General features: G+C 58.9%; 54 protein-coding genes, 2 tRNA genes and 1 rRNA gene (1 of these 57 running past the window's edge). 16 read left to right on the top strand and 41 right to left on the bottom strand.

All coding sequences use genetic code 11. The features are described from left to right. The 4 genes from MHK05_RS03900 to MHK05_RS03885 all read right to left on the bottom strand — a co-directional run. On the bottom strand, positions 1 to 999 hold the 5' portion of the coding sequence (locus tag MHK05_RS03900; protein ID WP_023027896.1) for a FecCD family ABC transporter permease. It extends 57 nt beyond the left edge of the window; the window shows 999 of its 1056 coding nt (coding positions 1–999); its start codon is at positions 997 to 999; its stop codon lies beyond the left edge, outside the window. Continuing rightward, positions 999 to 2162 carry an ABC transporter substrate-binding protein gene (locus tag MHK05_RS03895; protein WP_239204939.1) on the bottom strand — a complete coding sequence of 388 codons (1164 nt, stop codon included), beginning with the start codon at positions 2160 to 2162 and terminating at the stop codon, positions 999 to 1001. The genes MHK05_RS03900 and MHK05_RS03895 overlap by 1 nt, the downstream gene beginning before the upstream one ends. 90 nt (positions 2163 to 2252) lie before the next feature. Further along, on the bottom strand, positions 2253 to 3530 hold the full coding sequence (locus MHK05_RS03890; protein WP_239204937.1) for a glutaminase: 1278 nt from the start codon (positions 3528 to 3530) through the stop codon (positions 2253 to 2255). 58 nt (positions 3531 to 3588) lie between these two features. Further along, positions 3589 to 3867 carry a DUF3618 domain-containing protein gene (locus tag MHK05_RS03885; RefSeq protein ID WP_005323988.1) on the bottom strand — a complete coding sequence of 93 codons (279 nt, stop codon included), beginning with the start codon at positions 3865 to 3867 and terminating at the stop codon, positions 3589 to 3591. Between the two features lie 96 nt (positions 3868 to 3963). Here MHK05_RS03885 and bcp point away from each other — a divergent pair, with 96 nt between their 5' ends. Next, complete coding sequence (gene bcp / locus MHK05_RS03880) at positions 3964 to 4431, top strand: thioredoxin-dependent thiol peroxidase (RefSeq protein WP_150851338.1); 468 nt, start codon at positions 3964 to 3966, stop codon at positions 4429 to 4431. A 258-nt stretch (positions 4432 to 4689) separates the two neighbouring features. Continuing rightward, positions 4690 to 5676, top strand: a complete 987-nt coding sequence (locus MHK05_RS03875) for an HNH endonuclease signature motif containing protein (protein WP_023020878.1) — start codon at positions 4690 to 4692, stop codon at positions 5674 to 5676. Positions 5677 to 5697: 21 nt separating this feature from the next. On the opposite strand, the gene bioD is transcribed toward MHK05_RS03875, so the two are convergent. Further along, on the bottom strand, positions 5698 to 6357 hold the full coding sequence (gene bioD / locus MHK05_RS03870; protein WP_239204935.1) for a dethiobiotin synthase: 660 nt from the start codon (positions 6355 to 6357) through the stop codon (positions 5698 to 5700). Next, on the bottom strand, positions 6354 to 7625 hold the full coding sequence (gene bioA, locus MHK05_RS03865; protein ID WP_239204933.1) for an adenosylmethionine--8-amino-7-oxononanoate transaminase: 1272 nt from the start codon (positions 7623 to 7625) through the stop codon (positions 6354 to 6356). The genes bioD and bioA overlap by 4 nt, the downstream gene beginning before the upstream one ends. A gap of 43 nt (positions 7626 to 7668) precedes the next feature. On the opposite strand from bioA, the gene MHK05_RS03860 reads away from it, so the two are divergent. After that, a complete protein-coding gene (locus MHK05_RS03860) occupies positions 7669 to 9099 on the top strand; it encodes a peptide MFS transporter (RefSeq protein ID WP_239204931.1) in 1431 nt (476 codons plus the stop codon). A gap of 131 nt (positions 9100 to 9230) precedes the next feature. Here MHK05_RS03860 and MHK05_RS03855 read toward each other — a convergent pair whose 3' ends face one another. The 5 genes from MHK05_RS03855 to pflB are packed head-to-tail and all read right to left on the bottom strand — an operon-like array spanning position 9231 to position 14940. Beyond that, positions 9231 to 10379: an SPFH domain-containing protein gene (locus tag MHK05_RS03855; protein ID WP_200288698.1), complete on the bottom strand. Its 1149-nt coding sequence runs from the start codon at positions 10377 to 10379 to the stop codon at positions 9231 to 9233. A 59-nt stretch (positions 10380 to 10438) separates the two neighbouring features. Then, complete coding sequence (locus MHK05_RS03850) at positions 10439 to 11677, bottom strand: alpha/beta fold hydrolase (protein ID WP_239204929.1); 1239 nt, start codon at positions 11675 to 11677, stop codon at positions 10439 to 10441. An 11-nt stretch (positions 11678 to 11688) separates the two neighbouring features. Beyond that, a complete protein-coding gene (gene pflA / locus MHK05_RS03845; RefSeq protein ID WP_049360991.1) occupies positions 11689 to 12558 on the bottom strand; it encodes a pyruvate formate-lyase-activating protein in 870 nt (289 codons plus the stop codon). Between the two features lie 2 nt (positions 12559 to 12560). Beyond that, positions 12561 to 12812 (bottom strand): autonomous glycyl radical cofactor GrcA2, encoded by a 252-nt coding sequence (gene grcA2 / locus MHK05_RS11825; RefSeq protein ID WP_005323969.1) that lies wholly within the window; start codon positions 12810 to 12812, stop codon positions 12561 to 12563. Between the two features lie 40 nt (positions 12813 to 12852). Beyond that, complete coding sequence (gene pflB / locus MHK05_RS03840; RefSeq protein WP_239270266.1) at positions 12853 to 14940, bottom strand: formate C-acetyltransferase; 2088 nt, start codon at positions 14938 to 14940, stop codon at positions 12853 to 12855. Between the two features lie 314 nt (positions 14941 to 15254). Here pflB and pbuX point away from each other — a divergent pair, with 314 nt between their 5' ends. Next, positions 15255 to 17165: a PbuX/PucJ/PucK family nucleobase permease gene (gene pbuX / locus MHK05_RS03835; RefSeq protein WP_239204927.1), complete on the top strand. Its 1911-nt coding sequence runs from the start codon at positions 15255 to 15257 to the stop codon at positions 17163 to 17165. Here pbuX and MHK05_RS03830 read toward each other — a convergent pair whose 3' ends face one another. After that, complete coding sequence (locus MHK05_RS03830; protein WP_239204925.1) at positions 17166 to 17756, bottom strand: hypothetical protein; 591 nt, start codon at positions 17754 to 17756, stop codon at positions 17166 to 17168. A gap of 74 nt (positions 17757 to 17830) precedes the next feature. Then, positions 17831 to 17915, bottom strand: a tRNA-Leu gene (locus tag MHK05_RS03825). Between the two features lie 90 nt (positions 17916 to 18005). Between MHK05_RS03825 and MHK05_RS03820 the strand changes: the two genes are divergently transcribed. Then, on the top strand, positions 18006 to 18428 hold the full coding sequence (locus tag MHK05_RS03820) for a hypothetical protein (protein ID WP_239204923.1): 423 nt from the start codon (positions 18006 to 18008) through the stop codon (positions 18426 to 18428). Positions 18429 to 18430: 2 nt separating this feature from the next. After that, complete coding sequence (locus tag MHK05_RS03815) at positions 18431 to 18775, top strand: DUF3817 domain-containing protein (protein WP_023020867.1); 345 nt, start codon at positions 18431 to 18433, stop codon at positions 18773 to 18775. On the opposite strand, the gene rdgB is transcribed toward MHK05_RS03815, so the two are convergent. The 8 genes from rdgB to clpS all read right to left on the bottom strand — a co-directional run bounded on the left by rdgB (position 18772) and on the right by clpS (position 24191). Then, positions 18772 to 19380, bottom strand: a complete 609-nt coding sequence (gene rdgB / locus MHK05_RS03810) for an RdgB/HAM1 family non-canonical purine NTP pyrophosphatase (RefSeq protein WP_023020866.1) — start codon at positions 19378 to 19380, stop codon at positions 18772 to 18774. The genes MHK05_RS03815 and rdgB overlap by 4 nt on opposite strands. After that, on the bottom strand, positions 19374 to 20102 hold the full coding sequence (rph, locus tag MHK05_RS03805; RefSeq protein ID WP_005323955.1) for a ribonuclease PH: 729 nt from the start codon (positions 20100 to 20102) through the stop codon (positions 19374 to 19376). Before rph ends, rdgB begins: the two co-directional genes overlap by 7 nt. Positions 20103 to 20117: 15 nt before the next feature. Beyond that, the gene (locus MHK05_RS03800; RefSeq protein WP_023020865.1) at positions 20118 to 20879 is read right to left on the bottom strand and encodes an MBL fold metallo-hydrolase; all 762 of its coding nucleotides are present in this window, start codon (positions 20877 to 20879) and stop codon (positions 20118 to 20120) included. A 72-nt stretch (positions 20880 to 20951) separates the two neighbouring features. Beyond that, positions 20952 to 21731 (bottom strand): glutamate racemase, encoded by a 780-nt coding sequence (murI, locus tag MHK05_RS03795; protein WP_023020864.1) that lies wholly within the window; start codon positions 21729 to 21731, stop codon positions 20952 to 20954. Continuing rightward, positions 21731 to 22384, bottom strand: a complete 654-nt coding sequence (locus MHK05_RS03790; protein WP_023020863.1) for a rhomboid family intramembrane serine protease — start codon at positions 22382 to 22384, stop codon at positions 21731 to 21733. The genes murI and MHK05_RS03790 overlap by 1 nt, the downstream gene beginning before the upstream one ends. A gap of 13 nt (positions 22385 to 22397) precedes the next feature. Beyond that, positions 22398 to 23324, bottom strand: a complete 927-nt coding sequence (locus MHK05_RS03785; RefSeq protein WP_239204921.1) for a P1 family peptidase — start codon at positions 23322 to 23324, stop codon at positions 22398 to 22400. Further along, positions 23324 to 23860 carry a DUF2017 domain-containing protein gene (locus MHK05_RS03780; protein WP_239204919.1) on the bottom strand — a complete coding sequence of 179 codons (537 nt, stop codon included), beginning with the start codon at positions 23858 to 23860 and terminating at the stop codon, positions 23324 to 23326. The genes MHK05_RS03785 and MHK05_RS03780 overlap by 1 nt, the downstream gene beginning before the upstream one ends. A 4-nt stretch (positions 23861 to 23864) precedes the next feature. Continuing rightward, a complete protein-coding gene (clpS, locus tag MHK05_RS03775) occupies positions 23865 to 24191 on the bottom strand; it encodes an ATP-dependent Clp protease adapter ClpS (protein ID WP_023020860.1) in 327 nt (108 codons plus the stop codon). Positions 24192 to 24313: 122 nt separating this feature from the next. Here clpS and MHK05_RS03770 point away from each other — a divergent pair, with 122 nt between their 5' ends. Further along, entirely contained in the window at positions 24314 to 25642 is a 1329-nt protein-coding gene (locus MHK05_RS03770; RefSeq protein ID WP_324291865.1) for a nicotinate phosphoribosyltransferase, read from the top strand. Positions 25643 to 25660: 18 nt separating this feature from the next. Then, complete coding sequence (locus MHK05_RS03765; protein WP_200288694.1) at positions 25661 to 27640, top strand: ATP-dependent DNA helicase; 1980 nt, start codon at positions 25661 to 25663, stop codon at positions 27638 to 27640. Here the strand turns inward: MHK05_RS03765 and MHK05_RS03760 are convergent. From MHK05_RS03760 to nrdF, 4 genes are all read right to left on the bottom strand, one after another. Next, a complete protein-coding gene (locus MHK05_RS03760) occupies positions 27606 to 28337 on the bottom strand; it encodes an aminoacyl-tRNA hydrolase (protein ID WP_239204917.1) in 732 nt (243 codons plus the stop codon). The two genes, MHK05_RS03765 and MHK05_RS03760, sit on opposite strands and share 35 nt — an antisense overlap. After that, a complete protein-coding gene (gene serB, locus MHK05_RS03755) occupies positions 28330 to 29520 on the bottom strand; it encodes a phosphoserine phosphatase SerB (RefSeq protein WP_239204915.1) in 1191 nt (396 codons plus the stop codon). Before serB ends, MHK05_RS03760 begins: the two co-directional genes overlap by 8 nt. 102 nt (positions 29521 to 29622) lie before the next feature. Continuing rightward, positions 29623 to 31317: an aa3-type cytochrome oxidase subunit I gene (gene ctaD, locus MHK05_RS03750; RefSeq protein ID WP_023020855.1), complete on the bottom strand. Its 1695-nt coding sequence runs from the start codon at positions 31315 to 31317 to the stop codon at positions 29623 to 29625. A 342-nt stretch (positions 31318 to 31659) separates the two neighbouring features. After that, positions 31660 to 32649, bottom strand: coding sequence for a class 1b ribonucleoside-diphosphate reductase subunit beta (gene nrdF / locus MHK05_RS03745; protein ID WP_023020854.1), 990 nt, complete (start codon positions 32647 to 32649; stop codon positions 31660 to 31662). A gap of 142 nt (positions 32650 to 32791) precedes the next feature. Here nrdF and MHK05_RS03740 point away from each other — a divergent pair, with 142 nt between their 5' ends. Next, complete coding sequence (locus tag MHK05_RS03740; protein ID WP_239204913.1) at positions 32792 to 33487, top strand: FadR/GntR family transcriptional regulator; 696 nt, start codon at positions 32792 to 32794, stop codon at positions 33485 to 33487. A gap of 55 nt (positions 33488 to 33542) precedes the next feature. Here the strand turns inward: MHK05_RS03740 and nrdE are convergent, their stop codons facing one another. The 6 genes from nrdE to MHK05_RS03710 form a co-directional block, all read right to left on the bottom strand. After that, positions 33543 to 35705, bottom strand: coding sequence for a class 1b ribonucleoside-diphosphate reductase subunit alpha (gene nrdE, locus MHK05_RS03735; protein WP_023020852.1), 2163 nt, complete (start codon positions 35703 to 35705; stop codon positions 33543 to 33545). 54 nt (positions 35706 to 35759) lie between these two features. Next, a complete protein-coding gene (nrdI, locus tag MHK05_RS03730; protein WP_023020851.1) occupies positions 35760 to 36191 on the bottom strand; it encodes a class Ib ribonucleoside-diphosphate reductase assembly flavoprotein NrdI in 432 nt (143 codons plus the stop codon). 22 nt (positions 36192 to 36213) lie between these two features. After that, positions 36214 to 36453, bottom strand: coding sequence for a glutaredoxin-like protein NrdH (gene nrdH / locus MHK05_RS03725; RefSeq protein WP_023020850.1), 240 nt, complete (start codon positions 36451 to 36453; stop codon positions 36214 to 36216). A 304-nt stretch (positions 36454 to 36757) separates the two neighbouring features. Next, positions 36758 to 37663 carry an esterase/lipase family protein gene (locus MHK05_RS03720; protein ID WP_239204911.1) on the bottom strand — a complete coding sequence of 302 codons (906 nt, stop codon included), beginning with the start codon at positions 37661 to 37663 and terminating at the stop codon, positions 36758 to 36760. A 164-nt stretch (positions 37664 to 37827) separates the two neighbouring features. Beyond that, positions 37828 to 37950: a type B 50S ribosomal protein L36 gene (ykgO, locus tag MHK05_RS03715; protein ID WP_003847162.1), complete on the bottom strand. Its 123-nt coding sequence runs from the start codon at positions 37948 to 37950 to the stop codon at positions 37828 to 37830. Positions 37951 to 38070: 120 nt separating this feature from the next. Continuing rightward, positions 38071 to 39426, bottom strand: a complete 1356-nt coding sequence (locus MHK05_RS03710) for a sugar porter family MFS transporter (RefSeq protein ID WP_239204909.1) — start codon at positions 39424 to 39426, stop codon at positions 38071 to 38073. 27 nt (positions 39427 to 39453) lie between these two features. Here MHK05_RS03710 and nadE point away from each other — a divergent pair, with 27 nt between their 5' ends. Continuing rightward, a complete protein-coding gene (gene nadE, locus MHK05_RS03705) occupies positions 39454 to 40275 on the top strand; it encodes an NAD(+) synthase (protein ID WP_239204907.1) in 822 nt (273 codons plus the stop codon). On the opposite strand, the gene MHK05_RS03700 is transcribed toward nadE, so the two are convergent. Both MHK05_RS03700 and MHK05_RS03695 read right to left on the bottom strand, forming a co-directional pair. After that, on the bottom strand, positions 40272 to 40997 hold the full coding sequence (locus MHK05_RS03700; protein WP_239204905.1) for a fructosamine kinase family protein: 726 nt from the start codon (positions 40995 to 40997) through the stop codon (positions 40272 to 40274). The two genes, nadE and MHK05_RS03700, sit on opposite strands and share 4 nt — an antisense overlap. Before the next feature lie 30 nt (positions 40998 to 41027). After that, entirely contained in the window at positions 41028 to 41402 is a 375-nt protein-coding gene (locus MHK05_RS03695) for a DUF805 domain-containing protein (protein ID WP_239204903.1), read from the bottom strand. A gap of 78 nt (positions 41403 to 41480) precedes the next feature. Here MHK05_RS03695 and MHK05_RS03690 point away from each other — a divergent pair, with 78 nt between their 5' ends. Beyond that, on the top strand, positions 41481 to 42326 hold the full coding sequence (locus tag MHK05_RS03690) for an NAD(P)/FAD-dependent oxidoreductase (protein WP_239204901.1): 846 nt from the start codon (positions 41481 to 41483) through the stop codon (positions 42324 to 42326). A gap of 117 nt (positions 42327 to 42443) precedes the next feature. On the opposite strand, the gene MHK05_RS03685 is transcribed toward MHK05_RS03690, so the two are convergent. From MHK05_RS03685 to pgm, 4 genes are all read right to left on the bottom strand, one after another. Continuing rightward, positions 42444 to 42516: transfer RNA gene (locus MHK05_RS03685), tRNA-Ala, on the bottom strand. Positions 42517 to 42592: 76 nt separating this feature from the next. Further along, positions 42593 to 43342 carry a DsbA family protein gene (locus MHK05_RS03680; RefSeq protein WP_239204899.1) on the bottom strand — a complete coding sequence of 250 codons (750 nt, stop codon included), beginning with the start codon at positions 43340 to 43342 and terminating at the stop codon, positions 42593 to 42595. Between the two features lie 54 nt (positions 43343 to 43396). Beyond that, a complete protein-coding gene (locus MHK05_RS03675) occupies positions 43397 to 43861 on the bottom strand; it encodes a MauE/DoxX family redox-associated membrane protein (protein WP_239204897.1) in 465 nt (154 codons plus the stop codon). A 16-nt stretch (positions 43862 to 43877) separates the two neighbouring features. Next, positions 43878 to 45494, bottom strand: a complete 1617-nt coding sequence (gene pgm, locus MHK05_RS03670) for a phosphoglucomutase (alpha-D-glucose-1,6-bisphosphate-dependent) (RefSeq protein WP_239204895.1) — start codon at positions 45492 to 45494, stop codon at positions 43878 to 43880. Between the two features lie 133 nt (positions 45495 to 45627). Here pgm and MHK05_RS03665 point away from each other — a divergent pair, with 133 nt between their 5' ends. The 5 genes from MHK05_RS03665 to MHK05_RS03645 all read left to right on the top strand — a co-directional run bounded on the left by MHK05_RS03665 (position 45628) and on the right by MHK05_RS03645 (position 51278). Then, positions 45628 to 47049 carry an alanine/glycine:cation symporter family protein gene (locus MHK05_RS03665; protein WP_239204893.1) on the top strand — a complete coding sequence of 474 codons (1422 nt, stop codon included), beginning with the start codon at positions 45628 to 45630 and terminating at the stop codon, positions 47047 to 47049. 10 nt (positions 47050 to 47059) lie between these two features. Continuing rightward, on the top strand, positions 47060 to 47362 hold the full coding sequence (locus MHK05_RS03660; protein WP_086588415.1) for a fluoride efflux transporter family protein: 303 nt from the start codon (positions 47060 to 47062) through the stop codon (positions 47360 to 47362). Beyond that, positions 47359 to 47718 carry a fluoride efflux transporter FluC gene (locus MHK05_RS03655; protein WP_239204891.1) on the top strand — a complete coding sequence of 120 codons (360 nt, stop codon included), beginning with the start codon at positions 47359 to 47361 and terminating at the stop codon, positions 47716 to 47718. Before MHK05_RS03660 ends, MHK05_RS03655 begins: the two co-directional genes overlap by 4 nt. Before the next feature lie 61 nt (positions 47719 to 47779). Next, positions 47780 to 48982 carry an alpha/beta hydrolase gene (locus MHK05_RS03650; RefSeq protein WP_239204889.1) on the top strand — a complete coding sequence of 401 codons (1203 nt, stop codon included), beginning with the start codon at positions 47780 to 47782 and terminating at the stop codon, positions 48980 to 48982. After that, the gene (locus tag MHK05_RS03645) at positions 48969 to 51278 is read left to right on the top strand and encodes an MprF family protein (RefSeq protein WP_239204887.1); all 2310 of its coding nucleotides are present in this window, start codon (positions 48969 to 48971) and stop codon (positions 51276 to 51278) included. The genes MHK05_RS03650 and MHK05_RS03645 overlap by 14 nt, the downstream gene beginning before the upstream one ends. Positions 51279 to 51332: 54 nt before the next feature. On the opposite strand, the gene MHK05_RS03640 is transcribed toward MHK05_RS03645, so the two are convergent. The 4 genes from MHK05_RS03640 to rrf all read right to left on the bottom strand — a co-directional run. Then, positions 51333 to 53876, bottom strand: coding sequence for an ABC transporter permease (locus MHK05_RS03640; protein WP_239204885.1), 2544 nt, complete (start codon positions 53874 to 53876; stop codon positions 51333 to 51335). Next, the gene (locus tag MHK05_RS03635) at positions 53877 to 54605 is read right to left on the bottom strand and encodes an ABC transporter ATP-binding protein (protein WP_023020834.1); all 729 of its coding nucleotides are present in this window, start codon (positions 54603 to 54605) and stop codon (positions 53877 to 53879) included. A 144-nt stretch (positions 54606 to 54749) separates the two neighbouring features. Beyond that, entirely contained in the window at positions 54750 to 55997 is a 1248-nt protein-coding gene (locus MHK05_RS03630; protein ID WP_239204883.1) for an HNH endonuclease signature motif containing protein, read from the bottom strand. A 409-nt stretch (positions 55998 to 56406) separates the two neighbouring features. Next, positions 56407 to 56516 (bottom strand): 5S ribosomal RNA (rrf, locus tag MHK05_RS03625); the annotation flags it as partial.

Here is a 56516-nt window from a genome sequence, read left to right as displayed (position 1 = left end):
CAGAAGCGAAGTAACAATGCCAATAGGAATAGCCAGGCCCGGCTTAATCATCAGACTCACCGCATGCGCGGCACACATCACGGCCGCGCCCGCCGCCATGGAGGCCGGCAAGAAGTAGCGCTGGTCCTCGCCCACCAGCATGCGGGCGATGTGCGGGCCCACCAAGCCAATGAAGCCGATGATGCCTGCGAAGGCCACGGTGGTCGCCGCAACGAGCGAAACTACGATGAGCACTACAACGCGCAGACGGGAGGTATTGATTCCCATGGCGGTAGCGCGGGCGTCGCCAAGCCGCAAGGCAGTAAGGCGCCAGCCCAGCGCCCATAGGATGGGCAGGGCGATAATCAGCACGGCGGCCAGTACGCCGTTGGCCGCCCAATTGGCGCGGGTAAGTGAGCCCATGGACCAAAAGACGATCTGTTGCAGCGCTTCGGCCGAGGACTGGTACTGGATGAGCGCCAGCATGGCTTGGAAGAAGAACACCAAGCCGATGCCCAACAGCACCATGGTCTCCGCCTTCGCGCCGCGGATAACGGCCGCGATAACAATAATGGCCGTAGCCACCGCGGCAGCAAGCCACGCCATCAGCGCCAGGTTGAACTGCGGCTGCGCAATCAGCTGCCACTTGAGCACGATGGAGGTGGCGCCGCCAAACGCAGCGGCCGCAGAAATGCCGAGGGTAAAAGGCTCAGCCAGCGGGTTATTGAGGATGGTCTGCATCTCCGCGCCAGCCAAAGACAGGGCCGTGCCGATGAGCACGGCCATCACGGCCATGGGCAGGCGCAGCTGCCACAGCACCGTGCGCGTCTGGTCATCCAGCCCCGCGGGATTCACGATGCCCTTCATGACCTCGGCCGGGCTGATATCAATCGCGCCCACAAAGTTGCTGATAATAAAGGCCACGGCCGCAATCAGCGTCAGGCCCGCAACGATGCCGATGCGTTGCCAGGTTAACTTCTTATGTTGCCGCGCGAGGGCGGCTACCTCTGCGCCCTGCATTAGTTGGTGCTAAAGAAGGTTCCCTCGCCGGAGACCGGCGAGTACTTTTCTTGCGCATCCATCCACTGCTTGGCGACGTCCATATCGGCATACGCCTCCGGGTCGATCCACTCCGCCACCTGCAGCAGTGCCAGGTAGTTAAACGGCGAATCATAGAACTGGTGCCACATGCTGTGCAGGTGGTGCTCCTTAACCGCACGCAGCTTATCGAAGCCAGCCTGCTTCTCCGGCAGCTTCGCGATGCTGCCCTTGGCTTCCTTTTCATCAATGCCGTAGCCCACTGCAGCGTATCCGACAGGGTGGCCTTCATCGTCCTTCATCTCGGACCAATCGCCACCGGTGGCGATGATCATATCCGGGTCAGATTCCAGGACCTTTTCCGGGGTGATTGTGCCGGACTCGCCCGGAATGACTTTATCGCCGATATTCTCGCCGCCGGCCGCGTTGACCAGCTGGGAGATATTGGAATCGTTCCACGAACCGCAGCAATCGGAGACACCCGCTGCTCTCCAAACGAAGGTCTTTGGTTTATCTTTTACCTTCTCTGCGCGGTCTTCAACCAGATCCACCGTCTCTTGCCAGTCCGCGTTGAATTCCTCAGCGCGCTCCTCTTGGCCGAAGATCTCGCCGAAGATGTCCATGGTCTTAGGCGTATTCTCCAGCGGGTCGCGGCGGAAGTCGGTCACCGCGTACTTCAGGCCGGCCTGCTCCATCTTGTCGGTCAGTCCCGCTTCACGGGAAGCATCGTATTGATCCAGCGAGAGCACAATGAGGTCCGGGTCTAGGCTCACGAGTTTTTCCACGGTCACATCGCCCTTGGCAAAGCCGCCAATCTCTGGAACCTCGTTTACGGACGGCAGTTCCTTTTCCAGCGCCTTGTAGTAATCCGGCACGTTCTGCTTGAGATCTGTACCGATGCCAACGACCTTGTCCAGTGGATTATCGGGGTCGAGTACACCGGTGGCAAAAATCGATCGACCCTCCCCCAAAATCACGCGATCGGGAGCCTTATCCAGTTCCACGTCACGGCCGGTGATATCAGTAAAAGAGAAGGCAGCATCGTCGTTTGCTCCGCCGGTTACTTCCTCGGCCGCACCGCAGCCGACCAGCGCCATTGCCGACGCCGCCACAACCGCCATCACCTTAAGGGGAGTATGAGCCATTTTTAGTCCTTGGTCGTTGGATGCCCTCGCAGCAGCCGCGATGGGCCTTACATAGGACATCCTAACCCGACTAAGTAAGGTAACCCAAACCTAAACGGGTTCGCCGTTGATCGTGTAGTCTTCCGGCTCTCCCTTGGGCACCTCAGTTCCGTCCGCCATGGTGCGGTTTTCCAACTCTCCATCCGGATCCACAATCGCAATATCGAAGCCGGACTCGCGAATTCGGCGCAGCCCCTCTTTCAGCATGCGCCGGCCCATGCGGTTCGTACCGGTGATATGCGATAGCTCGAGCACCACCGTGCCTTCGCCAAAATCCGACTCCATCAGCTCGTACAAGATGGTCTCGGCCGCGTTGAAGTTAATCAGGCCCTGCAGATAGATGACGGTCAGCTCGGCATCCTGCTCCACCTTGCGCACTGGGTTCACGCCATAGCGCTCATCCGTAGACATTAGGTGCAGGCCCATATCCTTCGACAACAACTTAAACGCATCCACCCCGCGCACCGAGTTGCCCTCCTTGTTCAGCCGCGGCGAGAACGTCGCCACACCCAGCTGGCCAGGCAGAGTACCCAAGAGGCCACCTGAAACACCCGACTTCGCCGGGATTCCCACCTCGGCCATCCACCGGCCGGCGCCGTCGTACATGCCGGCCGAGCTCATCACCGACAGCGTCAATCGGCACACGTCCGCATCCAAAATCTTGTCTCCCGTTACCGGCTGCACCCCACCATTGGCCAAGGTTGCCGACATCACTGCCAAGTCCCGCACCGTCACCACAATCGAGCACTGCTCGATATACGTCGAGACCGCATCGTGCGCTTCGTCCTGGATGATGTCGTAATTGCGCAGCATGTGCGCTAGCGAAAGGTTGCGTTCGCTGACATCGAGCTCGGAGGAGCGCATGGCGTCGTCGATAAGCAAGTCGCGGCCTGCCAACCGGGAGAAATAGGTGCGCAGTCGCTCCACGCGCGCGGCCGGCTCCGAATCCACGCCATTAATCAACTGCGTGACCGCAATCGCGCCCGCATTGATCATGGGGTTGACCGGCCGGTGGTCATCACGGTTGAGCGAAAGCTCATTGAAAGCCTCCCCCGAAGGCTCCATGCCCACTATCTCACGCACCGCGGAAAGGCCGAGCTCCTGCAGCGCCAGTGCGTAAACAAACGGTTTAGACAGGGATTGCAGGGTAAATTCCACCTCATCATCGCCCGCAGAATATACGTGGCCGGTGGTGGTGCACATCGCGGCGCCGAGGTACTCGGGCTCCGCCTTAGCCAACTCCGGAATATAATCCGCCACGGTGCCGTCGCGATTATCGCGCACTTTATTGAGGATTTCCTGCAAATAAAAAGGGATTGGTGTCTTCATCCCAACCCAGCCTACGAAAAAAGTCCCCGCGGTGTGCGGGGACTTCCTTAATTAGTAATTAGTGGCGCTCGGACAGCAGGCGCTGCAGCTCCTTCAAGTCGCTCTTGCGGCGGCGAGAGCGGAAGACTGAGAAAGCAATTAGTCCAACCACAGCGGCGCCGACGCCGCCAAGGGCCATCTGCACGTTGCGGTCCTGCAGCTTATCGGTAGCCGCGGTCTTGGCCTCGTTGGCAAAGTTCTGCGGCTTGCTGCGCTGCGCAAGCTCGTCCAGGGTGCCGGCCAGCTGGCGGCGAGTGCGCTCGATATCGCGTTGAATGTCTTCAATATTGCGTGCCACGAAGTTCTCCTCTTAACTTAGGTTCGCTCTTAACGGGCTCATTCTACCCCGCCGGTGCAAAAGCGTGCAGCCCGGCCGGTAAGTATGGTGGGAACCATGACTGAAAACCGATTGAACGTTGGAGATACCGCCCCTGCCTTTGCGCTTGCCGACGACGCCGGAAACACCGTTTCCCTCGCCGATTACGCAGGCCAACGCGTACTCGTCTATTTCTACCCCCGCGCCAATACCCCGGGCTGCACCAAGGAGGCCTGCGATTTCCGTGATTCCTTGGAGCAGCTCAATGATCTCAATATTGCCGTCGTAGGCATCTCGCCCGATAAGCCAGAGGCGCTGGCAAAATTCCGCGCGGACCATGAGCTGAACTTCCCGCTCCTGTCGGATCCGGATAAGTCCGTCATGACCGCCTACGGCGCGTTTGGGGAAAAGAAGAATTACGGCAAGGTTGTCCAGGGCGTTATCCGCTCCACCTTCTTGGTCGAGCCGGACGGCACCATCGGCCAGACGCACTACAATGTCAAGGCCACCGGCCACGTCGCCCGCGTGATGAAGGGCCTAAACTAGCGCGGCGTCGTCCAGCGCAGTGACGAACGCATTGACCGGGCCGGTCTCCTTATCCACAGCCTGGCCGTACGGTGCAATTGCGCAACTGCGCGCGATCCGGGGGCCTTTCTAGCACGGTGGTAGCGATCTAAAGCGCGCTCGTTTCGCGCCTTTGTGCCACTTCCGCCCACCGCAGGCAGTTGACACTTAAACAAGCTATCCACAGCTGCGGCCGTCTACGACTCGGTTCTACTGCCGGTCCTGTTTAGAGTTGCGGCCATGAGCGCACTGAAGGCTTATGCCTCCCACATAGCCTCGGCGATGGATATCCTCGCCGAGGCCCGCGGCCTGTCTGAGCGCGCCCTCATCGAGCTGGGTCTACCAGATGTAGAAGCTCGCAACCTCCGCGCGCTTGCCGCAGTTTATTACGGCCCAACCCGCTTCAGCCGGAAGCAACGCCACGCCACCACGGCCGCTCGCCACCATGACCTCATAACGCTCAAGCTGATTGAAAAATATGTCTCCCGCGTGCGCACACAGCGCGATGCGTGGAACTTGCGGGTAGAGCTGTGCCGCCTGCGAGGCCCCGCCTCTGAAATCGCCCGCCGCGCCAAGCAACGCCTGCGCGACCTCCGCCCGCGCCGCACGCCGCCCCGCGAAGGGGTCCAGCTCCTTCGCCGCCCGAATGGCCCCTGGACCATGCGGATTACCGCCCCCTCGGCCTTCCTCGCGGAGTTTGACGCCGCGCTCGACCCCGCGCGCCCACTCGATTCCCTGCGCGATCTCCTTCGCGGCACGGGTGCGCCTTCGGCGCGCACCACAACCAACGTCATCATCCCGCTCAACGCGCTGGACCGCATCTTGGACGGCGACGGTGAAGAAGTCACCCTGCGGCTGACTAATGGCGCCACGATTACCGGCGCCGAGTTGGTCGAGCGCACCTTCACCGAGCACGGACTAGCCACCCTTATCCATCCCGTTAAAGGCCCCGTCAACCTGTATCGCACCTCGCGCTACGCCACCGAGAAACAGCGGCAGATGGCCGCGGCCGAAAACCCTACCTGCCCGTGGCCGCCGTGCAACCACCCTGCGGACAAGGCCCAGATCCATCACCTGAAGGCTTGGAAGCACGGAGGACTGACCAATATGGACAACCTCACGGTGTGCTGCCCGTATCACAACGGGGTCAACCAAGATGATCCGAATGCCCCGCCGCTGCGTGGGCGCCTTGCCCGAGTCAATGGCAAGGTTCGTTGGGTCCGCTAGCGCTGCCTCTGCGAGGTAGCGCTACTCGGCGTGCTCGACAAAGTCCGCGTAGACTTCCGCGGCTACCCGAGCGAATTCGGCCGGTGCCATGCGCGCCATGCCCTCCGGCAGGCTGCCCCAAAACGTACAGCCTGTCACCTCCGGCATCTCCTCCAGGTTCAGGCGCGTAGCCAAGTCCGGATCGGCCGGCAGCGAGCCGCCAACTAGCCCGAGCACCTCAATTCCACGGCGTTGTGCCTCGCGCACGGTCAGCTCGGCCGCGTTGAGGCTTCCTAGGTTAAGGGAGGTGACGATGAGGAGCTTATCGGCGACGTCGGCAAGCGTATAGGCGTCCGTTAAACGCACGAGGAGCCCGCCGGCGCCTTCCACGAGCACCACACGGCCGGGTGCGTCAAGGGCGGCAATCCATTCTTTAAGTTCCTGCAGGCTGGGTTGGCCCATGCCGGCCCGGCGCGCAGAAAGATTCGGCGCCAGCGGCTCCGGAAAGCGCACCATCTCTGCTATCTCCACCCCCGCAAGCTTGCCGACAGTCGCCGCATCCCCCTTGCCTTCCGGCTCTCCCGTCTGCAGTGGCTTAGCGTAGACCACCTCGCGGCCGCGCTGCTTGAACGCGCTGGCGAGCGCGGCCGTGGCCACAGTCTTACCGACGTCAGTATTCGTCCCCGTCACGTAAATTATCACTGTCGTCCTCCTGCCACCGCAGCGCGCACGCCGCGGCACATTTGCGCTATTTCATCTGCGGTGCTGATAAACGGCGGCATGATATAAATCAACCGGCCGAACGGACGTAACCACACACCTTGGGCTACGGCTGCGGCCGTCGCTGCGGACATATTTACATCGCATTCCATTTCCACCACACCTATGGCGCCAAGTACGCGCACGTCGGCTACCCCAGGTTCCTCGGACAGGCCCTCAAACCCTCGTTGCAGCTGCTTTTCGATGCCGGCTACCTGCTCACGCCAATTGCCCTCCAAAATGAGCGCAGTTGCCTCGGCCGAAACGGCACAAGCGAGTGGATTAGCCATAAATGTTGGTCCGTGCATTAGCGCGCGCGGACGCATCCCCACGGCCACCTTCGCGGTGGCGAGCGTGGCAGCCATGGTCATAAAACCGCCGGTCATCGCCTTGCCAACGCACATGATATCTGGCACAACGCCAGCGGCTTGGGTGGCAAAAAGTTCGCCGGTTCGCCCGAACCCGGTGGCGATTTCGTCCGCGATCAGCACGATACCGTGGCGGTCGCAGATTTCTCGGGCCCCGCGGACCAGCTCGTGGTCGTGAAAGCGCATGCCACCCGCACCTTGGACTACAGGTTCAATAATTAGCCCCGCAACTTCTTCCGTGATGCACGCTTCCAGCTCGCGCAGATAGTTCGCGCGCTCGGCCGGGCTAGCCCCGCGAGTGGGCGGCGCCGGGGCGAAAATCTGCTGAGCTAAGGTACCGGTCCACATCGAGTGCATGCCGCCTTCGGGATCGCACACACTCATCGCCGCGAAGGTATCGCCGTGATACCCCGATCGCCATGTCAGCATCTTGGTGCGCTCTGGGTGCCCTGCGCCACGGGCATACTGCAGTGCCATTTTGATGGCTACTTCTACCGATACAGATCCGGAATCGGAATAAAAGACCTGCTCAAAATCACCACGCGTTAATTCCATGAGGTTACGAGTAAGCCGCGCAGCCGGTTCGTGGGTGAGTCCGCCGAACATGACGTGGCTCACCCTCTCGATTTGTTCGTTCGCTGCCGCCTTGAGCCGTGGGTGACTGTGGCCGTGGGCGGCGGCCCACCAGGAAGACATGGCGTCGATAAGCGTGGTGCCATCCGCGAGTGTTAAATAAACGCCGGCGGCCGAGTCCACCACAAGCGTGGGCTCGCCTGGCTCGGCGTAGGGATGCCAAATGTGGCGTGCGTCGAGAGCGGCAATGTCCTCCGCTGAAATATCCATGATTTTAGGTTTATCACAGACTTTCGGCCGTTATAGTGCTTTTATGACAATTATTAAACATCGTTCAATTCGGCGTTTACCGGTGGCTTTGCCAGCAATCGCCGGAATTGAAATGTGGGAGCGCTTTAGCTTCTACGGCATGCAGGCCATCCTCGCCTACTATCTCTATTCCACCTCCGGCGGACTCGGCATGGACCAGGCGCAGGCCACGGCGCTCGTCGGTGCCTACGGCAGTCTGCTCTACCTGTGCACGTTCGTTGGCGGGTGGGTCAGCGACCGGCTCCTAGGTGCCGAACGCACGTTGCTTACCGGCGCGAGTCTGCTCATGTGCGGGCACCTTTCGCTGTCCTTGGTGCCTGGTATGGCGGGCCTCGTGGCCGGACTGTTGCCGCTTGCGCTGGGTTCAGGGCTGCTTAAAACGGCGGCAATTACCATTCTGGGCGCGGCTTTTCCTCCCACAGCCGGCGCACGGGATGGGGCTTTTCAAATCTTTTACCTGGGGATAAATATCGGCGCTTTACTCGGACCGATGCTCACGGGCTGGCTGGCACAAAAGCACGGCTACCATGCCGGTTTCCTCGCAGCCGCAGGCCTCATGTGCTGCGGGTGTGTCTTCTACGGGTTATTGCGCCAGCGGGTAGTCACGGAGTTCGATACCCGGCCTCCCAACCCTACTGCCGCGCCAGGCAAGGCCGCGGCGGTAGCTGTGGTGGCTGTAGTGGGCAGCGTCGCGGTCGCGGTGACGGTCCCACCAGACAAGCTCGCCATGCTTTTGCTCTTTGCGACGATCGCGGCCGCCCTCGCTCTCTTCGCCAGCATGCTGCGATCCCCGCGGGTCAGCGTGCCGGAGCGGAAGCAGGTTCTGGCGTATATCCCGCTCTTTTTCTGCTCGACGGCCTACTGGACTCTCCAGCCGCAGATTTACGGGGTGCTAGCCGTGTACTCGGATCAACGTGTAGACCGCATGGTCGGCGGGTTTGAGATTCCGGCGGCATGGACGCAATCGCTCAATCCACTGTTCATCCTGGCATTGTCCCTACCGCTGGCGGCGAGCATGTCTCGGTGGGCATGCTCGCGGCGTGTGCTGATGGCCGTAGGCATCATGGTGGCAGGTTCCGGAATGTTTGTGCTGTTGCCATTCGTCGGGGGCGGAGAAAATTCAACGCCATTTGTGGTGTTGGCCGTGACCATCTTGTTGATGTCGCTCGGCGAGCTATTTATCGGGCCGGTGGGTATGGCGGCATCGGCCGCGCACGCGCCGCGAGCGTACGCGACGCGCTTTTCCGCGCTGTATTTCCTCACCATGGCCATTGGAACCTCGCTAGCGGGAACGCTGTCGACGCTGTATGACCCTTCCTCGGCGGGTGCGGAGCGGACCTACTTACTTGTTGTCGGAATTGTCCCCGTCGCGCTGGGACTCATGCTCTTGGTCGGCAGAAAGGGCGTCGTGAACGAGGCTTCGGGCAGCGTTTAAGGCATCGACTTGTGAGGCAGCCTTGGTCTCGGCGGGGAAAATCTGACACTCGTGGTCGGGTACAACTTCTGCGCGGCGGGTAATACCGCGCTGGGCGGTATAGGCGTCAAAGAGGTTATCGATGCTCAGGGCTAGTCCTCGTTTTTGAGTTGGTCGCGCAGCTGCTGGAAGTACTCGCGGGCAGCCTGGGGCTGCGCGGTGGAGTGCTGGCCCTGCTGCGCCTGTTGCTCACCGCGATTTTGCTCGGAGCGCTCCTGCTCAGCACGCTGGGAGGCAGCGATGGCTTCGCGCTTGGCACGCTCTGCCTGACGCTTGGACTCGCGCTCGATTTCCTCGGCGCGGGATGGCTTGTGCGGCTGCGGGCGGCGGTGCTGAGGCGCCCCCTCGGCGGAGTCGAGGGCGCGGTTGGCCATGAGCACGTCGCGCATGCCGCTGAAGAGGTCACCCATGCCCTGCGGGTTGGAGGGCATGTACAGCACAGAGGCCTGGCCGTTGTGGGAGACATCGACCATCGCGTCAAGGTATTGAGAGACCAGCATGAGCGCCTCGGGGGATTCTTCCACGCCGGCGTCGCGAAGCATTTCGTATTGCTGGGCAATGCCCTCGACGATTTCCTTGCGCTGGTCCGCAACGCCGCGTCCCTGCAGCTTCTTTGCTTCGGCGGCACCCTCGGCCTCTTTGACCACGCGGATCTTCTCGGCCTCTGCTTGGGCGACGGCCGCTTCGCGCTCACGCTGCGCCGCGTTAATGGAGTTCATGGACTCGCGCACGCGGGAATCGGGGCGGATATCGGTAACCAGGGTGTTGACAAAGTTCCAGCCGTACTCGGCCATATTATCGCGCAGGGAAGCCGCAACATTGCGAGCAATGGTGTCCTTGGAGGAGAAGGAATCATCCAAGTCCATATTCGCCACGGAGGAACGAACATTATCCTGCACGTAGGCCACAATCTGCTGTTCGTGGTTGGAGAGCATGTAATATGCCTCGCGCTCTCGGCCTTCAACTACCTCGTATTGCACGGCCACAGGGATCTGGACGAAGACATTGTCCTTGGTCTTGGTCTCCACCATCACATCCAGCTGGCGCACCTGCAGCGAAATTTTATCGCGTACGCGGTCTACCCACGGCATCTTGAAGTGCAGGCCAGCATGCGCCACCTTTTGGAATTTACCCAAGCGCTCCAAGATGGCAGCTTCGCGAGTGCGAACGATGAAATAGCCATCAAAGAGGGTTCCCAAGATAAGCAACAGGATGAGGACTATAACTATGGTGGCGATCAAAATATCTCCCTAAATGTCGTGACAATCACCAATATTTTCGCATAGCAAATAGCGAAACGCTAGTGATCGTCGATAAGCGCAAAAAGCCTGCCCAGGATGGTCGCACCGTCTTCGCGAATGCCGTTGTGCTGGAACTCGTTGCTAATCCACGGCCGCAGGTCCCCCAGGTGGGCGGCGGTAGCCAAGGATTCTTCGAGCGGAACGAAAATATCATCGACATACATGGCCGCGGCCGTGGTCGGCACCTCACCGAGCGCATAGGGCGGGGAGAATTCGTGGCGGGCGAGGCCATGGGCGGCGTCGGCAAACGCGTGCAAGGCCGGGTCCTCGTCGAACTGCCAGGGGAAGATGTGCTCGCCGGTCAACCACGTGCCAGACTCCGCAAACTCCGGGAATTCCTCGCGCACGCGGTGCGCCGCCCAATTAGTAGCGGCCTGGCCCCCGGCGCCACCATAGATGGATTCATGGATGGCGGCATAGAGTGGGCCGTCTGCAAAGCTCACGCGCTGGCCGACGTCCACCAAGAAATCGCCGCGCAGCCGCTTCTCCCCTGCCACGGTGCGGAAAGGCTCTTCCAGCAGATAAGCCAGCGAATCAAAACCGGTGCCGCGGCCGAGCTCAATACCGATGGTGCGAAACCGCAGCGAGGACAGACGCTCTCCGGTGGGAAGGCGCTCATCCGAATTGTCCAAGTGGGAGATGATCTCCTCAATGCTGTCCTGGGCCCACGGGAATTCGCGGTAGAAACGCTGCTGGCGGGCCTTGAGCTTGCTAAAAGTGGCGCGGTAGAGATCGTCTGCCCCCTTCAGCGTGGGGATGCCGCCGGTGAAAAATGCATGCTCAATGTGCTCGGGCGCCTGGGATAGGTAGGCGGTAATGCAGAAGCCACCGAAAGATTGGCCAAAAAGTGACCACTTCTCCAGGCCGAGGTGCTCGCGCAAACGCTCGGCGTCGCGGACGATATTATCTTGGCGCAGCAACGCCAAGTGCGCTGCGGTGCGCTCCGCGGCCGGGCTCAATGCATCGATGCGGTGCGATCGGCCGGTGCCGCGCTGGTCCATGAGGATCACGCGGTACCGCTCCAGTGCCTTGCCAATAAGCCCCGTGGGTGTCAGCGGCCGGGGTGCTGGGAAACCAGGCCCGCCCTGGAGGTAAAGCAACGCGGGCAGGCCCTCTCCGCCGGGCGGGATGATTTCGCGGGCATAAAGCCCAAAAGTCCCGTGGGGATTGGAATAATCCCACGGGACTTCTAGGTGGTGCTCTTTAATTGTGTGGCCAAAGCGGCGGTAGTCGGTCATGCCCTCCCAGGCTAGTAGACTTCCAAGCCCTTCGAGCGGAAGACGTCGCGGATTTTCTCCACGTCCTCCGGCTTTGGCGGCTTCGTGTCTGCCAACTGGTAGGTCATATCTAGGCCTTCCCACTTGTCCTTGCCCATATTGTGGAAGGGCAAGACCTCGACGCGTTCGACGTTAGATTTCCATCGAGCCACGATATTGGCCACATTTTCCACGTTCTCTGGCGAGTCCGTGAGGTCAGGCACCACTACGAAGCGGATCCATACCGGCTTACCTATCTTGTTCAACCTGTCGCCGAAATCCAGTGTTGGCTGGAGCTGGCGTTGGGTGACCTTGCGGTAAGTTTCCTCGTCGCCCGACTTGACGTCGAGAAGCACGAGGTCGATATTGTCTAGGTCCTCGTCGCGCAAGCGCGCGCCCAAGTACCCAGCCGTATCGATGGTGGTGTGAATACCCGCATCGTGGACTTCCTTAAGCACGCGGCGCGTGAAGGAAATCTGGAAGAGGGGTTCGCCACCGGAGATGGTCAGACCGCCACCGGAAGCTTGGAAGATGGGCTTATAACGCTTGATGCGCTTGACCACATCCTCGACCCGCTCCAGTGTGCCGGTCTTCATCTCCCAGGTGTCTGGATTATGGCAGTACTGGCAGCGCAGTGGGCATCCGGACATGAACATCGTCATGCGGGTTCCCGGGCCATCGACGGCGGTCACGAGCTCCCAAGAGTGCACGAGGGCGATATCGCCGGTACGGCGCGCCTCCATGAGCTCCGGGCGGGTAATGTCATCGAGTTGTGCATTATCTCCCAGGCCCGCAGCTACGCCGCGGACACGCTCTCCTTCTTCCGGAGAGAGGGTGACAACACCAGTAACGCCATCAGCCATGATTAAGAACCCTGGTGGAAGGTGCGGGAGATAACGTCGAGCTGCTGCTCCTTGGTCAGCTTGACAAAGTTAACAGCGTAGCCAGAGACGCGAACGGTGAGGTTCGGGTACTTCTCTGGGTGCTCAACGGCGTCCTCGAGGGTGGACTTGTCCAGCACGTTGATGTTGGCGTGGTACAGACCAGAGTTCATCTGGTGTGCATCGCGGTTTGCCTTCATTGCTGACATGCGGTCTTCGAAAGTTGGGGTTGCCATGATTTTCTCCTTTTCGAGATGGTTGAGGGTTGAGTGGTTTTTACTTCTCCATGATGAAGCCGGCATCCAGAACGCCCACCAAGTTATTGATGCGCTCTTCTGGGGTGCGGCCCAATCCGGAAGGAGTAATGGTGTTGGTCAGCGAGATGCCGTCCAAGGCGTCCTTGTAATCCAGCTTGCCAACGGACAGCATGGAAGCAACCATGCCGTGGCTGTCGGCACCGTTTTCAGGGTTTGCGCCTGGGGAGAACGGCGTGCCGGCCTTGTGGCCCGACGGGAAGGCGCCTGTTGCCTTGCCGTAGACCACGTTCGAGGTAATGGTCAGCACGGACTGGGTTGGGATGGCGTTGCGGTACATCGGGATGGCCTTAATCTTTTCCATCACGGTGTGGACGATGGTTGCGGCGATGTCATCGGCGCGGTCATCATCGTTGCCATAGAACGGGAACTCGCCCTCGGTGACGTAGTCCGTAATCAGGCCGGTCTCGTCACGGACCGGGGTGACCTTGGCGTACTTGATAGCAGCCAGGGAGTCGGCGACGATGGACAGGCCGGCGATGCCGCAGCCCATGGAGCGTACGATATTGGAATCGTGCAGCGCCATCTCGACTGCCTCGTAGGCGTACTTGTCGTGAGAGTAGTGGATGATGTTGAGGGCCTCAACATAGGTGCCAACAACCCAGTCCAGCATCTCTTCGTACTTCTGCCAAACTTCATCGAAGTCCAGCGGGCCATCGCCCTTGATGGGCTCGTAGCCTTCTACGACCTGCTTGCCGGTTACCTCATCGCGGCCACCGTTGATGGCGTAAAGCAGAGCCTTAGCGGCGTTCACACGAGCGCCGAAGAACTGCATCTGCTTGCCCACTTCCATCGGGGAAACACAGCAGGCAATTGCGGCGTCGTCGCCCCACTGCTCACGAATCTGGCGGTCAGACTCGTACTGGATGGAGGAGGTCTCAATCGAGATGTGGGCACAGAATTCCTTGTAGCCCTCTGGCAGCTTTGGATCCCAGAAAATGGTGATATTTGGCTCTGGTGAGGGGCCAAGGTTTACCAGGGTCTGCAGCAGACGGAAGGAGGTCTTGGTGACCATGTGGCGGCCGTCGTTGCCGAAGCCAGCATCAGACCAGGTTGCCCAGTACGGGTCGCCGGAGAAGATCTGGTCATAGTCGATGGTGCGCAGGAAGCGGACGATGCGCAGCTTGAGAACCAGGGAGTCGATGATTTCCTGGGCGTCTTCCTCGGTGATGATGCCAGCGGCGAGGTCGCGCTCGAAGTAGCAATCGAAGAAGGCGGACAGGCGGCCAATGGACATTGCGGCGCCATCCTGGGACTTAATGGATGCCAGGTAGCCGAAGTAGGTCCACTGTACTGCCTCGTGAGCGGTCTTAGCCGGCTTGGAGATGTCGAAGCCGTAGGACTCAGCCATCTTCTTGAGCTTCTTCAGGGCCTTGATCTGCTCGGAGTGCTCCTCGCGGAAGCGTGCCCAGTGCTCAGAGAAGCCAGCGTCTGCGACAGAATCGCGGGAAGCCTGCTTTTCCTCGATCAGGTAGTCCACACCGTAGAGAGCCACGCGGCGGTAGTCACCGATGATGCGGCCACGGCCATAAGCATCCGGCAGGCCGGTGATGATGTGTGATGAACGAGCAGCACGGATGCGCGGGGTGTAGATATCGAAGACCGCATCGTTGTGGGTCTTGCGGTAACGGGTGAAGATCTTCTCCACCTCAGGGTCGACTTCCTTGCCTGCTTCGCCGATGGCCTGCTTGACCATGCGCCAGCCACCGAACGGCATCATGGCGCGCTTCAGCGGGGTATCGGTCTGCAGACCGACGATGACGTCGTCGTCCTCTGAGATGTAGCCGGCCGGGAAAGCGTCAATGTCGGTCGGGGTGTGGGTGTCAACATCGTAGACGCGCTTTTCGCGCTCGACGGACAGGTAGTTCTTCTCCAGGGTCTCCCAGACGCGCTTGGTCTTTTCGGTCGGGCCCGCCAGGAAGCTGGAATCGCCGTCGTACGGCGTGTAGTTACGCTGAATGAAGTCGCGGACGTTGATGCCCTCGGTCCATGGACCGGACTCAAATCCCTTCCACGCTTCAAACTGTTGAGGCTGCGTTGCGGTAGTCATAATTCCCTTCTTTCGGGCGAATTTCTATCAGGGGTAAATGCCGCTTTTTCGAGCCACAGCACCAAGCCCCTCTGGCCTCAATTGTTGACTACATCAGCGGTAATAACAAGTTCAGCAGACGTTGGAAAGGCTAAAAATAAACCGGTCGTGTTGTTTCGCTGGTTAGTGATTTCATGCAGAACGCACGTACGTCTTAGATCGGGGGTGAACTAGCCCCGAACGTGTTCCTCATCACCCCGATTTTTTGGCCGCTACCTGCACGAACCTCTACTGTTAAACCCGTTCAGCTTCGCTTCCGCACAAAGGAGGACTTCGTGGCTTCCCAGCCCAAGCATCCAGTAGATACCGTCCCACCCGCCCCCAAATTAGCTGCCTTAGGCGTGCAGCACGTACTGGCCTTTTATGCCGGGGCGGTTATCGTTCCGCTGCTCATCGCCGGCTCGCTTAACCTGGATGCGGAAACCACCATCCACCTCATCAATGCGGACCTTTTGACCTGTGGCATAGCAACGATCATTCAGTCCATGGGCGTCGGCAAGCGCATTGGCGTGCGCCTGCCCATCGTGCAGGGCGTAACCACAACGGCCGTCTCCCCGATTATTGCCATTGGCCTGGGCGCAACCGACGGCGAAGGCGGGGTGGCCTCGCTGCCGACCATTTATGGCGCCATCATCGTCGCCGGCCTGTTTACTTTCTTCGCGGCGCCGGTCTTTGGCAAAGTGCTGCGTTTCTTCCCGCCGGTGGTCACCGGTTCGGTCCTGCTGGTGATGGGCACTTCACTATTGGGGGTTTCGGCCAATGACTTTGTCAATTACGCCGAGGGAGTTCCAGCCACCCGTGACCTGCTCTACGGTTTTGGCACGCTCGCGGTCATCGTTTTGGTGCAGCGTTTTTCCTCTGGCTTCCTAGGCACCCTGGCCGTGCTCATCGGCCTAGTCTTGGGTACGGGCGTGGCGCTCGTGCTAGGCGACGCCTCCTTTAGCGAAGTCTCCTCCGCCCCCGCTCTCGGTATCACCACCCCGTTCTACTTCGGCATGCCAAAGTTCGACGTGGTGGCTATTTTCTCGCTCATCATTGTCATGATCATCACCATGGTGGAGACCACTGGCGATGTCTTTGCCACCGGCGAGATTGTCAAAAAGCGCATCCGCCGCGATGATGTCGTGCGCGCCATCCGCGCCGATGGCCTGTCCACCCTGGTGGGCGGCGTAATGAATTCCTTCCCGTATACCTGCTTTGCACAAAACGTCGGTCTGGTCCGCCTGACCAGCGTGAAATCGCGCTGGGTGGCCGTGGCTGCCGCCGGATTCATGATGGTATTGGGCATTTTGCCCAAGGCCGGTGCGGTCGTGGCCGCCATCCCCTCCCCTGTGCTTGGCGGCGCCTCCCTGGCGCTTTTCGCCAACGTAGCGTGGGTGGGCCTACAGACCATCGCCAAGGCCGATCTTTCCGATGGCCGCAATTCCGTCATCGTCACTTCCGCGCTCGGCTTGGCCATGCTGGTGACCTTCAAGCCGGATATCGCCACGGCCTTCCCGGAGTGGGCGCAAACCTTCGTCTCCTCCGGCATGTCCATCGGCGCCATTACCGCCATCGTGCTTAACCTGCTGTTCTTCCACACCGGGGGAAAGCAGGGCACGCAGGTGTCTCGGGCCGTCGGCAAGAGCGTAAGCCTACAGCAGCTCAACAATGCCTCCCGCGAGGAATTCGTCTCCGCGCTGCGCCCGCTGTTCAATAACGAGACGTGGCCGCTCGAACTGGCGTGGGAGTCGCGGCCTTTCAGCGATGTCAATGAGCTGCGCGCCGCCATTCAGGTAGCCGTGCTGACCGCGGATGATTCCCGCCGTGCTGCCCTCATCCACGATTACCCTGCCATGGATGAGCTGCTGCTTGCCGACGCCGACGAAGCCGCCACCATCTCCGCCGACCGCGGCTCCTTGGGGCTAACCGACTTGGATGATGTGCAGACCGAGCGCATTACCGAGCTTTCCGCCGCCTACCGCGAGCGCTTCGATATGCCCTTTGTGGCTTATCTGGATACCAATGACACCGTTGACCGCGTCATTGACGCCGGCGTACGCAGGCTGGCTAACTCCCCAGAGCAGGAGTACCGCACCGCGCTGGGTGAGATCGTAGAGATTGCCAACGACCGCTTCGATATCTTGCTAGCCGATGCCAACCCGGTCCGTTCTTCCTGGGACCGCAAGTTCACCGAGGTGGACTAGCTAACGGAAGGAAAAATCTACCTCAGCCTCCGGGTCCACGCCGGAAATAATGCCGGTGTAGAACTGCTTGGCCTGGCTTTGGAGGACATCGCGATTATCCGCGATGTCCTTTTTCTTTTTGTCCTCATCCAGAATCTTGGTGATGGTTTCCGCTTTATCGATATCCGGGGTAATCCAGCTCAGCGCGCCATTATCGTCCACCGCGGTTTCGAAGTTCTCATCCGAGTGGCCAATGAAAATGAACTCGGGGACCTGCACGCGGAAATGGTGCGGGGATTCCTCTTCTACGTGCACCCGGGATCCTTCAATGCCGAGCTTCGCGCGGTAGGAGTACTTGATGTATTGGGTACGCTCACTGCCTGGGACCTGCCAATTCCACAGCGTGCTGGTGGCGGACTCCTCCGATAATCCCTCAATCCCCAAGGAGACGAGCACCACTTGTTCCTCGCGCTCCACGGCCTTGATGACCTTGGTATTGCTCGATTCGGTCTCCACGTCCACCGGTTCCCGGACTTGCCACACCACCACCGCAGCTACCGCCAGGGCGGCGATGAGAATGACAGCGATAAGGGTGGAAAACAGCTTTTTCATAATGCCCATCTTAGGGTGAAATACGGACGGTGATATGCGAAAACGCCGCCGGCCACGAGGGTCGACGGCGCCTATGGTGCGCCCGGTGAGACTTGAACTCACACGTCATAAGACACTAGAACCTAAATCTAGCGCGTCTGCCAATTCCGCCACGGGCGCGGGGGACTTGACATAGTGTACACGGTGGGCGGGTAATCCAGAAACCAGGGGTGTTCTGTTTTCCGGCCGCTGGTGGGTAGGGTGGAACGCGTGAGCACTCAAGAGGAACAGAAAAACAAGCGCGTGCAGGTGCGATGGTGGCACATCCTCCTCATCGCGTTTTTCGTCGTGCTCTTCCTATTCCTGGCCTATTGGCAATGGACCCGCTTCCGCTCCGGCTCGGGCACCTTCCAAAACCTGGGCTATGCCTTCCAGTGGCCACTGTTTGCCGTGTTCGTGGTTTATGCCTATCGCACCACGCTGCGCTATGAAAACGAGCGCCTCGCGGCCGAGGAAGAAGCCCGCGACATGGATGACACAGACAAAACCGCCCCGGCCGACGCTCCCACACAGCCGCAGGCAGAAACCAAAATTGATGAGGATTTTTTGCCCCAGCGGCCCCAGATGGATGTGGAAACGTTCAACGCCATAAATACCCCGCGCCGCCGGCGCGGCGAGAATGAAGAAAGCTGATTATGACCAATAAAGTTCACCCCGCCCGCCAAGCCCGCATCCGCGGACCCTTGAAGTTTTTCTCCATCGCGGCCACTGTGACCGGTATCTTCTTGATCATCCTGGTCATCCGCATGGTCTGCCAGTACATCATTGGCATGGATATCCCCGAGTGGGCCACCTATATCGCGATCGTGCACGGCATCGCGTACATGACCTACCTGCTGTCCATCCTCATCCTCGGCCCGCGCGCGCTGTGGCCGGTGGGCAAGCTCTTTACCACCGCCCTTGCGGGCGTGGTGCCCTTCCTGTCCTTCTGGATGGAGCACAAGCGCCGCAAGGAAATCACGGAGGAGTTCCAACTCTAAGAGTTGTGAACAAGCTCCGCGATGGCGGGGACAAGTTGACTAAGAGCGCGGCCGCGATGCGAGACCGCGTTCTTTTCTTCTGGGGACATCTCTGCAGCCGATCGGGACTCGCCTTCCGGCTGGAAGAGCGGGTCATAACCAAAGCCGTTTTCCCCGCGCGGCTCGCGCAAGAAGCGGCCTTCCCAGCGGCCCTCGGCCACGTGCTCTGCGCCTTCGGGCGTGACGAGCGCGCAGACCGAGACAAAGGCTGCGGCACGGCGCTCATCAGGGACATCGGCCATCTGCGCCAAGACTAAGTCATTATTGGCCTGGTCATTGCCGTGCTGGCCGGACCAACGGGCGGAAAGCACGCCGGGCATGCCGTTGAGCTCTTCGATAGCGAGGCCCGAATCATCCGCCACGGTGGCATAACCGGTAGCGGCCACGCCAGCACGGGCCTTGATGAGCGCATTATCGGCAAAAGTGCGGCCATCTTCTACCGGTTCTGGATAAGGTTCCACGGCGGAAAGCGGGCGCAGCTCGACGCCCTCGATGCCGGCATCAGCCAGAATCCGTTCCAGCTCGCCGAGCTTCTTAGGGTTATTAGATGCGACGAGAATTACCACCCCAGCGCCGCCTTCTGTGCGGCGATGAGTTCGCGGCAGCCCTTCTGCGCTACGTCGAGCATCTCGTTGAGCTCCTCTCGGCCAAAGAGACCGTGCTCACCGGTGCCCTGGATTTCAACGAAGTCGCCGGATTCCTGCATTACTACGTTGAGGTCGACCTCGGCGCGGGAGTCTTCCTCATAGGGCAAGTCGAGGCAGATTTCACCATCAATAATGCCTACCGAGACCGCAGCGATGGGATCAAGTAGCGGCTCGCCGGGGACGACGCCCTCGGCTTTGAGGTGCGCGATGGCGTCAGCCAGCGCAACATAGGCGCCGGTGATAGAGGCAGTGCGGGTGCCGCCATCAGCCTGGAGGACGTCGCAATCGAGCTGAATGGTGTTCTCCCCTAGCTCCTCCAAGTCCACTGCGGCGCGCAGGGAGCGGCCGACGAGGCGAGAAATTTCATGCGTGCGGCCCTTGACCTTGCCCTTCATGGATTCGCGCGGCATGCGATCGTGGGTGGCGGAAGGCAGCATGGCGTACTCGGCGGTAAGCCAGCCTTCACCGGAATCGCGCTTGAAGCGCGGCACGCCATATTCCACGGATGCGGTGCACATGACGCGGGTATTGCCAAACTCCACCAGCACGGAGCCGGCAGGGTTGGTAGTGAAATTGCGGGTAATGCGGACGCTGCGCATCTGGTCCAGCGCGCGCCCATCGGCACGAGTAAATTCAGTCATGCCGTCCAGCGTATCTTAGAACTCCATACCCGCGGCGCCGAGGATAATCTCACCGTCGAATTCGGAGCGAGCGGCCTCCAAGGTAGCTTGGGCATCGCCCCACGGTTGGATGTGGATGAGCACGAGCTTGCCCACGCCCGCCTCGCGCGCCGCCCTGCCAGCTTCCGCGCCCGACATATGCATATCCGGTGCCATCCCCTCCGAGCTCGCGCCCCAGGCTGCCTCACAGAGGAAAATGTCGGCGCCCCGTGCGGCGTCGACAAGCGCGGGCGTATACGAAGAATCACCGGAGTAGGTGATGGTCTGGCCCGTCTTAGTATGTTCCACGCGCAAAGCATAGGCCTCTACCGGGTGGGTGACCGGGAAGGGAGTGATATATACATCGTCGACAAGCTGGCGCTCGCCCGGCTCCCATGCGCTAAAGGCGAAGGTATCGGACATGTCATCGATGCCATCGACCTCATCGGAAGACAGGCGGCCCAGGTGCGTCGGCGTAGCCTCCGGCCCGAAGCACATATTTCTTGAGGCCGCGGGCGCCGTGGGATGGAAGCGGCGCCACACCATCAGAGAGGGGAAATCCAGGCAGTGATCGGCATGCAGGTGACTAAAAGCCACGTGCGCATCGCAAGGATCCTGCTGCTGTTCCAGCTGCGCTAAGGTGCCAGGGCCCATATCGAGGACGATGGACGGCGCATTATCGAAGGACAGCAAATAGCCGGAGGCGGGGTTCTGGGCGGTGGGGACGCTACCGGAGCAGCCTAAGATGGTCAGCTTCATGGGCTCAATAGTTCCATGAAATCGCCCCGCATGCGTACTCAACGTGCAAACGGGGGAGAAATTTGCACCTACTTATGCAATCCGCGGGCCGAGAAAGCGCGTGGCAAGGCGGGCAAAGGCTTCCGGGTCACCGGTCGATTCAAAGGTGTGGACCGGCTGAGTATCCGCAGGGGCCAACATATCGGTTTCCGTGAGAATCCGCATAACGTCCTTGGTGGTTTCCTCCGAAGATGTCACCAGCGAGACATTATCGCCCATAGCTAGCTGGATGATGCCGGTCAACAGCGGATAATGCGTACAGCCCAAGACCAGCGTGTCTACTCCTTGTGCTTGGAGCGGGGCCAAGTAGCCCTCAGCGACGCCGAGGATCTGGCGGCCGGCGGTAATACCGCGCTCGACAAAGGGAACAAAATCCGGGCAGGCGGTAGCAAATGCCTGCACCTTCGGGTTGAGCGCAAAAAGGTCCTGATAGGCGCCGGATTTGATGGTGCCCTCGGTGCCGATGACGCCGATTTTTCCGTTGCGCGTGGTGGACATGGCACGGCGCACCGCGGGGCGGATGACCTCCACAATGGGGATATCGTAGCGCTCGCGTGCATCATGCAAGAAGGCAGCGGTGGCCGTATTGCAGGCTATGACCAGCATCTTGCAGCCACGTTCCACCAGCCGATCCGCCACGTCCTGAGAAAAAGCGCGGACTTCTGAGATAGGCCGCGGTCCGTAGGGGCTATGGGCAGTATCGCCGGTATAGATGACAGATTCCTGCGGCAGCTGTTCCATCACTGCGCGTGCCACGGTGAGCCCGCCCACGCCGGAATCAAAGATGCCAATTGGAGAGGTTGCGGTAGGCATTAGCGCTTCACTGCCTTAACCGGATCGTCCGAGGTAATGGTCATGCCGGCTAGAATGCCGCCGATGGCGCCGAAAAGGTGGCCTTGCCAGCTCACTCCCTCGTAGACGGGCAGCACGCCCCACACCAAGCCGGAATAGGCAAAGCCGAGAACAATGCCCAAAATGGTCTGGATGAGCGATCGATTGAAGATACCGCGCACAATCAGATATGCCAGCCAGCCATAGACCAAACTGGACGCCCCGATGTGGGAGGTACCGGGGCCACCAATGAACCACGTGCCAAGGCCTGCGACCAGAGTGGTAATCAGGGTAACTTCCCACCAAGCCTTGCGGCCGGACAGGCCGATAAGGAAGCAGAAAATGGCGCCGGGCACCGAATTGGACATGAGGTGCTCAAAGTTTGCATGCAGCAGTGGGGCGGTAAAAATGCCCCAGATGCCGTTGAAGTCCAGCGGGCGAATGCCGTAATTGGATAGCTGGCCGCCAAAAAGGAACGCGTTAATAATGTGGACCGCCCACTCCACCACGAGGAAGCCAAAAGCTATAGAAAATCCGGTGGTGATGCGCCCGCTGCGAGTGTAGTTTTTGGAATCGCCACGATTGACCTGGCCCGCGGGCGCCGGCCGGTAGTTAAATGTTCCACCTGAAGTCATAATGCGCCTTATCTTAGTCCAGCAGATCGCGGTACACGCTCAAGCCCAAGCCAGGCTCGGCGGCGGTAACCGCGTTGACAATCGCTTCCTCCACGGCATCGGCGGCAGCGGCGCAAATCTGGGTCATTATCTGCGTGCTGAGTTCGGCCGGGCGCTGCGCGGTGGATAAGGCGAAGATGGTGTCACCATCTAGCGGTGAATGCGCAGGACGCACCGCGCGGGCGATGCCATCGTGGGCAGTCATGGCCAAGCGCTGGGCTTGGGCAGTGTTAATGGGGGCGTCGGTAAGCACGGCACCGATGGTGGTATTGAGCTTGGACTCCGCTGGATGTGGCAAGGCGCGGTAGGCAGCAGCATTGACCGCGGTGCTCCCTGGCGCACCGTAGAGCCGGCCGGACTGCGGATCGATGACCTCACCCACAGGGTTGGCGACCATCGCGGCGCTAACCTCGTAATTTCCTACCCGGCGCGTAGCTAGGCCGAAGCCACCCCGCAGCTTGCCGGCGGTAGCACCCACGCCGGCTCCCACCGTGCCCATGGTTTCATCATTGCCCGCCAGCGCGGCTCGGAGCGCGGCCGCGCCCTCTTCCGGCCCGGGTCGGGAAGGCCCGACCAAGAGGTCAAAAATGACGGCACCGGGAACGATGGGCACACGCGGACCGGGTTTTTCCTCGCCAAAGACCGGGAAGCCAATCCCCTGCTCTGCCAGCTCATTCATCACGCCGTCCGCGGCTGCCAAGCCAAAGGCGGAGCCGCCCGACAACACCACTGCGTGAACCCGCTCGACCGTATTATGTGGCTGCAAGAGATCCGTTTCCCGGGTGCCTGGTCCGCCACCGCGCACGTCGACGCTGCCGAGCGCGCCGCCCGGCCCGCAATAGAGCACCGTGACGCCGGTATCGGTGCCGCTAAAATGCCCGATGCTAATGCCGCCCAGCATTAATCCATCAGCACCTGAAGTAGCGAATCCTGGCAAAAGGCAAGCCATTCCACCAGGCTATCGCGGTCCAACATCAGGTTGTCATCAGAAACATCGCCCGCCGCAACGTAGAGGCGCAGATCGTTTAGGCCGGCAACGAAGGCGTGGGCCTCCTGCTCATTAATGCTGACCTCTACCCCACCGGTGGGGCCGAGAGCCGTGCCGATCACCTGGAGGTTTTCCAATTTGGCGCGCGCAATGTCATTTTCGTGCAGCGAACGCAGCAAAGAAGCATCGCCTTCGTATTCCTCATCGCCGGGCATTTCAAAGTCTGGAAAGAGGCGGGCCAGTGAAGGATCTTCTGGGGCTTCCGTATGCCCAGTAGGCATATCCAGCATCTCTGCTAGCTCATCCTTAGGTGCGGACTGGGCGCGCCCGATGATGGCCTCAGAGACGGTAGCGGTGAGATCTCCCAAAACCTCGCGCTCCATCGGCTCGAAGACAGCCGTAATTTTTGGCGCGCGCATAAGGGACTTCTTTTTCTTCCACGGTTGCATCTAGTTAACCTGCCTGCTGCATCGTCGCCCACAGACCAGCGATCTGGAGCTTTTTCACGTCCGCTTCAATCTTGTCGCGCTCGCCGCTGGACACGGCGGCCTTGCCCTCAGTATGGACCTGCATCATAAGTTCATTGGCCCGCTTCTTGTCGTATCCCAAAACCGTTTGGAATACATAGGACACGTAGCTCATGAGGTTGACTGGGTCATCCCACACGATGCACATCCACGGGAGGTTCTCGCTCGTGGCCACATCTACGTCGATTTCTTCGTCCAATTCGGGCGTAGCCATAGGAGAGCTCATGCGGACTACGGGAAATTGCGCCTTCATGCTTTCTAGCCTAACCACTTTTGGGGATTTATTGTGGGCCAGCCCGATCTAGCTGCGGACAATCTAGGTCCAAAGAATCTAAACCTCTGAAAAACACCTAGTCAGTGGGTATTATCACTCACGTGAATGACAAAGCTATTCCTAATGATCGCTCCACCGCTTTACTGACGGATAAATACGAGCTCACTATGCTCCAGGCCGCGCTGCGAGACGGCTCGGCAAACCGCCAGGTCACCTGCGAGGTATTCGGCCGCCGTCTGCCCAATGAGCGCCGCTACGGCGTGGTTGCCGGCACCGAGCGGGTCCTGCGGGCGGTGGAGGATTTCCGCTTTTCAGCCAATCAATTGGCAGAGATGGACTTCCTGGATGAGAAAACCAAGGAATACCTGCGTCACTACCGCTTTTCTGGGCAGATTGACGGCTACCGCGAGGGTGAACTCTATTTCCCCAACTCCCCCATCTTGACGGTGCGCGGCACCTTTGGAGAGTGCCTCATTTTGGAGACCGTTATTTTGTCCATCATGAATGCCGATTCCGCGGTGGCCTCGGCCGCCTCCCGCATGGTCACGGCTGCCGATGGCCGCCCGATTATCGAGATGGGTTCGCGCCGCACCCACGAGTATGCGGCGGTAACCGCCGCCCGCGCAGCCTACCTGGCTGGCTTCGAAGCCACCTCCAATTTGGAGGCGGGCTACCGCTACGGCATCCCTGTCTCCGGTACCGCGGCCCACTCCTGGACTTTGGCGCACACGAACCCGGATGGCACTCCGAACGAAGAGGCCGCCTTCCGCTCCCAGATCGACACCCTAGGCGTGGACACCACGCTGCTCGTAGATACCTATGACATCACCAAGGGCGTAGAAACCGCAGTGAAAGTAGGTGGCCCGCAGCTAGGTGGGGTCCGCATAGATTCCGGTGACTTGGGCGCCGTTACCCGCCGCGTGCGCAAACAGCTGGATGATTTGGGCAACCACAACACCAATATCGTGGTCTCTTCCGACCTCGACGAGTTCGCTATCGCCGGCCTGCGCGGCGATCCGGTAGACGTCTACGGCGTCGGTACGTCTGTGGCAACCGGGGCTGGCGCACCCACCGCCGGCATGGTCTACAAGGTCGTAGAAGTAGACGGCATCCCAGTGGCCAAGCGCTCTACTTCCAAGCAGTCCGTCGGCGGTGCCAAGCGCGCGCTGCGCACCTACCGTTCCTCTGGCGTGGCCGTGGAGGAAATCGTTTACCCCTTTGACGCACCAGCGCCGGATACCGGTCAGCTCGACACCCACGAGATGACCATTCCGCTCATGCGCGATGGACACATCGTTGACGACCTGCCGGATCTGCATGCCTCCCGGGAATATTTGAACCAAGCCCGCAAGACCCTGCCGTGGGAAGGCCTAGCGCTCTCCCGCGATGAAGCGGCCGTGCCTACGCGGATGGTGGGGTTTAAAAAGTAGACCGCTAGACTGTGTGGGGTGAGTGAGCACGCAGATGAGCCCCTAAACCTCGACACGGAAACGCTGCTGGACAAGGCCGTTGCTGCGTTGGGTGGCAGCCAGCGCGAAGGCCAGGTGCGCATGGCCACGGCCGTCGCGGCCGCGCTCGATAAGGAGCGCCACTTAGCAGTGCAGGCCGGTACCGGCACCGGTAAGTCGCTGGCCTACCTAGTCCCGGCTATCCGGCATGCAATGAACTCAGGGTCCACCGTCATTGTCTCCACCGCTACCCTGGCATTGCAGCGCCAGCTGGTGGAGCGCGATCTGCCCCGGCTCACGAAGGCCCTTGCCCCTGTTATGGAGCGCACTCCTACCTTCGCCATCATGAAGGGCCGCAATAACTACTTGTGCATGAATAAGATTGCGGCGACCCCGGATGATCCGGAAGCTCTTATCGACGAATCCGAAATCTCCCGCCGCGGCAAGGCCGTGCGCCGCATCCACGAGTGGGCACAGGAAACCGAAACTGGTGACCGCGATGACCTCGAGCCAGGTGTACCGGACCTGGTGTGGCGGGCGGTGTCGGTAACGTCAAACGAGTGTTTGGGGGCTTCGCGTTGCCCGCACGGGCCAGACTGTTTTGCGGAAGAGGCTCGCCGGGCGGCTGCCGACGTCGATATCGTGGTCACCAACCACGCCATGCTGGCCATCGACGCCATCTCTGAGGCAAATATTTTGCCCGAACACGACGTGGCCATTATCGATGAGGCCCACGAGCTCGACGGCCGGATCACCTCCGTGTCCACCGCGGAGATTACTACCCGCGCCATCAAGATGGCCGCCAACCGCGCGAAGTCCTTAGGCAATGCCGGCAATCTTTCGGATCTGGCCGAGGAATTCGATGACCTGATGAAAATCCAGGAGCCCGGGCGGTGGACCGACTTGGATGAAACTTCGCAGGGCCACCTGCGCGCGCTTGCCGAAGAGTTCCTGCGCGTTAAGTCTCTCGTTTCACGCGCCCCCGAAGGCGAGGCCACCGATGACCCAGAAAAGAACGCCGAGCGCCAAAACTTAAGCAACCACCTCTCCGACCTCGCGCAAGCCGTATCACGCATGCTGGAGGTCTTCGCCACCGATGACCCAGCCAAGCAGGACGACGTAGTCTGGCTCGAACGCGATCCGCGCAGCGACGCCGAAACCCTCGCCGTGGCACCCCTGTCCATCGCCCACATGCTGCGCGAGAACCTCTTTGGGGAACAAACTGTTGTGCTTACCTCGGCCACTCTCGCCCTCGGCGGCCGCTTTGATGCTATGGCCGCACAGTGGGGCATGCCGAGCGGCACCTACGACACCTTGGACGCGGGCACGCCCTTCGACCCAGCCAAATCCGGCATTTTATACACCGCCAAGCATCTGCCCGCTCCGGGCCGCGATGGGCTGTCTAAAGAATCGATCGAGGAGATCTATGAGCTCATCATGGCCGCCGGCGGGCGCACTCTCGGATTGTTTTCCTCTCGCCGGGCCGCGGAAGAAGCAGCCGCCGCGCTCAAACCCCGTATCCCGTTTGACCTCTTCGTGCAGGGCGAAGATTCCATCGGTGCGCTAGTAGAGAAATTCTCGCAGAAGGAAAACTCCTGCCTCTTCGGAACGCTTACCCTATGGCAGGGCGTGGACGTGCCAGGGCCGGCGTGCTCGCTGGTCATCATCGACCGCATTCCATTCCCTCGCCCAGACGATCCCCTCATGCAGGCGCGCGCCCAAGCAGCCGATGCCGCCGGCCGCTCCGGGTTCATGGAGGTCTCCGCCAATCACGCCGCCTTGCTGATGGCGCAGGGAGCCGGCCGTCTGCTGCGCCACGTGACCGATCGCGGCGTGGTCGCCGTGCTTGATAACCGCCTGGAGTATAAGCGCTACGGCAGCTTCCTCAAGGCCTCCATGCCGCGCTTTTGGCAGACCACTGACGCGAGCACGGTCCGGGGTGCGCTTAAGCGATTGGTCGCCGCAGGGCGCACACGGTAGCCGAGTCTGGCGCGATTTCCGTAAAGCCGGCGTCAACGATGACCACGGCGCCGTCCTGTGCGCAGGCGGTGCGAAAATCCGTCGCGGAAACCTCGCGCACCGAAAGCCGAAAGTCAGTTTCTGCCCAGTCGCGTGCTTCATCCACCGACATCGCAGCGGCCAGCATCATCGAGCCGTGGCCTACCTGTGCCGCGACTTTGCCCGCAGACATGTCGAGGCTGCGGTCGACGTAGATAACGGGGGCATCGCTAAGCGGGGCTCCGGGTTCGTCATAGGCAAGGTCGGTGTGGCCGATCTGCAGCTTGGCAATGAGAGGATCCACCTCTGCTACGGCCGAGGGCGCAAAAGCGCGGGCGCGGTCCGCTACGGTCACGCCGGGCAGGCTTTGTACATCGCGCCACGCTTTATTGCGCGCGCGGCGGGCGATCTTGCGGATGCGGTGGCCATACCACTGCCCCAGCGCCTGCGCGAAGGCGCCGTCCTCGCCCGCGCGCTCGTCGAGGCACACCGCCACCACAGCGCGCGCGGCCGCTTCTAGCACCGCCGTACGTGTCGGCGGCTCCTGCTTCGGCAGATTAAGCGCAATCTGCATAGCTTGAATCGTGGCCGGATCATCTGGGTTCTCGGGATCATCGCGCCAGGAGCGTGAATCACAGGCTTCCACCAAACGCTGATGCGCTCTGTCGAATTTATTCATCAACAACCTCCTCGGCCGGAATACCCAAAATTTGCAGGACCTCATCCAGCCGCCGGTGGTTTACAGAGGTATCCGCCACTTCCTGCAGGGCCGGTTTAGCATTAAAGGCAATCCCCAGCCCAGCAGCAGAAATCATATCGATATCATTGGCGCCATCGCCCACGGCCACCGTCTGCCGCATATTTACCCCCGAATCCGCGGCGAACTCCCGCAGGAATTCCTCCTTCGCTTTGCGGTCAACCACCTTGCCGGTCACCCGGCCGGTGAGCTTCCCATCTGCGATCTCCAAGGTATTGGCGCGCACATAGTCCAATTCCATCTCCGCAGCTAGGCCCTCTAATACTTGAATGAATCCGCCGGAGACCACCGCAGTGCGGTAGCCAATGCGATTCAACGTGGCGATGGTTTCCCGGGCGCCTGGAGTCAAATGAATATCGCGGGCCACCTCATCGATAATGGCGGCATCCAGCCCTTCCAGCACGGCGACGCGCTCACGCAGGGAAGCCTCAAAGTCCAGCTCCCCGCGCATGGCCCGGGCTGTTACTGCGGCAACCTCGTTCTCCTTTCCCGCATGGGCGGCCAGCATCTCGATGACCTCGCCTTGAATGAGGGTGCTATCGCAGTCGAAGCACACCAAACGCTTGGAACGCCGACCCAGGCCCGCGGGTTCAATGGCGATATCGATGCCGATCTGCTGCGCCAGCTCCGCTAATGCCTGGCGCACAGGTGCGGCGGAACCATCGAGAGATAGGAAAAGCTCCAGCCCGGTCAACGGAGAGGTTGAAAGCCCGCGGATGCGATCGATATTGGCATCGAAGTTGGCCAGTACGCGGGCAACTTCCTCCATGTGATGGGCGGTAACCTGCGTGCCCATGAGGACCACCACATAGCTCGAGCGGGCTCGAGCGGTGGATTTTTCCTCCCGCAGGTCTACGGATACCTGCTGACCGTAAATGCTCAAGGTATTGCGCAGCCCCTGTGCAATTTGCTCGGCGCGCGCCCCAGGAATGCGGGTATGGGCAGCGAGGGTAATGCGGCCGGAAAAGATGGCTTGTTCGACGTCGACAAGCGTGGCGTTATGGGCCGCCAGAACGCGGAAAAAGGCCGCCGAGACCCCAGGCTTATCCGGCCCGCTGGTGGTGATGACTGCATTGGTATCAGCTTGAGTACTCACGCCGCCCATTATCGCACGTGGGGGTACAGAAGATACGCCAAAGCCGCCTCCCATTGCCCATTAAGGGCTGGGAGGCGGCTTAAGTCAGGAGTTTGTGCGAGTTACTTCGCTTTAGTGGCTACCCACGTGTGCTTCCTCGCGCATGCGCTGAACCATATGCGGGTAGTGCAGCTCGAAGGCCGGACGCTCGGAGCGGATACGCGGCAGGGACACGAAGTTGTGGCGCGGCGGTGGGCAGGAGGTTGCCCACTCGAGGGAGTTGCCGTAGCCCCATGGGTCATCCACGGTGACAATCTCGCCGTAGCGCCAGGACTTGAATACGTTCCAAATCAGCGGGATGACGGAGGCGCCGAGGACGAAGGAGAAGATGGTGGAAATCTGGTTGAAGACCGTGAAGCCATCAGACTCCAAGTAGTCAGCGTAACGACGCGGCATACCCATGTTGCCTACCCAGTGCTGAACCAAGAAGGTGCCGTGGAAGCCGATGAAGGTCAGCCAGAAGTGAATCTTACCCAAACGCTCATCCAGCATACGGCCGGTCATCTTCGGGAACCAGAAGTACAGACCCGCGAAGGCGGAGAACACAACGGTACCGAACAGGGTGTAGTGGAAGTGAGCAATCAAGAAGTAGGACTCAGCCAAGTGGAAGTCCAATGCCGGGGATGCCAGCATAACGCCGGTCATGCCGCCGAAGAGGAAGGTTGCCATGAAGCCCATAGCGAAGATCATCGGGGTATCCCAGGTGATGTGGCCCTTCCACATGGTGCCGACCCAGTTGAAGAACTTAACGCCGGTAGGCACCGCAATAAGGAACGTCATGAAGGAGAAGAACGGCAACAGGATAGCGCCGGTAACGAACATGTGGTGAGCCCACACAGCCATGGACAGGGCGCCGATGGCCAGCAGTGCGAAGACCAAGCCGATGTAGCCGAAGACCGGCTTGCGGGAGAAGACCGGAACAACCTCAGAAACAACGCCGAAGAATGGCAGTGCAAGGACATAAACCTCAGGGTGGCCGAAGAACCAGAACAGGTGCTGCCACAGGATGCCGCCACCGTTAGCGGAATCGTAGATGTGGCCGCCCAGCTTGCGGTCATACAGGACGCCCAGTGCTGCAGCGGTCAGCAGCGGGAAGATCATCAGCACGATGGCGGATGCGGTGAATACGGCCCAGCTGAATACCGGCAGGCGGAACATGGTCATGCCCGGTGCGCGCAAGGTCAGGATGGTCGTGATCATGTTGATAGCGGAGGCAATGGTACCGACACCGGTAGCGCCCACGCCGACGATCCACATATCGGCGCCAATGCCAGGGGTGTGGACACCATCAGCCAGCGGCATGTACATGGTCCAGCCGAAGTCAGCTGCACCACCTGGGGTGACGAAGCCCAGCAGCATCACGGTGCCGCCCAGCAGGGTAACCCAGAAGCCGAAGGCGTTCAGACGCGGGAAGGCCACGTCCGGCGCGCCAATTTGCAGCGGCAGGATGTAGTTACCAAAGCCCCACACAACTGGGGTTGCAAACAGCAACAGCATCACGGTGCCGTGCATGGTGAACAGCTGGTTGAACTGCTCATTAGACAAGAACTGGAGACCCGGGGTGAACAGCTCCGCGCGGATCAACAGTGCCATAAAGCCACCGAGGAAGAAGAAGCTGAAGGACATGATCAAGTACATGATGCCCAGCTGCTTGTGGTCGGTGGTGGTTAGAAATACCCAAGCCTTTGAACCGGTCTTCGCATTACCGGTTGGCTCTGGACGTGTAGGGGCGACGTAATCGTCGACCCGTGGCGCCACAGCGGTCATAAAATCCTCCTGATTAACAAAGTGCCTGTGGGCAGGGCCCACCTACACCTAGGTTTACTCGCATTATATTAGGCCATTTTCCCTTGTTCTTTCCAGCTTCCCCCAATGATGAGCCGCACGACCACGCCTCGACACTAACCACATCTTTCACATAGGCCCTGCACGTGGCGCGGCCGCCAATTCTGGCACGGATTTTCGGCCCCCAATTACCGTGCTATATGTCACAGACGCGCTTAATTGTGCACCCCCAAAACGCGAAAACACACCCCCGCTCGTTATCAACCTTTCGATTGATTTAGAGCAGAAGGTGTGCCGCTAGACCACGCTGATCAGCGGGAATGCTTAGAAGTCCCAGTCATCATCCGTGGTGTCCTCAGCCTTGCCAATGACATAGGAGGAACCAGAGCCAGAGAAGAAGTCGTGGTTCTCGTCAGCATTCGGCGAAAGCGAAGACAAAATGGCCGGGGAAACGCGAGTCTCGTCTGCTGGGAAGAGCCCCTCGAAGCCCAAATTATTCAGCGCCTTATTGGCGTTATAGCGCAGGAAGCGCTTAACGTCCTCGGTCCAGCCCAAGTCATCGTAGAGATCCTCGGTGTAGTCGATCTCATTGTCATACAGGTCGTAGACCAAGTCGAAGGTGTATTCCTTCAGCTCCGCCTGGCGCTCCTCATCCAGCTGCTTATAGGCCTGCTGGAACTTGTAGCCAATGTAGTAGCCGTGCACGGCTTCATCGCGGATAATCAGGCGAATGATATCGGCGGTATTGGTGAGCTTCGCGCGGGAAGAGAAGTACATCGGTAGATAGAAGCCGGAGTAGAACAAGAAGGACTCCAGCAAAGTGGAGGCCACCTTCTTCTTCAGCGGATCCTCGCCCTTGTAATAGGACAAGATGATCTTGGCCTTCTTCTGCAGGTTCTCGTTTTCTTCGGACCAGCGGAAGGCATCGTTGATCATGGGTGTGGACGCCAAGGTCATAAAGATATTGGAATAGGACTTGGCGTGCACGGACTCCATAAACGCAATGTTGGTGTAGACCGCCTCTTCGTGCAGGGTCTGGGAATCCGGGAGGAGGGAAATCGCACCGACGGTGCCCTGGATGGTATCCAGCAGCGTCAGGCCGGTGAAAACCCGCATGGTGGTTTCCTTTTCCTTCTCCGTCAGCGTCTTCCAGCTGGGAAGGTCATTGGAGACTGGGACCTTTTCTGGCAGCCAGAAATTACCGGTGAGGCGCTCCCATACCTCGAGGTCCTTTTCATCCGGGATGCTATTCCAGTTAATGGCCTTAACTGGCTTTTCATGACTAGAAACGTAGTCATCGTACTCGTGCGACACGCGGCGTCACTCCAATACTAAAAACGGACAAATTCAGGTCTCCAGCATACCCAATTCGCCCGCCCTCTAAGCCATTGTGCTGGATACCACTTACCTATACTGATTCCAGTTACTTCGGAGCATGCAAAGAAAGGATTTCCGCATGAGTGCCACCCCTCCCCTGCTGGGTTCCGTGGTGGATAGGCTCGGCGCCGAGATCGTAAGCGGAGACATCGCCGAGGGCGAGCGGTTCCGTCTGGGGGACGTCGAAAAGCGCTTTGGCATCTCCCGCACAGTGGCCCGTGAGGCCATGCGCACGCTCGAACACCTCGGCATGGTCCGCTCTGGGCGTCGCGTGGGAATCACGGTGCTGCCGATGGATAGTTGGGCGGTATATGACCCGGCGATCATCGGCTGGCGGTTAAATGATGACAAAACCCGCGGGCAGCAAGTGGCACGCCTCAACGAGTTGCGGCTGGGAATCGAACCGGTGGCGGCCCGACTCGCAGCCGGCAATGCCAGCGCCCGGCAGCGGGCGGAGCTCCTTCGCCTCGCCGCGCGTTTAGCCGAGCTAGAATCCACTCCTTCCCCGCGCGTGGGCGAGGAACTGGAAACCGATCTGCGTTTCCACACTTTAATTTTGCGGGCTTCCGGCAATGAGATGCTGGCCGCGCTCGCCCCTTCGCTAGTAGCCATGCTCAAGGGCAAGTCCGTCTTTGGTTCCCGCAAGCGCGATCCGATAGGCGGGACCACACAACTGCACATGGAGCTGGCCCGCGCCATTGATGCTGGGCTTGCCGACGCCGCCGAAAGCACCTCCCGCACCATCCTCGACCGCACCAGGGCAGAAAACGGTTAAACGCCTCGATGCACGTCCTTCCCCACGACGTGCATCGAGGCGTTCTACCTACCGTTTAGAGCATGCAGGATACGCAGCCCTCGACCTCGGTGCCCTCCAGCGCCATCTGGCGCAGGCGGATGTAATACAAGGTCTTAATCCCCTTGCGCCACGCATAAATCTGCGCACGGTTGACATCGCGGGTGGTTGCGGTGTCCTTGAAGAAGAGGGTGAGCGATAGACCTTGGTCCACATACTTAGTGGCTACGGCATAGGTATCGACGATCTTCTCGAAGCCGATCTCATAAGAGTCCTTGAAGTACTCCAAGTTGTCATTATCCATGTGCGGCGCCGGGTAGTAGACGCGACCGATCTTGCCTTCCTTGCGGATCTCAATCTTGGAAGCAATCGGGTGGATGGATGAGGTGGAGTTATTGATATAGGAAATCGAACCCGTCGGTGGCACTGCCTGCAGGTTGCGATTATATAGTCCGTACTTGGCCACGTCCTGCTTCAACTCCTCCCAGTCCTGGGCGGACGGGGTGTGGATCGAAGAGGACCCGAAAAGCTCCTGGACCTTCTTTGTCTGCGGCTTGAACTCTTCCGGATCGTAGCGGTCGAAGAATTCGCCGGAGGCGTACTCGGACTGCGGGAACTCCTTAAAGTACTCACCGCGCTCGCGGGCAATCTTATTAGAGGCACGCAATGCCGCATACAGCACGGCCGCGAAGTAGGCATTAGTGAAATCCAAGCCTTCTTCCGAGCCATACTCGATGTGCTCGCGACCCAAGTAACCGTGGAGGTTCATCTGGCCCAAGCCGATAGCATGGGACTCGTCGTTTCCGCGGCGCACAGACGGCACGGAATCGATGGATGTCTTATCCGCCACAGCGGTCAGGCCACGGATGGCAGTCTCCACCGTAGTGGCGAAGTCCGGCGAATCCATGGTCATCGCGATATTCAGCGAGCCCAGGTTACAAGAGATATCGCTGCCCAGCTCCTGGTAGGTCAGATCCGCATTGAATTCGGAAGCGGAGTTAACCTGCAGGATCTCCGAGCACAGGTTGGACATGTTGATCCACGACGTCTTTACCGGATTGGCGCGGTTCACGGTGTCCTCGAACATGATGTACGGGTAGCCGGACTCGAATTGCAGCTCTGCCACGGTCTGGAAGAAGTGACGGGCGTTGATCTTCTTCTTACGGATGCGTGGGTCTTCTACCATCTCCTCATAGTGCTCAGTAACGGAGATGTCACCGAAGGCCTTGCCATAGACGCGCTCTACGTCATACGGCGAGAAGAGGTACATATCGTCATTGCGCTTGGCCAGCTCGAAGGTGATATCCGGCACGACGATGCCCAGCGAGAGGGTTTTAATGCGGATTTTCTCGTCCGCGTTCTCACGCTTGGTATCCAGGAAGTCCATGATGTCTGGGTGGTGCGCATTGAGATAGACCGCACCAGCGCCCTGGCGGGCACCAAGCTGGTTGGCATAAGAGAAGGAATCCTCCAGCAGTTTCATTACTGGGATAACACCGGAAGACTGGTTCTCAATGTGCTTAATGGGCGCGCCGGATTCACGAATATTAGACAGCAGCAGGGCCACGCCGCCGCCGCGCTTGGAAAGCTGCAGCGCGGAGTTGATGGAGCGTCCAATTGACTCCATATTGTCCTCGATGCGCAGCAGGAAGCAGGACACGAGCTCGCCACGCTGGGCCTTGCCGGCGTTGAGGAAGGTTGGGGTGGCCGGCTGGAAACGGCCGTTCATAATCTCGTCCACAAGGCGCTCTGCCAAGCCAGTATCACCATCTGCCAAGAATAGGGCGGTCATGGAGACACGATCCTCAAAGCGCTCGAGGTAGCGGCGACCATCAAAGGTCTTCAGCGTGTAGCTGGTGTAGTACTTATACGCGCCCAGGAAAGACTTGAAGCGGAATTTATAGGAATAAGCGCGCTTAAAAAGCTCCTTAATAAAGGAGAAGTCATACTGCTCGATGACTCGTGGGTCGTAGTACTTGTTATTAATCAGGTAATCGATCTTTTCTTCCAGATCATGGAAGTAGACCGTGTTTTGATTAACGTGCTGCAGGAAGAATTGGTTTGCGGCCTCGCGGTCTTTATCAAACTGAATCTTGCCGTTTGCATCGTAGAGATTCAGCATCGCGTTGAGAGCGTGGTAGTCCAACTGCTCTTCCGGCTTTACTGGCTCGGCGACGGTCTTCCCCAATTGCGTACTCACAGCTGACAAGGCCTTTCTTAAAAATCAGGATCTTTATTTAAGTCGTGGTGGGTGCTAGGCCGCGGCCTCGAGCCCAAGCTCGGCGGCGTTAGCCATTAAGCCTTCACGACAAATTTTTATATCGTCATCGTTTCCCAGCAACTCGAAACGATATACATAGGGCACTTTACATTTGGCACTGATGACGTCACCAGCCTTGCCAAAGTCGGCGCCAAAATTGCTATTACCACCCGCGATTACCGCGCGAATGAAACTGCGGTTGTGCTCATCATTAAGGAACTTAATTACCTGTGAGGGCACGGGTCGGGAATTTTGGTGGCTAATGGACGCGCCCCCGCCATAGGTGGGACACACCAAGACATAAGGTTCGTTGACCTTGAGGGGCTCCTCCGTGCGGCGCAGCGGAATGCGCGCACTGGGAAAGCCCAGTTTCTGCACGAACCGGTGCGTATTTTCCGTTGCGGAGGAAAAATACACGACCAACATCGCTACTGGCCTCCCCTACCCCTTAGGCGGATGCCGCTAGGGAAGCCAGGCCCTTGATACGGTCTGGGCGGAAACCAGACCAGTGCTCACCGTTGGCCTCAACTACTGGGGCCTGAACGTAACCCAATGCCATTACGTAGTCGCGAGCCTCGTCATCGGCCGAGATATCGACGAGGTCGTACTCGAGGCCGGCACGATCGAGGGCCTTCTTGGTGGCGTTGCACTGGACGCACGCTGGCTTGGTGTAAACGGTGATAGACATATAGATCCTTAAAGCTCCTGCATTGAAAACTCGTCAGAACGGGGAGCGTTTCCCGCCTATTCGGGCGCTTCCTGCGCCGCTCTGAACAACATCAACGACACTATACTTTGGGGGAAAGACCCGCAACCAACACAATATGTAGTAGTTACAAGCATGGTATTCCCAGGATGACACACCCCCAGGCCCCACATGTTGACCACACCCAAGGACAGCCATGAAACTACATCAATGAGATTCCTGCGGGTTTACCTGGAATTCACCGTTTTGTGTGTCAAAGTTCACATTTCCGGTGTGGCGCTTCGCTTCAGGAACCGACCGTCGATGACTCCCCGGAGACACAGGTCGACGGCCGCGGCCCCTCCCCTGGGGCGCGCTTCAGGCCAAAAATGACCTGGCTCAGCGCCGTGCGGTCAGTCAGCAGCTTATCGTGCCGAGGAGCCACGCCGCAGACCTCACCGAGGTCGAGGTTCACCACATCGGCGCCGTCGACAGCTACCAGCTGCGAGGAGCTATTCGGGGTTACCGTCGTATCCGCCGGCGAGTAGATGGAGGTGTAGAGCACGCCCGGCGCGGTGTCCGGCAGCGCATTGAGCCTTTGCATAAATTCCGAACCCACCACCTGTTGGATGCCGGCCGTGCTGGCCAAGAAGGCGGCGAGGCGGGGTGCGAAGGCGATGAAATTGGCCAGACCTTCGCCCTGCCCACCCAGCGTGGTGCCGTGGAAGTTGCCGCCTAGAGCCACAGCCCGAGCGACGTGCTCAGCCCTGCCGTACATTTGGGTATAGGTCTTAATATGGGTACCGCCCTGGGAATGGCCTACCAAGTCCACTTTCTCTGCGCCGGTTACCGCTCGGACATAGTCCACGTGCCGCGCTATTTCCTCGGCCGCATCATCCAAATCTGAAATGGCCTTCGTTGAGGGAGAAGCATTCTGCAAAGAAACATCATCCGCTCCATAATCAAAGGCCCATACGCACGCACCCTGATCCTTCAACATCGGAATCAAGCTTTTCCACACACCCGCATTGTTATAGGTGCCATGCAGTAGCACCACCGGCTCAACAATCTGGCCAGAAGGCACACAGGAAGGGTCATTGATCCCAAAGGACTCTGGAACAGAGGATTCCCACTCCGACTGAGAGGCATTAGCAATAGGGGCGGATAGCCCAAGGGCTGCAGCAGCAAGCACAGCAACAATTCGCCGGGACATTATTCTTCTTTCTCACGACACATAACGGCGATTTGATTATATTCATACATGTCTCTTTATTCCCCGTGGCCCTGGAGAAAATTATCCCTTGTGCCATAATTCACCCATAAAAAAATCCGCCCCGCTCCGGAAAGCCGGAGGGAGCGGATGGAATCGCGTCTCAATTAGCCCTGACGAGCCTTGAAACGGGGATCCTTCTTGTTGATCACGAAGACCTTACCGTGGCGGCGAATAACCTGGGCGCCCGGCTTCTTCTTCAGCGACCGAAGGGACTTACGGACCTTCATCGGGCGCTCCTTTCGTTATGCGCAATCTACATGCGGTTGAATAAGTAAAGCACGGACTGGGAATCCCCAGCCATGACACGAGGAAAAATTTTACCTCACACGGCCGTCAATACCAAAACACTAAGGCTTGACGACTGCGGACTCGCGCTCGTAGCGCGACTTCATCTCCTCGCCTACCTCATCCAGGCTACGTCCCATTGTCTCTGGAACCAAAATGCGGGTATAGGCAATGGCGATGAGACCAAAGACTCCAAAGACCATAAACGCCACCGGGCCAGTCAGCCACTCCACTAGCGGCAAGAAGTACTGCGCCACGGCCCAGTTGGTGGCCCACAACGATAGTCCCGCAATGCCCATGCCTAGACCACGTACCTGCAGCGGCACTAGCTCGGAGATAAGCAACCACGTCGTGGGTGAGACCGCCGCCTGTTGGAAGGCAATAAACAGCGCCATAAATACCAACGAGACCATGGCCATAGCGGTGGAATCCTGGGCGTGGGAATAGGCGAAGGAAAGAATGAATAGCGAGACCACGTTGCCGGTCAGGCCGATGAGCAATAGGCGCTTGCGCCCAATGCGGTCTACTACCTTTAGGCCAACCCAGCAGGCGAGCACGGATACCGTGCCGATAACGATGGAGGTGTAGACCGAATTGGCCGTAGAAATCCCCACCTGATTCATCATGGTCGGCGCGAAGTACACGATGGCGTTCACACCGGTAATTTGCTGCGTTAGCCCCATCAGCATGGCCAGCAGCACCGTAATCTGCATCCACCGGTTGGCGGTAAGCGCCTTCCACTCAGACCCGCTGGACTTGCGTGCGGTCTCCTGCGACGTCAGCTCCGAGATATCCATTCCAGCGCGCCCGGCAATTTCTTGGGCACGAGCCATCTTATCGTTCGTCGCTAGCCATACCGGCGTCTCTGGCAGAAACACCATTCCGAGCGCCAACGCTAGTCCTGGCACGGCGGCCAAGCCCAGCATCCACTCCCAGCTGCCAGTAGAGGCCAACGCGGAGTTGACCAAGTAGGCCATCAACTGACCCACCACAATCGCCAGGGTATTGAGAGAGACCATGCGCCCGCGCACCTTGGCAGGCACGATCTCCGCGATGTACATGGGCGAAACGATGGATACCGCACCTACAGCAAAGCCCAAGAACGTGCGTGCCGTAGCCAGCATGCCCACCGAACCGGACAGGGCGCACCAGATGGAGCCCAGCACGAAAATGATGCCACCCGCAATCAACGTAAACCGCCGGCCAAATCTATCGGCAATGCGCCCAGCCGTAAGCGCACCAACAGCAGCTCCTACGAGCAGCATCGAGGTCACCCACCCCTCTTGGTGGGCGCTCATGTCGAATTCGGGGCTAATAAAAAGCAAGGCACCGGACATCACTCCGGTGTCGTATCCAAAAAGCAGCCCGCCGAGGGCCGCTATGCCAGCTACTACCTTGACATAAACATCCTTATTCACAGCACAATATTGTGTCAGGCGGCTACCATGAACGTCATGTCGAACGATGCCGAAAACCTGCAGCAAACCATCATAAAAGCCCTGGGTGTACGCCCCTTTATCGATCCAGAAGCGGAAGTCCAGCGCCGCGTGGATTTCTTGGTTGACTACCTGCGCACCACCGGCGCTAAGGGGTACGTGCTGGGGATTTCGGGCGGCCAGGATTCCACCTTGGCAGGAAAGCTCGCGCAACTGGCGGTGGACCGCGTAGACGGCGCGGAGTTTTGGGCCGTACGTCTGCCTCACGGTGTGCAGGCCGATGAGGACGATGCCCAGATTGCCCTGGATTTCATCCAGCCTGATCACCGTCCCACCGTCAATATCAAGCCGGCCACCCTCGCCCTCGACGAGCAGGTGGCGGATGCTGTGCAGCTTGCCGACGTCACCGATTTCAACCGCGGCAATACTAAGGCCCGCCTGCGCATGACCGCCCAGTACGCCATCGCCGGCGAGGTCGGCGCCCTCGTCATCGGCACCGATCATGCGGCGGAAAACGTCACTGCTTTCTTCACTAAGTGGGGCGATGGTGCGGCAGACCTCCTCCCCTTGGCCGGGCTCAATAAACGCCAGGGCGCCGCCCTCCTAGAGCACCTCGGCGCCCCGCGCTCTACCTGGGAGAAGGTCCCCACCGCGGACTTGGAAGACGATAAGCCCCAGATTCCCGACGAAGAAGCCCTCGGCGTCACCTACGCCCACATCGATGACTACTTGGAGGGAAAGGCGGTTCCCGATGCCGCCCGCGAACGCATCGAAACCCTATGGCGCCGCGGCGCTCATAAACGCATCATGCCGCAGGGGCCAAACCTTTAGGCCAGTGCCTCCAAGGTTGCGGCAGCCGCACGCTCCAGCGGCCGGTTATAGCTTGCACCGTGCGTGAGCGCATGCACCGCTAGTGGATGCAGCTGATGCATAGGAATCCAATTCTCGATATCTTTCGGCGCACCATAGCCCTGGAAAATTTCTTCTAGGTATGGTGCCCCGAAAAGGGCCAGCATTCCCAAATCCGTATGCGGATGCCCGCCGTGGGCAGCGGGGTCAATCATGATGCCGCCATCGGAACCAAAGAGCAGGTTTCCCGCCCACAGGTCACCGTGGATGCGAGCCGGCGCCACATCCCAACTGCGCGCGGCGATGGCATCGCAAGCTCGCCTTACCAAATCCAACTGCGCCGAACTAATCCCAGCCAGTTCCGCAAAAGGCAGCACGCGCTGTTCGACGTAGAACTCACCCCAGTTATCCGTCGGGATGCAGTCTTGCTCGATGCTGCCGATGAAGTTCTTTCCCTCCCATCCGGCAGGAGGTGCGCCAAACGCTTCGGCTCCTGCGTGGTGCATGCGAGCCAACTCCGCACCAAACTTCCTCGCCGCCTCCGGCGTGGGCATGACCTCGTCCACGCGCTCGGTAACGATCTCTAGCCCGTCGGCGCTTACTACGTTGACCACCGCATCGGTAGCTTCCCCAAGCCACCGCAATCCTGCCGCCTCGGCGCCAGCTTGATCCGTGTCGCGTACTCGCTTTGAAAAAGTCTGCATGACGCCCAGCCTAATCCGGCAGGGAAATTTTTAAAGCGCCGCGCGCTCCCGCGTGGGCAAACACATCATGAATAGAAGCGCTAACCCACCGAACACGGGGATAAACCCGATCAAGCATAAAAACCCCGTTCTCCCAGAATCGTGCAACCGCCGGAAAATTAAGGAAACGACCGGCATAGCAAGAAATCCTTTTACAACAGGCTTGATATTCACGCCATAATGCTGATCGACGGCGTTAATGGGCACTGAAATCAACACTAGAAAGCCAAATACCCACCAGAACTCACTCACAGACGCTCGACCAAGGAAGTTGAAGTATCGAATAAAGAACCTGCCCACTGCCTGTGCAGGAGACGCCCCGTAGAGCGCATCGCGTGTAAAGAACCCCGTGGATTCGTAAGTCATAACGCGCGGGCCCCTTCGACGTTGGCTGCATATACTCGGCTGCGAACCATGCTACCCACTTCCCATAAAGGATGAGCAATGCAATCAGACGTCATCATCATCGGCGGAGGTTTTGCCGGCACCGCCGCTGCCATCACTTTGGCCCGCGCTAACCGGAATGTTCAGGTTATCGATTCCGGCACTCCCCGCAATCGCTTCAGCGAACATTCCCACGGCGTCCTCGGCCTCGATGGCGTGGCTCCCACCGAGCTGCTCGAACGCGGCCACGCGGAATTGCAGAAATTTGGTGGAAATATTTCCCACGACACCGTGGAAAGCCTTTCCCGACCTTCCGAGCAGGCCCCGTGGCAAATAAGACTCACCGATGACACGCTTCTAGAATCCCGCCATGCCCTCGTTGCTACTGGCCTCACAGACAAGCTCCCTGATGTCCCTGGTCTTAGTGAGTTATGGGGAACGCGCATCTTTCACTGCCCTTATTGCCACGGCCATGAGGTCAAGGGGAAGAAGGTTGTGCTCATTGGCGGCGCGAATCCGCCTTTTACTATCCGCATTAGCAAACTGCTTTCTAAGTGGACGAGTGCTCTGACCTTCTACACCAACGGCCTTGAGCTCACCGGGCTTGACCGCACCCAGCTCGCCGGATTGGGCGTAGAGATAAACGATGCGAAGGTGACACAAGTCCCAGCCGGATCAGGCCTCGCCCACCGGCGTAGAAGTACACAGTGCCGATGGAGAACACATCTACGAAGCATCCTTTACTGGGCCCGATTTTCTGCCCAACGATGCACTGTTACGGGATGCTGGTTGCGAACCGGCCAATGGCTGGGTCAAAGCAGAGCGTGGCCAAACCTCAGTATCGCGCCTATGGGCAGCCGGCAATGTAGTCAGTTCGCCGGATCAGGTCTCCCAAGCGATGGGTAGCGGCGCCGCCGTCGGCATTGCTATCGACCAGTGCATGCTTGATGAGGACTTAGCGAAACTATAGACACCCGAGACAAACAAAAAGGAGAGGAACTAATGTTCCTCTCCTTTATATTGTGGAGCTAACGGGATTCGAACCCGTGACCCCCACACTGCCAGTGTGGTGCGCTACCAGCTGCGCCATAGCCCCTCAAACGAGGTGCAACCTTGTGGGCTGCAACTCGCTTAAATATACATGGAGGGCATTTAACTCTCCAAATCGCCTGCTACTGGGTGACGATTTCTACCCAATCGCCCAGGTTCTTGCCGGCCTTTTGATCCTTTTCGGTTGGAACATCCTTGCCATTTTGAACAATACGCGGCGAAGAGACAGAGCCGGTTTCTTTATCCAGCTTGTCGTAGTTGGTCTTCGCCACCTTATTGCCCTGCTTGATATCCACGTCCTTTATGGAGTCAACAACATCATCTTCCGCGCCAAGCTTCTTGGCTGCTTCTGCGATGTCCGCAATCTCCCAAGAAGAAGCCACCGTTTGCTGGTTTTGCAGCATGTAATCACGCAGGTTCCAGTAGGTCTTAACGTCACCGGACTTAGACAGCTCAGACATCGCGGCTGCCGCCTTAGTGGAGTAGCCTTCTTGGTTTTCAATATCCTTGCCATCCAAGAAGTTGAGGGTGCGCACGTGAACAATCAGCTTGCCATCTTCGATGGCCTTCTTCATGTCACCGTCGGTAGCCTGAGCTAATTCAGCACAGTGAGGACAGGAGAAGTCCTCATACAAATCCACCTCAGGGGTGTCCTTCTTGGCACTGTCAGACTTAAGGGTGATAGCTCCGTCGTTGTATTCCATGGACATATTCACGTCCTGGGCTTCAAGGTCACCGACAGAATCCGTGGACGACTGCTTGCCATTCCACACGATGTAGCCAATGACAACGGCAATGATGACAAGGAGTACGCCGACTCCCCAGATAAAACCGTTGCCACCCTTGGCGTTCGGGTCAGTTACTTTGCTCATTTGAACCTTGCCTTTGAAAATTTTCGGACCAATACAGCCTACCTTGCCCACCTATCAGGGGTGAAGGGCAAACTTAGTGAAAGGGCGTTTAATAGTCCAAACAGTGAGGAATAGATACGCGGCATCGCGCAACAGCGTCTTCGCATAATCCATTCCGCGGTCAGGATTTTGGGCGTCATAGCCAAAGCAGCCGCAGTCAATATCTAGACCGCGGGCCCAAGCCTGCGCGATGCCCACCATAAACAACAGCAGCACGATGGTTGCCACGATGGAGGACCTCCGCAAAAACAACCCGAGAAGCAAGAGCACGCCACCGATAACTTCCAATGGACCAATGACCGTTGCTAGGTAACCAGCCCACTCAGGCGTAAAAATGCCATAGCCCTTGATGGCCTGGGTCATGTCCAGAGTTTTGCCGAGCTTATGCACGCCGGCCTCAATCCACACCCAGGCCATGCCAAAGCGGGCGATGAAGCTAATGACATCGAGCACCAGCTTCCCATTAATCTTGCTACTCACGAGGATGAGTTTAGCGTTAAACCTCTAATACATGGGTAACAACTGCCTGTGCTTCTGCTTGCACCTTTCTGAGATGTTCCTCACCTAGGAAAGACTCCGCATAGATTTTGTATTTATCTTCCGTACCAGAAGGACGCGCGGCAAACCACGCATTCTTTGTCGCCACCTTCAGGCCGCCGATGGCAGCACCGTTGCCGGGAGCCTCGGTTAGTTTGGCCACGATCTCCTCCCCTGCCAGCTCCGTAGCGCTGACTTTTTCGGGAGATAGCTTCTTGAGGATGGCCTTCTGCTCGCGGTTCGCGGGGGCGTCGGTGCGAGCATAGGCTGGGGCACCGAATTTTTCCGCCAGCTCCGCATAGCGCTGAGACGGTGTCTTGCCCGTCACCGCGGTGATCTCCGCGGCAAGCAGATCCATAATGATGCCATCCTTATCGGTGGACCATACGGAGCCATCGAAGCGGAGGAAAGACGCACCGGCGGATTCTTCGCCACCGAAGCCAATGGTGCCTTCGACCAAGCCCGGCACAAACCACTTGAAGCCGACGGGAACCTCCACCAATTCGCGTCCCAAGCTTTCCACCACGCGGTCAATCATGGAGGAGGACACCAAAGTCTTCCCCACACCGGCATTCCCCCACTGCGGACGGTGACTGAAGAGATACTCAATAGCCACGGCAAGGTAATGATTGGGGTTCATCAAGCCCGCATCGGGAGTGACAATGCCATGGCGATCCGCATCGGCGTCGTTGCCGGTGGCAAGGTCGAAGCTTGAGCGGGCGTCGATAAGCGAGGCCATGGCATCCGGCGAGGAACAATCCATGCGGATCTTGCCGTCTGTATCCAAGGTCATAAAGCGGAACGTGGAGTCCACCTCAGGGTTGACCACGGTCATATTCAGCCCGTAGTGATCCGCAATGGCCTGCCAATAGTCCACCGAGGCACCACCCATGGGATCGGCGCCGATACGCAAGCCGGAATCCTTGATGGCCTGCATATCCACCACGTTTTCTAGGTCAGCAACATAGTTTTGTACGTAGTCGTGCTTCACGCAGCGCTCATCCAGCACGCCGTGAACCGAGGTCCGCTTGACCCCCTCCAGCCCGGCGCGCAAGTAGTCGTTGGCGCGCCCTGCAATCCAATCGGTTGCCTGCGCATCGGCCGGGCCGCCGGTTGGCGGGTTGTACTTGAAACCACCATCGCGCGGAGGGTTATGCGAAGGAGTAATCACAATGCCGTCGGTACCGGGGTGGGTCAAAATCGCGTGGGATACCGCCGGAGTCGGGGTATAGCGGCCGCGATCGTCGACGCGAACCTCCAGCTCATTGGCCAGCAGCACCTCGAGGGCGGAGACCATGGCGGGCTCGGATAGCGCATGGGTATCGCGGCCGATAAAAATTGCCCCGGTAACGCCTTGCTCTGCGCGATAGTCCACAATGGCTTGGGTGATCGCCAGGATATGCGCCTCATTGAAAGCGCAGTCGAGTGCGGAACCGCGATGCCCAGAGGTACCAAAGGAGACCTGCTGGTCTGGGTTCTCCGCATCCGGGGTGCGGGTGTAGTAGGCGGTGACCAAATCTGCGATGTCAATGAGGTCCGATGGTTGTGCAAGCGTGCCGGCGCGCTCGTGGGCCATGGCGTACTCCTTGGGGTTGGGGTCCGTATAGCTATAGCTTGCCTTCTCCCCAGTGATTGCGCAGGACGGATAATCCCCCGGCTGGGGGTATGGCCAAATTTACTCCATTTCTATAGTTCGCTAGATTTGCAGAATGGACTCGCTTAATTCCATTCTCTCCGCCATCAGCACCGTGGTCTGGGGACCATTCATCCTCATTCCACTCCTGTTGGGCACGGGCCTATGGCTGACAATCCGTTTGGGTGGCCTCCAGTTCCGGACGCTAGGGCGTGCGACGCGCCACGTCTTTGCCACAGACTCTGATGATGAGTCCACCGAAGGAGATATTTCCAATTATCAGGCGCTGACCACCGCCCTTGCCGCCACCGTAGGCGTGGGAAATATCGTGGGGGTGGCCACCGCGCTGTCTATTGGTGGCCCCGGCGCGCTGGTATGGATCTGGATTACGGGCCTAGTGGGCATGGCCTCCAAATACACCGAGGCGTACCTCGGAGTGCGTTTTCGCACCACCGATTCCAAGGGCGAGATGTCCGGCGGCCCCCAGCAATATCTCAAGCGCGGTATCCCCGGACCGCTCGGCTCCGTGCTAGCTGTCTTCTTTGCCATCTTCGCAATCTGCGCCTCCTTTGGCATCGGCAACCTCGCCCAAGCCAATGCCGTGGCCACCAATATGGAATCCACTTTCGGCATCGCCCCAGCGGCCACCGGTGCAATCCTGTTCGTCTTGGTAGGCTCCGTACTCCTCGGGGGAATCCAGGCCATCGGCCGCATCACCGCGGCCTTCGTGCCTTTAATGATCATCGTTTATGTTCTTGGTGGACTGTTTGTGATCTTCTCGCACGCTAGCGAGATCCCCGCCGCCTTCGCCATGATTTTCAGCGATGCCTTCACTGGCACGGCCGCCGGTGGCGGCTTCGTAGGCTCGACCATCATGATGGCCATTCAATACGGCGTCGCCCGCGGCATCTTCTCTAATGAATCCGGCATGGGCTCCGCCGCCATCGCCGCGGCGGCCGCCAAAACCCCGCACCCGGCGCGCCAGGGGCTAGTCTCCATGACGCAGACCTTCATTGACACCATCATTGTGGTCACCATTACCGGCTTGGTCATTGTGGTGGGTGGCACCTGGGACATGGGCCGCGACGAGGCCGGAATCATGACGGCTGAGGCCTTCTCTCGTGTACTGCCCGGAGACTGGGGCGGCACCATCGTTTCGCTCTCCATTATTTTCTTCGCCTTTTCCACCATCATGGCCTGGGCTTATTATGGCGAGCGTTCCCTGGAATCCCTGTGCGGCCGCAAGGCTTCCATCCCCTACCGCATGTTCTTTGCCTGTCTGCTTTTTGTCGGTTCCGTCTCAGAGCTCGAACTTGCCTGGACCTTCTCCGATCTGGCCAATGGCCTCATCGCCATCCCGAACCTCATTGGGCTGCTCCTCCTTTCCGGCCTCGTGGCACGCGAGACTAAGGCGTACCTAGCCTTTGATCCCAAACTCACTAAACCGGTAGATGAGGTACGCGCGTTCGTAGAGTCCCAGGGAATGGACTGGAAGTAACATAGGCCGCATGCCTCAATTCCTCGTCGTGGGTGCTGGCGCCGCGCTCGGTGCGGCTGCCAGATACTTGCTTTCCGTAGCACTCGGCGGCGGCATGATCCCGCTGCTCATCATCAATATCCTCGGCAGCGCGCTGATGGGTTATTTCCGCCCCGGCCCATTCTGGGGCACGGGCGTGCTGGGCGGTTTTACTAGCTTCGCTACCTTCGCTTTCCTGACCTCCGAGGCGCACTGGACCATCGCTCTGGCTTATGTTCTAGCCACCATCGTTGGCTGCGTGGGCGGCTACCTGGCGGGTGACAAGCTGCGATGAATCTTCTTTGCGTCCTTCTCGGCGGCTTCATAGGCGGCAGCCTGCGCTATAGCTTTACCCGACTTTTGCCCGCCCCCTATTGCACCTTCGTGGCGAATATTTTGGGTTCCCTCGCCCTCGGCCTGGCTTATGGTTTCGCCCAGCTTGCCGACGTCCCCCTCATCCACCCCTTCCTCGCCCTCGGCCTTGCAGGTGGCCTGTCCACCTGGTCCACGCTGGCCAAGGAACTAGGAGAAATGATCAAACGCAGGCAATGGTGGCGGCTTAGCAAGTATCTCTTCTGGACCATCGGGCTCGGCATCGTATTAGCTTGGCGCGGCACCATCTGGGCGGCCCGCATTTATCACGGGATTTAAGGGGTAAACTCCCAGCTAACTAGCAGTTACTTTTGGCCCGCTCAGGCCTAATATTTTTCGCGTGAGTTTCCTTTTGAATCTGCCTTTGGCGGATCCCATCAATGGCGTGATCTTTTACGCCATCCTCGCGATTGCGGCCATCATCATTCTCCTCCAGCGCAAGGTGTGGCCACTGGTCATCGCCGCCCTGCTGTGCATCATTGCTTGGTTCCTACTCCGTCACTGGCAAGTACCGTGGTACATCTTCCTCGCCGCCTTCGTCCCCGTGGCGGCGCTGGTACGCAAACCTAAGATTGTCACGGTCACCGCCGGAATCTTTTCCCTTTTGGCCACGGTCGGCATCGTCAACATGGAATACCAAACCTATCCAGATATTGCGTCCCTTGACCCGCGCCCTGTGGCAAAGGAAATGAGCTACGAAGAGTTTTCCCACACCAAGTCTGGTGCAGCCATCGTCCATGTGGATCTTCCCGGCACCACCTCCCATTTCGCCGCTCGGCAAGCCACGGCGTATATTCCGCCGGCATACTGGACGGACCACACCTTGCCTGTCATCGTGCTCCTGCACGGCAACCCGGGCGGCCCAGATCAGTGGTTCGGTTCGGGCGAGGCGGCCGAAACTGCAGACCAATTCCAGGCGGCTAACGGGGGCCGCAGCCCCATCGTCATAGCCGTGGACGCCACCGGCTCTGAAACCGCCAACCCCATTTGCGCCGATAGCTCCCAGGCTAAGGTAATGACCTACCTCAGCCAGGACGTACCACAGGCCATTAAACAAAAATTCAAAGTCAACCCGGATCAGCGCACCTGGACGGTGGGCGGATTAAGCTACGGCGGCACCTGCTCCCTACAGATCGCCACCAACCGCCCCGAAGCCTATGGTTCCATCATCGACATTTCCGGCGAGGCTGAGCCCACCATTGGCAACCACGCGGCGACGGTGAAGAAATTCTTCGCCGGGGACGAATCCGCCTTCAATGACCAAGACCCCGCCCACCTGCTCGCCCACAAGCACTTCTCTACCCAGGCCATCTTCATCGCTGGCAATAAGGACACTGCTTCGGTCAATGCTTTGCGCTCGCTTTCCGATGCCGCCCGCGCCGCCGGCATGAAAACCTACTTTGGCACCCGGCCCGGCGGCCACTCCTTCCAAGTGTGGCGCCCAGCCCTGCGCGAATCCTTCGCTTGGGCCGCTAGCCGCGGTGGAATGACCGCTATCAAGGATCCCTTCGATGGAATTGGAGCCCACGATGTCCGTTCTTAAAACCATCCTGACCAGGTTTCCCGTTTCCCTAGCCGTCTTAGTCATTATGTGGGCGCTTCACCTAGTGGACTTCCCCACCTCCCACTGGCTGGCGCTGACTACCGCGCATCCCGGCGGCGCCATTATTTTGTCGGTGCTCATCGTGCTGTGGCTCGTTCCCGCTGAATGGCGCTTAGGTTCCTTGCGCACATTGGCGGTAGGAGTTGTCTCCCAGCTCATCAGCGTCCCGCTGTCCATCGTGCTCGCCCGCGGCATTGAGACCGTAGGCCTAAATCGATGGGGCAATGACTTATTGAGCGATACCTTCCTCACCCCTATCGGTTTTATCGCCGGTGCCGCTGGTTTTGCTTCGGCTTTACTCCCCCGCCTATGGCGCCGCCGACTGCGCGTTTCGCTTATCGTGCTTACCGCCACTTTTGTGCTCTACTCCGGCACCATGTCAGATGTTCTCGGCATCGTCGCCGCCATGCTTTCCATTACGGCTGGCCAATTGCTCTTTAAGCCCGAATCCGCGCCGCCTTCCATCAGGGAGCGTCGCGTGCTCCTCGCCGTCGGTATCGCCTGCGTAGCCATTGGCCCCGCCTTCGTGGCACTCGACCCCATGGCCGAAGGTCCGTTCTCCCAAATCACACAGCTCCTGTGGGCACCACACCTTTCGGCTCTGGAGGCCACTCAAGTCTGCGCAGATTCGCTAACTTCTACCAGCTGTACCGCCGCAGTCGATCTCGCCCGTGCCCAAGGCATCGGCGCCTTGGTAGCCAATATCATGCCATTCATCATCCAGCTGGTGGTGTGCTTTGGTCTCATGCGCGGCCGCGTGCTCGCTTGGTGGATGGCGGTTATCACCCAAGTACTGGCCATCGCGTTGCTGACCTACCAGCTTTGGGATGATTCCCGCCTGAGCTACCTCCTGCCCAACCTCGTGCTCGTCATCCTGCCCTGGCTCTTGGCGCTATTCATGCTGCTTATCAATTATTCGCTCTTCCGGATCCGCGAAAACCGCGCATTTTTCACCCGCACTATTGTCTTCGCCATCCTTGCCTCTTCCCTCGGCGCGGGCTTGTGGATCCTTACAGCCTCGTTGCACAACACCGTTCCCCCAGCAAATCTTGCCGACATCCTCGCAGAGACTCCCTTGCGCTTCGTTCCGGCCGTTGTTGCGCTTATCCTTCCCCACCACGTCGCGCCGGCAACGATGTTTTCCTGGTTCATCTACCTATGGGTTGGAAACGCCTTCTGGATCCTGCTGGCAGTCCGGCTCTACCTTGGCTTTTCTCGGCCCGTTGATCCTGCACAAGAATCCGACCGCCACTCGGCCCGCCGCCTACTCGAATCCGGCACCGGCGATCATCTTTCCTTTATGACGCTGTGGAAATCCAACCGGTACTTCTTCCACGGTGACTCCTATGTGGCCTACCGTGTCTCCAATGGCATTGCGCTCACGCTGGGCGCCCCCGTCGGCCGCGATATCAGCGCCGAATTCGAGCGCTTTGCCTCCGAGCAAGGCTGGGCCGTGGCGTGGTATTCCGTCAATGCGCAGTTCGCGGATGCTCACCCGCAGCTCAAGCGCCTTCAAGTTGCAGAAGAAGCAGTCCTCAACTGCGAATCCGTGGAATTCAAAGGAAAGAAATTCCAAAATGTGCGCACGGCCCGAAACAAAGCCGAGAAGGAAGGAGTTAGTACTCGGTGGACCACGTGGGAGGAGCTAGATATAGCCTCTATCGCCCGCATTAGCGCACTCAGCGAGGACTGGGTTTCCGACAAGGCCCTACCCGAGATGGGCTTTACCCTCGGCGGCTTAGAAGAAATGACGGTGACCGGCACCCGGCTTTTGCTTGCTGAATCCGCCGACGGCACTTTGCATGGTGTGACCAGTTGGATGCCGGTATACGAAAACGGTGCTATTACCGGCTACGTTCTCGACGTCATGCGCCGCAACGAGCACGGCTTTAAGGGAGTAATTGAGCTCCTCATCTCAGAGGCAATGCTCATTGCCCAGTCCGAAGGCCTTGCCTGGATCTCCTTGTCCGGTGCGCCATTGGCTGGACAGCCTGACGAGCCTAACTGGCTCGACGTCGCCCTCAATCGCATTGGGGAAGAAGTCGAACCGCTCTACGGCTTCCGCACCCTCGCGGCCAGCAAGCGCAAATTCCAACCCGAGGAGCACCCGTGGTACCTGTGCTATCACGATGAATTGAAGCTTCCTTCCATCGCGCTGGCCACCATGCACGCCTACCTGCCCGATATGAAGACCAAGGATGCGGTATCGGCAGTCAAGGCATGGATGGCCGCGTAAAAGCATTAAGGCCTCCCCTCAACGTGTGATGAGGGGAGGCCTTAGACTAGGCAGCTAGTCGGCGATTGCTTCCAATGGCGGCGTCTTCGCCGCGCGGTGCGACGGCCATACTGCCGCGATAATGCCGACGAGGGCCGAGCCCACAAGCATAATGAACACCATCGCCCACGGAATCTGCGCAGAGTCTAGTCCCTCATCGCCGAGGATCTTGATGAAGGACCAGCCCAAGCCGAGCCCAATGAGGATGCCCATCACCGCGCCAAAGAGCGCGATCTGCACGGACTCCAGGGTAATCATCGTGCGGATCTGGCGGCGTTGTGTGCCCACAGCCCGCAACATACCGATCTCCTGGCGGCGCTCGATTACGCCCAAGGTCAAGGTATTGACAATGCCCAACACCGCAATAATGACGGCAAGGGCGAGCAGACCATAAAGGATGGAGAGCATCTGGTCAATAAAGCCTGCAGCTTGGCCCGCATACTCCTCACCGGAATTGACCTGAACCACAACCAGATCCTTGACCGCATCCTCCAGGTTATGGCGCAGTTCTTCCTTGTCATAGCCTTCTTGACCCAAGACGCCCACCATCTGGACGGTAAAGGACTTCTCCGGTGCAACCTTTTCAGCTACCTCCTGCGAGAGCACCATATTCTGCACCACATCGGTGGACTTAAAGATGCCGACCAATTTGGCCTCGGCCTTCTTGTCCTTTTCCGCAGAAGCTACCTTATAGGTCTCTCCTACCTTCCAGCCGTGTTCCTTGGCAAAGTCTTCGGTAGCAATGAATCCCTTATCCAAGTTGGCATCGCCCTCGACCATATCGAGCGCAATCATCGACGACGGATCTCCATCCGCAGTCGTGGTCTGCTGGAATTGCGGACCATAATCCATCGATGCCTGACCATCAACGGTCACCGGAGCCATACCGATGGTGATGGCCTTATCTACGCCCTCAGCCTCAGCCGCACGCTTACCAGTGTCCTTCGGTGTTGGGAATTCACCGGAGCTAGGGCCAGAAAGGAGGTAATCGGAGGTGATGTTCTGCTCCACGGTATCGGCCACGGAGGACTTCATCGTCGCGCCAAGCATGCCAATAGCCGTCACCAAGGCCACGCCTAGGGTCAGGGCAAATGCAGTAGCAGCCGTGCGGCGTGGATTGCGACGCGAGTTCGTCGCCGCCAAAGAACCGATAGCACCGAAAGGCACACCGATTACCTTGCCTACCGTCGGCACCAAAGGGAGCGACAGGGCTGGGCCAGCCAAGAAGAATCCGACAATGATCCCGAACGCGCCCACACCGACGAGGACGGCGCGGACGTTCGTCTCGCCGTCGGAAAGCACGCCTGCCAACGCCGCAACAATGCCAACCAGCAAAATAATGGCACCGAAAATTGTGCGGACCTTCAGGGAAGACGCAGAAGCAGACTCGGTGGTGCGCATCGCTTCAACCGGTTGCACGCGACCTGCGCGCCGTGCCGGGGCCCACGCGGACACGACCGTCACGATGGTGCCCAAAATAATCGGGACCACGATGGCCGAAACGCTCAGGCCCAAGCCACCGTCGAACGGCATTCCTTTCGCGCTCATTACTGCCTTAATGATGGCCACCAAGCCCATGCCGGCAACAACGCCGACAATGGAACCCAGAAGTCCCACGATGGCAGATTCCACCACCACCGAGTTCGTAATCTGGCGGCGGGAAGCGCCCAGCGCGCGCAGGAGAGCGAATTCCTTGGTGCGCTGCGCGACAATCATAGAGAAGGTATTAGCGATGATAAACGTGCCCACCAGCAGTGCAATCAGGCCGAACGCAATAAGGAAGTAGTTAATGAACTTCAAGGCGGAGGACATCATCTCAGAGGTTTCCTCCGCCAGGCGCTCGCCCGACTCCGCCTTGACGTCATATTTGTCATTTAGGTGATCCACCAAGGCGTTCGCATCCACGCCTTCGGCCGCAGAAACCTTGAGCTGGCTCGGATCGCCGTAGCGCTCCAGGTAGTCCTTCTCGGCCATGCTCAGCACGATGCTATCGCCCTGGTCGACGGCGGGCTCCGAGATACCAGAAACGGTAACCGTATCCTGCTCATCGGGGTGAACCACAATGAGCTTTTGTCCCACGGAGATTCCGTATTTATCCGCCGCGGAGGAATTGACAAGGACTTCGTCCTTACCGCTCGGCTCCTCGCCCTCCTTTAGCTTATCGGCACCGCCAACGACCTTATCCTCTGGATAAAACGGGACAACGCTGGCCGTACCGCCCTGAGTCTGATAGGCCTCCGAGTTCTCATTGGCTGCGACGACAGTCTCCGAATCCGCAATATTGATGTTCTTGACATCTTCATCATCGGCCAACTTCTGGCGAAGCTTTTCATCCAGCTTCGCGCCATTGTCGTCCTTCTGGCTCACCACCGCATCCACGCCACGAAATTCATTATCCACGGCGGAGTCAAAAGTAGACTTCAGCGAATTGGTGAACATAAACGAGCCGGCAATAAACGCTGTGCCCAAGACCACCGCGAGAATTGTCAGCCCAAGGCGCAACTTATGCGCCACGGTATTGCGCAGGGACACCCTGCGCATTGCATTTCCGCGTGCCATTTAGCCCTCAATCTCCGCCATTACCTGGTGAATGGCCTCCATCGTCGGATTGTGCAACTCGTTGACAAGCTTGCCGTCAGCAAGGAAAACCACTCGGTCCGCGTACGACGCTGCCTTCGCATCGTGCGTCACGATGACCACGGTTTGGTCATCCTTGTCCACTGCCGTGCGCAAAATATCGAGCACCTCGGCCGAAGAATTGGAGTCCAGGTTGCCGGTTGGCTCATCGCCGAAGATAATTTCCGGACGGGAAACCAGCGCGCGGGCACAGGCCACGCGCTGCTGCTGACCGCCTGATAGCTCAGCCGGCCGGTGCTCCAAGCGCTCTGCCAAGCCTAGACGGCGAGTTACCTCTTCGAACCACTGCTTATCGACGTCCTTACCCGCAATGTCGGTCGGCAACGTGATGTTTTCCGCGGCAGTCAGCGTAGGAACAAGGTTAAAGGACTGGAAAATAAAGCCCAGCCGATCACGGCGCAGCGCCGTAATGTCCTTGTCGTTAAGCGCCGACATATCGGTATCGCCGATAAACGCCGAACCGGAAGTCGCGGAATCCAAACCAGCCATAGTGTGCATTAGCGTCGACTTACCGGAGCCCGATGGGCCCATGATCGCAGTGAATTCGCTCTTGCCGAACTCAATGGAAACATGATCCAGGGCCACAACGGCTGTGTCATCGCTTCCGTATTGCTTGAACAAGTCAACGGCGCGAGCCGCAGCATCAGTCATGAAACAAATTCTCCTTGTAAATGGGAAATTACCTCTTATAGTTTAGCTACCATGAACGACGGCCAGCATCATCCCAGAGGAGGAAAACGGCACACTAAGGCATGGCGAGATCAATCATGGAGCCGTACTCCGGTTGCCATCAACCTAATCTGTTGCCGTTCCTCTTTTTGTTCTTTGTTGTTGTAGTGCGAGGTATTGTGCCCAGGTGTGGTTCCAGTGTGTTTGGTGTGTGGCTAGGGGCCCGGTGGGGTGGTCTAGTTGGTAGGTGCCGTCTCGGTGGAGCCAGGCGATGGTGCCGGTGATGTGGTCGAGGATGTAGTGGACGCGGCGGTCGGTTTTGATGTTGTGGTGGTGTTGGCAGAGGTTTACTAGGTTGTCTGGGCTGGTCGGTCCGCCTTGGTGGTATTCAATGCGGTGGTCTAGTTGGCATCGTGTGGCGGGGATGGTGCAGCCGGGCCAGCGGCAGGTGGCGTCTCTGCCTTGGGTGTAGGCGCGGATGTCAACATTTGGGGTGTAGGAGTCTACTTCGTCGGCGTTAAGCCGGCGGATGAAGGTGTTGTCTGTGGGGGCATGGTTGAGATTTATCCAACCTGCGCCGGGATGAAAGACGATATTGGTGTCTTCGTTGGTGGTGAAGGTGTTTATAGCGACGCTGGTATGGGTGTCTTCGAGGATGAGATCGATAAGGCCCTGCGCTGCGGTGGTGTGTGCCTTGTTGGTGTACACATCGATATGGCGGGCGATGATTGTGGCGGTAGCACTATCGCAGGTCAAAGATAGTGTAGTGGTGTTATCGGGGTTGTAGTTTATGCGGAGTGTGGGTTGCGGCTTTTCTTCTTTGTCTCCGGGGCGCAAGTGGGTGTCGATGAAGCCGCGGATGAAGCGGCGTAGTTCAGCATCAGTGGGGACTGTTTGATTCGGTGCGGTGGGCGTGAGGAAGTCTGCGAGTGCGGCGTCGATGGCTTCGAGGTCATCTAGGTTATTTTCCAGTCGGTGTAGTTCGCGGTCGATGATGCGCAATTTGGTCAGATCGAGGATCCAGTGGAGTCCTTGCACTTCGGTGACTAGAGGTAGTTGGCGCATGCGGAAGTGGGCGCGCAGGAAGCCTTGGAGTTTCGAGTAGGAGATACCAAGGTCTTTGGCGAGACTGGTCAGGTTTAAATCAACATCTTCGTCTAGTTGGGGGAGGATTGCGCGGTAGAGGAACCAGGAGGTTTTACGGGTATAGGTACCGGCTTGGCCGATGTGGTTTCCGGGTGCGTTGGTGGTGTAGAACGCTTCCGGCATATCATCTTCGTCTAGGGGATCAGTATCGGGGTGGTTGGAAATGAGGAGAGTATCGGGATAGTCGAGGGCAACATCAGGTTCGGGTGGGGATAATGTGGCAGTCACGAGGTGTACTCCAACAGGACGTAGGGGTTAGTATGTGTTTTCTAACGGATGCTCGCATACTATCCTAGGTGCCGGACATGTGGCCTTGATGGGGGTATTTATGTTCGAATAGATGCCCTAAAGCCGCAGGGGACCCCAGAGTCGACTCTCACTAGGCAACGGGGGTAAAAGGAAAGGTTGAGGGTTGGTTTCCGACTTCCCATTTTGGCGGATGTTGAAGCCATCGTTGTGCGGTTGGTGGGCTGGCCTAGAACGATGAGTGTAAACGCAAAAGGAAGCCGTAGGGGCAACACGTATGTGTGTTGTTCCTAGGCTTCCACCAGCCGGGAGGGCTGGTAAAACGCAAGGAAGAGGGCGGTGGTATACCGTCCTCTTCTTTGTTGTATTTTGTTGTGTTGTTGTTGTTTGGTGTCGGCGGTGACTTACTCTCCCACAACCTCCCGGTTGCAGTACCATCAGCGTGTGCAGGCTTAGCTTCCGGGTTCGGAATGGGACCGGGCGTTTCCCTGCAGCTATTGA

The sequence above is a fragment of the Corynebacterium nasorum genome (assembly GCF_022347325.1).
Lineage (GTDB): Bacteria > Actinomycetota > Actinomycetes > Mycobacteriales > Mycobacteriaceae > Corynebacterium > Corynebacterium kefirresidentii.
The sequence above is the reverse complement of the archived record's forward strand: the minus strand, read 5'-3'. Positions and strand labels throughout refer to the sequence as shown.

What these genes read in the sequence shown, in the direction of transcription:
- MHK05_RS03665 (WP_239204893.1), top strand. Translation starts at nt 45,628, where the DNA reads ATGGACTCGCTTAATTCCATTCTCTCCGCCATCAGCACCGTGGTCTGG.
- pgm (WP_239204895.1), bottom strand. Translation starts at nt 45,494, where the DNA reads ATGGCCCACGAGCGCGCCGGCACGCTTGCACAACCATCGGACCTCATT.
- MHK05_RS03800 (WP_023020865.1), bottom strand. Translation starts at nt 20,879, where the DNA reads ATGAAGCTGACCATCTTAGGCTGCTCCGGTAGCGTCCCCACCGCCCAG.
- MHK05_RS03790 (WP_023020863.1), bottom strand. Translation starts at nt 22,384, where the DNA reads ATGACTTCAGGTGGAACATTTAACTACCGGCCGGCGCCCGCGGGCCAG.
- MHK05_RS03680 (WP_239204899.1), bottom strand. Translation starts at nt 43,342, where the DNA reads ATGAGCAAAGTAACTGACCCGAACGCCAAGGGTGGCAACGGTTTTATC.
- MHK05_RS03850 (WP_239204929.1), bottom strand. Translation starts at nt 11,677, where the DNA reads ATGACCGACTACCGCCGCTTTGGCCACACAATTAAAGAGCACCACCTA.
- MHK05_RS03695 (WP_239204903.1), bottom strand. Translation starts at nt 41,402, where the DNA reads ATGACTTACGAATCCACGGGGTTCTTTACACGCGATGCGCTCTACGGG.
- MHK05_RS03895 (WP_239204939.1), bottom strand. Translation starts at nt 2,162, where the DNA reads ATGGCTCATACTCCCCTTAAGGTGATGGCGGTTGTGGCGGCGTCGGCA.
- MHK05_RS03785 (WP_239204921.1), bottom strand. Translation starts at nt 23,324, where the DNA reads ATGCTGGGCGGCATTAGCATCGGGCATTTTAGCGGCACCGATACCGGC.
- MHK05_RS03875 (WP_023020878.1), top strand. Translation starts at nt 4,690, where the DNA reads ATGAGCGCACTGAAGGCTTATGCCTCCCACATAGCCTCGGCGATGGAT.
- bioA (WP_239204933.1), bottom strand. Translation starts at nt 7,625, where the DNA reads ATGGATATTTCAGCGGAGGACATTGCCGCTCTCGACGCACGCCACATT.
- pflB (WP_239270266.1), bottom strand. Translation starts at nt 14,940, where the DNA reads ATGACTACCGCAACGCAGCCTCAACAGTTTGAAGCGTGGAAGGGATTT.
- MHK05_RS03890 (WP_239204937.1), bottom strand. Translation starts at nt 3,530, where the DNA reads ATGAAGACACCAATCCCTTTTTATTTGCAGGAAATCCTCAATAAAGTG.
- MHK05_RS03740 (WP_239204913.1), top strand. Translation starts at nt 32,792, where the DNA reads ATGAGTGCCACCCCTCCCCTGCTGGGTTCCGTGGTGGATAGGCTCGGC.
- MHK05_RS03780 (WP_239204919.1), bottom strand. Translation starts at nt 23,860, where the DNA reads ATGCAACCGTGGAAGAAAAAGAAGTCCCTTATGCGCGCGCCAAAAATT.
- MHK05_RS03700 (WP_239204905.1), bottom strand. Translation starts at nt 40,997, where the DNA reads ATGCAGACTTTTTCAAAGCGAGTACGCGACACGGATCAAGCTGGCGCC.
- MHK05_RS03720 (WP_239204911.1), bottom strand. Translation starts at nt 37,663, where the DNA reads ATGTCCCGGCGAATTGTTGCTGTGCTTGCTGCTGCAGCCCTTGGGCTA.
- MHK05_RS03645 (WP_239204887.1), top strand. Translation starts at nt 48,969, where the DNA reads ATGTCCGTTCTTAAAACCATCCTGACCAGGTTTCCCGTTTCCCTAGCC.
- MHK05_RS03815 (WP_023020867.1), top strand. Translation starts at nt 18,431, where the DNA reads ATGACCAATAAAGTTCACCCCGCCCGCCAAGCCCGCATCCGCGGACCC.
- MHK05_RS03660 (WP_086588415.1), top strand. Translation starts at nt 47,060, where the DNA reads ATGCCTCAATTCCTCGTCGTGGGTGCTGGCGCCGCGCTCGGTGCGGCT.
- MHK05_RS03830 (WP_239204925.1), bottom strand. Translation starts at nt 17,756, where the DNA reads ATGAAAAAGCTGTTTTCCACCCTTATCGCTGTCATTCTCATCGCCGCC.
- grcA2 (WP_005323969.1), bottom strand. Translation starts at nt 12,812, where the DNA reads ATGGCAACCCCAACTTTCGAAGACCGCATGTCAGCAATGAAGGCAAAC.
- rph (WP_005323955.1), bottom strand. Translation starts at nt 20,102, where the DNA reads ATGACTGAATTTACTCGTGCCGATGGGCGCGCGCTGGACCAGATGCGC.
- nadE (WP_239204907.1), top strand. Translation starts at nt 39,454, where the DNA reads ATGAACGTCATGTCGAACGATGCCGAAAACCTGCAGCAAACCATCATA.
- MHK05_RS03860 (WP_239204931.1), top strand. Translation starts at nt 7,669, where the DNA reads ATGACAATTATTAAACATCGTTCAATTCGGCGTTTACCGGTGGCTTTG.
- bcp (WP_150851338.1), top strand. Translation starts at nt 3,964, where the DNA reads ATGACTGAAAACCGATTGAACGTTGGAGATACCGCCCCTGCCTTTGCG.
- pflA (WP_049360991.1), bottom strand. Translation starts at nt 12,558, where the DNA reads ATGGCTGATGGCGTTACTGGTGTTGTCACCCTCTCTCCGGAAGAAGGA.
- ykgO (WP_003847162.1), bottom strand. Translation starts at nt 37,950, where the DNA reads ATGAAGGTCCGTAAGTCCCTTCGGTCGCTGAAGAAGAAGCCGGGCGCC.
- nrdH (WP_023020850.1), bottom strand. Translation starts at nt 36,453, where the DNA reads ATGTCTATCACCGTTTACACCAAGCCAGCGTGCGTCCAGTGCAACGCC.
- MHK05_RS03640 (WP_239204885.1), bottom strand. Translation starts at nt 53,876, where the DNA reads ATGGCACGCGGAAATGCAATGCGCAGGGTGTCCCTGCGCAATACCGTG.
- MHK05_RS03760 (WP_239204917.1), bottom strand. Translation starts at nt 28,337, where the DNA reads ATGAATAAATTCGACAGAGCGCATCAGCGTTTGGTGGAAGCCTGTGAT.
- serB (WP_239204915.1), bottom strand. Translation starts at nt 29,520, where the DNA reads ATGGGCGGCGTGAGTACTCAAGCTGATACCAATGCAGTCATCACCACC.
- ctaD (WP_023020855.1), bottom strand. Translation starts at nt 31,317, where the DNA reads ATGACCGCTGTGGCGCCACGGGTCGACGATTACGTCGCCCCTACACGT.
- nrdI (WP_023020851.1), bottom strand. Translation starts at nt 36,191, where the DNA reads ATGTTGGTCGTGTATTTTTCCTCCGCAACGGAAAATACGCACCGGTTC.
- MHK05_RS03690 (WP_239204901.1), top strand. Translation starts at nt 41,481, where the DNA reads ATGCAATCAGACGTCATCATCATCGGCGGAGGTTTTGCCGGCACCGCC.
- MHK05_RS03655 (WP_239204891.1), top strand. Translation starts at nt 47,359, where the DNA reads ATGAATCTTCTTTGCGTCCTTCTCGGCGGCTTCATAGGCGGCAGCCTG.
- clpS (WP_023020860.1), bottom strand. Translation starts at nt 24,191, where the DNA reads ATGAAGGCGCAATTTCCCGTAGTCCGCATGAGCTCTCCTATGGCTACG.
- murI (WP_023020864.1), bottom strand. Translation starts at nt 21,731, where the DNA reads ATGCCTACCGCAACCTCTCCAATTGGCATCTTTGATTCCGGCGTGGGC.
- MHK05_RS03635 (WP_023020834.1), bottom strand. Translation starts at nt 54,605, where the DNA reads ATGACTGATGCTGCGGCTCGCGCCGTTGACTTGTTCAAGCAATACGGA.